General features: G+C 72.6%; 56 protein-coding genes, 3 tRNA genes and 2 pseudogenes (2 of these 61 running past the window's edge). 32 read left to right on the forward strand and 29 right to left on the reverse strand.

The features are described from left to right. Together ACFY1H_RS24710 and ACFY1H_RS24715 are read right to left on the reverse strand one after the other, a co-directional pair. Positions 1-59: transfer RNA gene (locus ACFY1H_RS24710), tRNA-Asp, on the reverse strand; it reaches 14 nt to the left of the window's first position. Positions 60-73: 14 nt separating this feature from the next. After that, a tRNA-Arg gene (locus ACFY1H_RS24715) sits at positions 74-147 on the reverse strand. Between the two features lie 114 nt (positions 148-261). On the opposite strand from ACFY1H_RS24715, the pseudogene ACFY1H_RS24720 reads away from it, so the two are divergent. Continuing rightward, a pseudogene (locus ACFY1H_RS24720) lies at positions 262-1,041 on the forward strand (transposase family protein). A gap of 75 nt (positions 1,042-1,116) precedes the next feature. Here the strand turns inward: ACFY1H_RS24720 and ACFY1H_RS24725 are convergent. The 4 genes and pseudogenes from ACFY1H_RS24725 to ACFY1H_RS24740 form a co-directional block, all read right to left on the reverse strand. After that, positions 1,117-1,201: transfer RNA gene (locus ACFY1H_RS24725), tRNA-Tyr, on the reverse strand. A 185-nt stretch (positions 1,202-1,386) separates the two neighbouring features. Then, complete coding sequence (locus tag ACFY1H_RS24730) at positions 1,387-1,557, reverse strand: hypothetical protein (protein WP_366581190.1); 171 nt, start codon at positions 1,555-1,557, stop codon at positions 1,387-1,389. A 111-nt stretch (positions 1,558-1,668) separates the two neighbouring features. Continuing rightward, positions 1,669-1,950, reverse strand: coding sequence for a hypothetical protein (locus tag ACFY1H_RS24735; protein ID WP_366581650.1), 282 nt, complete (start codon positions 1,948-1,950; stop codon positions 1,669-1,671). 103 nt (positions 1,951-2,053) lie between these two features. Continuing rightward, positions 2,054-2,212 (reverse strand): annotated as a pseudogene (locus ACFY1H_RS24740) (LysR family transcriptional regulator); the annotation flags it as partial. 100 nt (positions 2,213-2,312) lie between these two features. Here ACFY1H_RS24740 and ACFY1H_RS24745 point away from each other — a divergent pair. Together ACFY1H_RS24745 and ACFY1H_RS24750 are read left to right on the forward strand one after the other, a co-directional pair. After that, positions 2,313-3,371, forward strand: a complete 1,059-nt coding sequence (locus ACFY1H_RS24745; protein WP_386949937.1) for an NAD(P)H-dependent flavin oxidoreductase — start codon at positions 2,313-2,315, stop codon at positions 3,369-3,371. A 98-nt stretch (positions 3,372-3,469) separates the two neighbouring features. Beyond that, positions 3,470-4,165: a type 1 glutamine amidotransferase domain-containing protein gene (locus ACFY1H_RS24750; RefSeq protein WP_386949940.1), complete on the forward strand. Its 696-nt coding sequence runs from the start codon at positions 3,470-3,472 to the stop codon at positions 4,163-4,165. 79 nt (positions 4,166-4,244) lie between these two features. Here the strand turns inward: ACFY1H_RS24750 and ACFY1H_RS24755 are convergent, their stop codons facing one another. From ACFY1H_RS24755 to ACFY1H_RS24780, 6 genes are read right to left on the reverse strand one after another with little or no spacing between them, the layout of a single operon-like run. Further along, the gene (locus ACFY1H_RS24755; RefSeq protein WP_366581185.1) at positions 4,245-4,862 is read right to left on the reverse strand and encodes a helix-turn-helix domain-containing protein; all 618 of its coding nucleotides are present in this window, start codon (positions 4,860-4,862) and stop codon (positions 4,245-4,247) included. Positions 4,863-4,919: 57 nt separating this feature from the next. Next, positions 4,920-6,098 (reverse strand): CoA transferase, encoded by a 1,179-nt coding sequence (locus ACFY1H_RS24760; RefSeq protein WP_366581183.1) that lies wholly within the window; start codon positions 6,096-6,098, stop codon positions 4,920-4,922. A gap of 40 nt (positions 6,099-6,138) precedes the next feature. Continuing rightward, positions 6,139-7,236, reverse strand: a complete 1,098-nt coding sequence (locus tag ACFY1H_RS24765; protein WP_386949944.1) for an ABC transporter substrate-binding protein — start codon at positions 7,234-7,236, stop codon at positions 6,139-6,141. A 40-nt stretch (positions 7,237-7,276) separates the two neighbouring features. Next, positions 7,277-8,146, reverse strand: a complete 870-nt coding sequence (locus ACFY1H_RS24770) for an ABC transporter permease (RefSeq protein ID WP_386949947.1) — start codon at positions 8,144-8,146, stop codon at positions 7,277-7,279. Further along, positions 8,121-8,909: an ABC transporter ATP-binding protein gene (locus ACFY1H_RS24775; RefSeq protein WP_386949950.1), complete on the reverse strand. Its 789-nt coding sequence runs from the start codon at positions 8,907-8,909 to the stop codon at positions 8,121-8,123. Before ACFY1H_RS24775 ends, ACFY1H_RS24770 begins: the two co-directional genes overlap by 26 nt. Further along, a complete protein-coding gene (locus ACFY1H_RS24780) occupies positions 8,894-9,829 on the reverse strand; it encodes an alpha/beta hydrolase family protein (RefSeq protein ID WP_386949953.1) in 936 nt (311 codons plus the stop codon). Before ACFY1H_RS24780 ends, ACFY1H_RS24775 begins: the two co-directional genes overlap by 16 nt. A 211-nt stretch (positions 9,830-10,040) precedes the next feature. On the opposite strand from ACFY1H_RS24780, the gene ligD (ACFY1H_RS24785) reads away from it, so the two are divergent. Genes ligD (ACFY1H_RS24785) through ACFY1H_RS24795 form a run of 3 tightly spaced genes read left to right on the forward strand, consistent with a single transcriptional unit; the run spans position 10,041 to position 12,249 of the window. Beyond that, a complete protein-coding gene (ligD, locus tag ACFY1H_RS24785) occupies positions 10,041-10,985 on the forward strand; it encodes a non-homologous end-joining DNA ligase (protein WP_366581175.1) in 945 nt (314 codons plus the stop codon). After that, positions 10,985-11,848 carry a non-homologous end-joining DNA ligase gene (gene ligD / locus ACFY1H_RS24790; RefSeq protein WP_366581644.1) on the forward strand — a complete coding sequence of 288 codons (864 nt, stop codon included), beginning with the start codon at positions 10,985-10,987 and terminating at the stop codon, positions 11,846-11,848. Before ligD (ACFY1H_RS24785) ends, ligD (ACFY1H_RS24790) begins: the two co-directional genes overlap by 1 nt. Positions 11,849-11,883: 35 nt before the next feature. Beyond that, on the forward strand, positions 11,884-12,249 hold the full coding sequence (locus ACFY1H_RS24795; protein WP_386949957.1) for a DUF5313 family protein: 366 nt from the start codon (positions 11,884-11,886) through the stop codon (positions 12,247-12,249). Positions 12,250-12,303: 54 nt separating this feature from the next. Here ACFY1H_RS24795 and ACFY1H_RS24800 read toward each other — a convergent pair whose 3' ends face one another. From ACFY1H_RS24800 to ACFY1H_RS24825, 6 genes are all read right to left on the reverse strand, one after another. Continuing rightward, complete coding sequence (locus tag ACFY1H_RS24800; protein ID WP_386949960.1) at positions 12,304-12,546, reverse strand: hypothetical protein; 243 nt, start codon at positions 12,544-12,546, stop codon at positions 12,304-12,306. A 20-nt stretch (positions 12,547-12,566) separates the two neighbouring features. Further along, positions 12,567-12,932 (reverse strand): hypothetical protein, encoded by a 366-nt coding sequence (locus ACFY1H_RS24805; RefSeq protein ID WP_386949962.1) that lies wholly within the window; start codon positions 12,930-12,932, stop codon positions 12,567-12,569. 72 nt (positions 12,933-13,004) lie between these two features. Beyond that, the gene (locus ACFY1H_RS24810; RefSeq protein ID WP_386949965.1) at positions 13,005-13,790 is read right to left on the reverse strand and encodes a nucleotidyltransferase domain-containing protein; all 786 of its coding nucleotides are present in this window, start codon (positions 13,788-13,790) and stop codon (positions 13,005-13,007) included. Between the two features lie 68 nt (positions 13,791-13,858). Further along, positions 13,859-15,244 carry a UDP-N-acetylmuramate--L-alanine ligase gene (murC, locus tag ACFY1H_RS24815; protein ID WP_386949967.1) on the reverse strand — a complete coding sequence of 462 codons (1,386 nt, stop codon included), beginning with the start codon at positions 15,242-15,244 and terminating at the stop codon, positions 13,859-13,861. 117 nt (positions 15,245-15,361) lie between these two features. Further along, the gene (locus tag ACFY1H_RS24820; RefSeq protein WP_366581167.1) at positions 15,362-16,063 is read right to left on the reverse strand and encodes a phosphatase PAP2 family protein; all 702 of its coding nucleotides are present in this window, start codon (positions 16,061-16,063) and stop codon (positions 15,362-15,364) included. A gap of 115 nt (positions 16,064-16,178) precedes the next feature. Continuing rightward, positions 16,179-17,204 (reverse strand): LacI family DNA-binding transcriptional regulator, encoded by a 1,026-nt coding sequence (locus tag ACFY1H_RS24825; protein ID WP_366581165.1) that lies wholly within the window; start codon positions 17,202-17,204, stop codon positions 16,179-16,181. Positions 17,205-17,292: 88 nt separating this feature from the next. Here ACFY1H_RS24825 and ACFY1H_RS24830 point away from each other — a divergent pair, with 88 nt between their 5' ends. Together ACFY1H_RS24830 and ACFY1H_RS24835 are read left to right on the forward strand one after the other, a co-directional pair. After that, on the forward strand, positions 17,293-18,222 hold the full coding sequence (locus ACFY1H_RS24830) for a dihydrodipicolinate synthase family protein (protein ID WP_366581163.1): 930 nt from the start codon (positions 17,293-17,295) through the stop codon (positions 18,220-18,222). A gap of 30 nt (positions 18,223-18,252) precedes the next feature. After that, entirely contained in the window at positions 18,253-19,560 is a 1,308-nt protein-coding gene (locus tag ACFY1H_RS24835) for an MFS transporter (protein ID WP_386949972.1), read from the forward strand. A 66-nt stretch (positions 19,561-19,626) separates the two neighbouring features. Here ACFY1H_RS24835 and ACFY1H_RS24840 read toward each other — a convergent pair whose 3' ends face one another. From ACFY1H_RS24840 to ACFY1H_RS24850, 3 genes are all read right to left on the reverse strand, one after another. Beyond that, positions 19,627-20,043: a hypothetical protein gene (locus ACFY1H_RS24840; RefSeq protein WP_386949974.1), complete on the reverse strand. Its 417-nt coding sequence runs from the start codon at positions 20,041-20,043 to the stop codon at positions 19,627-19,629. A gap of 147 nt (positions 20,044-20,190) precedes the next feature. Further along, on the reverse strand, positions 20,191-22,038 hold the full coding sequence (locus ACFY1H_RS24845; RefSeq protein ID WP_386949977.1) for an FUSC family protein: 1,848 nt from the start codon (positions 22,036-22,038) through the stop codon (positions 20,191-20,193). A gap of 118 nt (positions 22,039-22,156) precedes the next feature. Beyond that, on the reverse strand, positions 22,157-25,669 hold the full coding sequence (locus ACFY1H_RS24850; protein ID WP_386950520.1) for an indolepyruvate ferredoxin oxidoreductase family protein: 3,513 nt from the start codon (positions 25,667-25,669) through the stop codon (positions 22,157-22,159). A gap of 126 nt (positions 25,670-25,795) precedes the next feature. Between ACFY1H_RS24850 and ACFY1H_RS24855 the strand changes: the two genes are divergently transcribed. Both ACFY1H_RS24855 and ACFY1H_RS24860 read left to right on the forward strand, forming a co-directional pair. Continuing rightward, on the forward strand, positions 25,796-26,245 hold the full coding sequence (locus ACFY1H_RS24855; protein WP_366581154.1) for an Lrp/AsnC family transcriptional regulator: 450 nt from the start codon (positions 25,796-25,798) through the stop codon (positions 26,243-26,245). 76 nt (positions 26,246-26,321) lie between these two features. Beyond that, the gene (locus tag ACFY1H_RS24860; RefSeq protein ID WP_366581152.1) at positions 26,322-26,813 is read left to right on the forward strand and encodes a GNAT family N-acetyltransferase; all 492 of its coding nucleotides are present in this window, start codon (positions 26,322-26,324) and stop codon (positions 26,811-26,813) included. Here ACFY1H_RS24860 and ACFY1H_RS24865 read toward each other — a convergent pair. Beyond that, on the reverse strand, positions 26,788-27,669 hold the full coding sequence (locus ACFY1H_RS24865) for an SMP-30/gluconolactonase/LRE family protein (RefSeq protein ID WP_366581150.1): 882 nt from the start codon (positions 27,667-27,669) through the stop codon (positions 26,788-26,790). The two genes, ACFY1H_RS24860 and ACFY1H_RS24865, sit on opposite strands and share 26 nt — an antisense overlap. Before the next feature lie 39 nt (positions 27,670-27,708). Beyond that, positions 27,709-28,485: a 5'/3'-nucleotidase SurE gene (surE, locus tag ACFY1H_RS24870; protein ID WP_366581148.1), complete on the reverse strand. Its 777-nt coding sequence runs from the start codon at positions 28,483-28,485 to the stop codon at positions 27,709-27,711. Between the two features lie 192 nt (positions 28,486-28,677). Between surE and ACFY1H_RS24875 the strand changes: the two genes are divergently transcribed. From ACFY1H_RS24875 to ACFY1H_RS24885, 3 genes are read left to right on the forward strand one after another with little or no spacing between them, the layout of a single operon-like run. Next, positions 28,678-28,866: a ferredoxin gene (locus ACFY1H_RS24875; protein ID WP_366581147.1), complete on the forward strand. Its 189-nt coding sequence runs from the start codon at positions 28,678-28,680 to the stop codon at positions 28,864-28,866. Between the two features lie 3 nt (positions 28,867-28,869). Then, on the forward strand, positions 28,870-30,018 hold the full coding sequence (locus ACFY1H_RS24880) for an NAD(P)/FAD-dependent oxidoreductase (protein WP_386949981.1): 1,149 nt from the start codon (positions 28,870-28,872) through the stop codon (positions 30,016-30,018). 56 nt (positions 30,019-30,074) lie between these two features. Beyond that, positions 30,075-31,814, forward strand: a complete 1,740-nt coding sequence (locus ACFY1H_RS24885; RefSeq protein WP_366581143.1) for a PEP-utilizing enzyme — start codon at positions 30,075-30,077, stop codon at positions 31,812-31,814. A gap of 69 nt (positions 31,815-31,883) precedes the next feature. On the opposite strand, the gene ACFY1H_RS24890 is transcribed toward ACFY1H_RS24885, so the two are convergent. Together ACFY1H_RS24890 and ACFY1H_RS24895 are read right to left on the reverse strand one after the other, a co-directional pair. Beyond that, positions 31,884-32,504: a MarR family transcriptional regulator gene (locus ACFY1H_RS24890; protein WP_386949984.1), complete on the reverse strand. Its 621-nt coding sequence runs from the start codon at positions 32,502-32,504 to the stop codon at positions 31,884-31,886. 3 nt (positions 32,505-32,507) lie between these two features. After that, entirely contained in the window at positions 32,508-34,031 is a 1,524-nt protein-coding gene (locus ACFY1H_RS24895; protein WP_386949987.1) for an AMP-binding protein, read from the reverse strand. Between the two features lie 150 nt (positions 34,032-34,181). Between ACFY1H_RS24895 and ACFY1H_RS24900 the strand changes: the two genes are divergently transcribed. From ACFY1H_RS24900 to ACFY1H_RS24930, 7 genes are all read left to right on the forward strand, one after another. After that, positions 34,182-35,399 (forward strand): cytochrome P450, encoded by a 1,218-nt coding sequence (locus ACFY1H_RS24900; RefSeq protein WP_366581137.1) that lies wholly within the window; start codon positions 34,182-34,184, stop codon positions 35,397-35,399. Beyond that, on the forward strand, positions 35,392-36,813 hold the full coding sequence (locus ACFY1H_RS24905) for an aldehyde dehydrogenase family protein (RefSeq protein WP_366581135.1): 1,422 nt from the start codon (positions 35,392-35,394) through the stop codon (positions 36,811-36,813). Before ACFY1H_RS24900 ends, ACFY1H_RS24905 begins: the two co-directional genes overlap by 8 nt. After that, positions 36,810-37,619, forward strand: coding sequence for an SDR family oxidoreductase (locus ACFY1H_RS24910; protein ID WP_386949991.1), 810 nt, complete (start codon positions 36,810-36,812; stop codon positions 37,617-37,619). Before ACFY1H_RS24905 ends, ACFY1H_RS24910 begins: the two co-directional genes overlap by 4 nt. After that, positions 37,616-39,133, forward strand: a complete 1,518-nt coding sequence (locus ACFY1H_RS24915; protein ID WP_386949994.1) for a pyruvate, phosphate dikinase — start codon at positions 37,616-37,618, stop codon at positions 39,131-39,133. Before ACFY1H_RS24910 ends, ACFY1H_RS24915 begins: the two co-directional genes overlap by 4 nt. 99 nt (positions 39,134-39,232) lie before the next feature. Continuing rightward, on the forward strand, positions 39,233-39,946 hold the full coding sequence (locus ACFY1H_RS24920) for a TetR/AcrR family transcriptional regulator (RefSeq protein ID WP_366581129.1): 714 nt from the start codon (positions 39,233-39,235) through the stop codon (positions 39,944-39,946). 196 nt (positions 39,947-40,142) lie between these two features. Then, complete coding sequence (locus tag ACFY1H_RS24925) at positions 40,143-41,066, forward strand: aromatic acid exporter family protein (protein ID WP_386949997.1); 924 nt, start codon at positions 40,143-40,145, stop codon at positions 41,064-41,066. 136 nt (positions 41,067-41,202) lie between these two features. Further along, on the forward strand, positions 41,203-41,349 hold the full coding sequence (locus ACFY1H_RS24930; RefSeq protein ID WP_386950000.1) for a hypothetical protein: 147 nt from the start codon (positions 41,203-41,205) through the stop codon (positions 41,347-41,349). Positions 41,350-41,513: 164 nt separating this feature from the next. Here the strand turns inward: ACFY1H_RS24930 and ACFY1H_RS24935 are convergent, their stop codons facing one another. Further along, complete coding sequence (locus ACFY1H_RS24935; protein WP_386950003.1) at positions 41,514-42,440, reverse strand: hypothetical protein; 927 nt, start codon at positions 42,438-42,440, stop codon at positions 41,514-41,516. 129 nt (positions 42,441-42,569) lie between these two features. Here ACFY1H_RS24935 and ACFY1H_RS24940 point away from each other — a divergent pair, with 129 nt between their 5' ends. The 8 genes from ACFY1H_RS24940 (at position 42,570) to ACFY1H_RS24975 (ending at position 49,522) form a co-directional block, all read left to right on the forward strand. Further along, complete coding sequence (locus tag ACFY1H_RS24940; protein ID WP_366582103.1) at positions 42,570-43,763, forward strand: peptidase dimerization domain-containing protein; 1,194 nt, start codon at positions 42,570-42,572, stop codon at positions 43,761-43,763. A 17-nt stretch (positions 43,764-43,780) separates the two neighbouring features. Further along, on the forward strand, positions 43,781-44,881 hold the full coding sequence (locus tag ACFY1H_RS24945; protein ID WP_366582104.1) for a glutamate--cysteine ligase: 1,101 nt from the start codon (positions 43,781-43,783) through the stop codon (positions 44,879-44,881). A 95-nt stretch (positions 44,882-44,976) separates the two neighbouring features. Continuing rightward, positions 44,977-45,627 carry a response regulator transcription factor gene (locus tag ACFY1H_RS24950; protein ID WP_366582105.1) on the forward strand — a complete coding sequence of 217 codons (651 nt, stop codon included), beginning with the start codon at positions 44,977-44,979 and terminating at the stop codon, positions 45,625-45,627. A gap of 71 nt (positions 45,628-45,698) precedes the next feature. Then, positions 45,699-46,088, forward strand: a complete 390-nt coding sequence (locus tag ACFY1H_RS24955; RefSeq protein ID WP_366582106.1) for an ATP-binding protein — start codon at positions 45,699-45,701, stop codon at positions 46,086-46,088. A gap of 43 nt (positions 46,089-46,131) precedes the next feature. Beyond that, positions 46,132-47,559, forward strand: a complete 1,428-nt coding sequence (locus ACFY1H_RS24960) for a PAS domain S-box protein (RefSeq protein WP_366582107.1) — start codon at positions 46,132-46,134, stop codon at positions 47,557-47,559. Beyond that, positions 47,556-47,930, forward strand: a complete 375-nt coding sequence (locus tag ACFY1H_RS24965; RefSeq protein WP_366582108.1) for a response regulator transcription factor — start codon at positions 47,556-47,558, stop codon at positions 47,928-47,930. Before ACFY1H_RS24960 ends, ACFY1H_RS24965 begins: the two co-directional genes overlap by 4 nt. A gap of 183 nt (positions 47,931-48,113) precedes the next feature. Next, positions 48,114-48,533 carry a DUF6292 family protein gene (locus tag ACFY1H_RS24970; RefSeq protein WP_366582109.1) on the forward strand — a complete coding sequence of 140 codons (420 nt, stop codon included), beginning with the start codon at positions 48,114-48,116 and terminating at the stop codon, positions 48,531-48,533. 62 nt (positions 48,534-48,595) lie between these two features. Next, positions 48,596-49,522, forward strand: a complete 927-nt coding sequence (locus ACFY1H_RS24975; protein ID WP_366582110.1) for a Ku protein — start codon at positions 48,596-48,598, stop codon at positions 49,520-49,522. A gap of 15 nt (positions 49,523-49,537) precedes the next feature. Here the strand turns inward: ACFY1H_RS24975 and ACFY1H_RS24980 are convergent, their stop codons facing one another. Beyond that, positions 49,538-50,365, reverse strand: coding sequence for an alpha/beta hydrolase (locus tag ACFY1H_RS24980; protein ID WP_366582111.1), 828 nt, complete (start codon positions 50,363-50,365; stop codon positions 49,538-49,540). A 63-nt stretch (positions 50,366-50,428) separates the two neighbouring features. Here ACFY1H_RS24980 and ACFY1H_RS24985 point away from each other — a divergent pair, with 63 nt between their 5' ends. Beyond that, complete coding sequence (locus ACFY1H_RS24985) at positions 50,429-50,884, forward strand: hypothetical protein (protein WP_366582112.1); 456 nt, start codon at positions 50,429-50,431, stop codon at positions 50,882-50,884. Between the two features lie 111 nt (positions 50,885-50,995). Beyond that, the gene (locus ACFY1H_RS24990; protein ID WP_386950012.1) at positions 50,996-51,967 is read left to right on the forward strand and encodes a pirin family protein; all 972 of its coding nucleotides are present in this window, start codon (positions 50,996-50,998) and stop codon (positions 51,965-51,967) included. On the opposite strand, the gene ACFY1H_RS24995 is transcribed toward ACFY1H_RS24990, so the two are convergent. Together ACFY1H_RS24995 and ACFY1H_RS25000 are read right to left on the reverse strand one after the other, a co-directional pair. After that, positions 51,945-53,336, reverse strand: a complete 1,392-nt coding sequence (locus ACFY1H_RS24995) for a pyridoxal phosphate-dependent decarboxylase family protein (RefSeq protein WP_386950014.1) — start codon at positions 53,334-53,336, stop codon at positions 51,945-51,947. The two genes, ACFY1H_RS24990 and ACFY1H_RS24995, sit on opposite strands and share 23 nt — an antisense overlap. A 73-nt stretch (positions 53,337-53,409) precedes the next feature. Next, positions 53,410-54,315, reverse strand: coding sequence for a phosphatase PAP2 family protein (locus ACFY1H_RS25000; protein WP_386950017.1), 906 nt, complete (start codon positions 54,313-54,315; stop codon positions 53,410-53,412). 111 nt (positions 54,316-54,426) lie between these two features. On the opposite strand from ACFY1H_RS25000, the gene ACFY1H_RS25005 reads away from it, so the two are divergent. Further along, positions 54,427-55,113, forward strand: coding sequence for a response regulator (locus ACFY1H_RS25005; protein ID WP_386950019.1), 687 nt, complete (start codon positions 54,427-54,429; stop codon positions 55,111-55,113). Beyond that, on the forward strand, positions 55,110-55,978 hold the 5' portion of the coding sequence (locus ACFY1H_RS25010) for a HAMP domain-containing sensor histidine kinase (protein ID WP_366582117.1). The gene runs 562 nt beyond the window's last position; only the first 869 of its 1,431 coding nucleotides appear in the window; the start codon lies at positions 55,110-55,112; its stop codon lies beyond the right edge, outside the window. The genes ACFY1H_RS25005 and ACFY1H_RS25010 overlap by 4 nt, the downstream gene beginning before the upstream one ends.

The raw sequence follows: 55,978 nt of genomic DNA on the forward strand, positions 1-55,978 counted from the left end.
CTCGAACCCGCGATCGTCTCCTCGACAAGGAGCTGCCCTCGCCACTGGGCCACGTGAGCCTGAAAACCCTGCGTACCCCTACCAGGACTCGAACCTGGGACCTCCGGATCCGTAATCCGGCGCTCTGTCCAGCTGAGCTACAGGGGTGTGGCAGCCGATCCGGGTATCGATCCCGGTCCCCCGCCTTGAAGGGGCGGTGACCTAAGGGTTGTCTCGTAACCCGGTGTGGGTCGGTTGGGGGTGTTGGTTGATCATGGTGTGGTGCAGGTGATCTCGGCGTCGCGGTCGGAGTGGATTGCCCCGTTCACGGGGTTGGAGCCGGGGCAGTTCCGCAAGTTGGTGCGGGTCGTGGCGGACCGTGGTGGTGACGACATTGCTGATGGTCGGCCTGGTCGTCAGTGACGTCTTGATCTGGCTGATCGTATGCTGCTGGTCGCGACGTACTGGCGGACGAACCTGACGATGCGCCAGATCGGGCCGCTGTTCGGGGTGTCACATTCCGCGGCACACCGGGTGATCGACACGATCGGCCCGCTGCTGGCGCTGGCCCCGGTCCGCAAGCGGCGGATCGACTCGGTCGCGATCGTGGACGGCACCTTGGTGCCGACGCGGGATCACCGGCTGGCGGCACCCTCGAAGAACTACCGGTACTCGGCGAACGTGCAGGTCGCGATCGATGCCGACACCAGGTTGGTGATCGCCACCGGCGACGCGCATCCGGGCAACCGCAACGACTGCACCGTCTACCGCGCCTGCGGCATCGAGCAGGACCTGGCGGGGCGCCCGGTGATGGCCGACGGTGGCTACCAAGGCAACCCGGCCGTGATCATGCCCTACCGCAAACCCCGTGACGGCAGCGATCTGCCGGACTGGCAGGAAGACCTCAACGCCGGCCACCGCAAGATCCGTGCCCGCGTCGAACACGCACTGGCGCGGATGAAGTGCTGGAAAATCCTGCGCGACTATCGCCGCGCCGCCAGCACACTGAACGACACGGTCTCCAGCATCGCGCATCTGCACAACATCCTCCTCCCAGACTGATCCACAACACCAGTCCCACCAACCTCAAGAGCAGTTACGAGACATCCCTTAGCCAGCAGTCGCATCGGCCTCGCGTGGTGGGGGACGGAGTCGAACCGTCAAAGCCTCCGAAGGGCGTCCGGGTTACAGCCGGGTGGGCTCACCTGTGCCCAGCCCCACCGTGCTCGCCGCGGCCGGCGAGCGTGTTTCTGCTCCGCTGTGTAGTTGACAAAGACCAAGCGCCGAAGAAATGGGCGCAGCACATCCAACAAATAGATTTCGCACCATTTTTCGGGTGCCCGAAATAGAGAAAGCCGCCCGAATCGGTTTCCCGATGGGCGGCTCCCGGTCATGACGTCACTCACGTCACGGTGGGGAGCCCCCGGTGCTCAGCAGCTGCTCTTCAGGCAGCATCGAGCCACTGAGCCGCTCTTGCGGCCGGCGCGGCATCGATGACAGCGCATCCGACGAGCGCAGCGCATCGCGCAGATCGCCGAGATAGCGGCGCTGCGACCCTCGCTTCTCCATGCTCGCCACGACGACTCCTTCTGAGTTTCTGTGCCGGTTCGATGAGCTCTTGCGTTCAGCTCCATTACATAATCGCGAACCCACACCCGGGTGTCAATCTTTATTATCGAGCCGATTTCCTCACCCGAGCGCCACTTCCGAGAACCGCCGTGGCACCGGCCCGTTCGTACCCGGCAGGAACGCCGGCCGCGACCGGAATACGCGGCGCACCGGCGAGCGGGACGTCTCCGCGAACACGGCCGCCCTGTCCTCCGCGAAGAAGTGCACGCCCTGCAGCCGCAGTGAACGCACGGACCCGCGCGCGAGCGCGACGTCCACATTCTCCTGAGGCACAGCCGCGAGCGGGTCGTCGATGCGCACGAGGTCGACCGAGCTGCCGGTGGCGCGTTCGAACCGCGTCACGGTCTCCTGCGCCCGCGGGCGGCAGCCAGTTGAACGGCGGTCGAGTTCCCCAGCACCTCCCCAGGACGTGGCCCAGAAACCCCCGGCTCACGTCCGTCAGCTCCACCTGCCGCGACGAGCGGTCCCGCAGTCTCACGCGCAGCAGCTCCTCGAGCCGGAGCACGGTCCGGCTGAGCGCGGGCCGCTTGATGACGAGCTCCTGGGCGGCGTACGTGGACTGCACCGGCCCGTTCGTACCCGGCAGCAACGCCGGCCGTGCCACCGCCGAGGCCCGCCGCTGTGCCCTCGGCCACGCCCGCGGAGCGGCGCCCCGACGCGTATTTCCCAACGCGGCCGCGGGTGCCTAGCGTGGAGGCGAAGGGTTGACCCGGCGAAGAAAGAAGGCGTTCGACATGCACAGCTCGCTGTCCGGTCTCGGGGTGATCTCGCCGGTCCTGGCGGCGCCGATGGCGGGCGGGGGCACCACGCCCGCCCTGGTGGCCGCGGCGGCGAGCGCCGGGGGCCTCGGCTTCGTCGCCGGTGGGTACAAGACGGCCGAAGCGCTCGCCGAGCAGATCACCCAGGTCCGCGCGCTGGGCATCCCGTTCGGGGTCAACCTGTTCGCGCCCAACCCGGTGCCCGTCGACCCGGACGCCTACCGCCGCTACGCCGGCGCGCTGCGGGCCGACGCCGACCGCTACGGCGTCGACCTCCCGCAGGCGATCACCGAGGACGACGACCACTGGCAGGCCAAGCTCGACCTCCTGCTGGCCGGCCCCGTCCCGCTGGTCAGCTTCACCTTCGGCCTGCCGGACGCGTCGGTCTTCGCCCGGCTGCGCCGCGCCGGCACGGTGGTCGCGCAGACCGTGACCTCGGCCGACGAAGCCCGGCTGGCCGCCGACGCCGGTGCGGATCTCCTGCTCGTGCAGGCCGCAGCCGCGGGCGGGCACTCGGGCACGCTCACGCCCGACCGTGTCCCGCCGGCGGTGCCGCTGCCGCAGCTCCTCGGCGAGATCCGCGCCGCCGTGTCGCTGCCCCTGGTCGGCGCCGGCGGGCTCGCCACCCCCGAGGCCGTGGCCGAAGCGCTGAACGCCGGCGCCACCGCCGTGGCCGTCGGCACCGTGCTGCTGCGGTCCGACGAGAGCGGCGCGTCGAAGCCCCACCGCGAAGCGCTGGCCGACCCGGCCCGCCGGGAGACAGTTGTCACGCGCGCGTTCACCGGCCGCCCCGCGCGCGGGCTGCGCAACGCGTTCACCGACGACCACTCGGCCGAGGCCCCCGCCGGGTACCCGGCCCTGCACCACCTGACCAGTGGGCTGCGCAAGGCGGCCGTGCAGGCCGGCGACGCCGAGCGCGTGCACCTGTGGGCCGGCACCGGCTACCGGCACGCCACCGCCGAACCCGCCGCCGACATCCTCACGCGGCTGTCGCATCGGCTCTAGCCCTCAACCGGACGGGTGAGATCGGCGACAGGTCGGCGGCCGCCGGAACGGGTACCCCACGCGGGCAATCCGTCATCGACCGGAGGAGAACGAGAACCATGGCACGAGTCCTGTTCGTCATAACGGGCGCCGACCACTGGACGCTCAGCGACGGCACCCGGCACCCGACCGGGTACTGGGCCGAGGAGTTCGCCGCCCCGTACACCGCGCTCAAGGACGCGGGCCACACGATCGTGGTGGCGACCCCGGGCGGTGTGGTGCCGGCCGTCGACCAGGGCAGCCTGAACCCGGACATGGCCGGCGGCGAGGAGGAGGCCGCGAAGCTCGCGCGGGTCATCGAGTCCGCGGGCGAGCTGCGTGAGCCGATCGTGCTCGCGGACGTGCACCTGCCGGACTACGACGCCGTCTACTACCCCGGCGGCCACGGCCCGATGGAGGACCTCTCCCACGACGCCGACTCCGGCGCGCTGCTCAACGCCGCCCTCGCCTCGGGCAAACCGCTCGCCGTGGTGTGCCACGCGCCCGCCGCGCTGCTGGCGACGCGCGACGAGCGCGGCGAGTCCCCGTTCGCCGGCTACCGCGTCACCGGGTTCACCAACGACGAGGAGAACGCGGTCGGCCTCGGCCCGAAGGCCAAGTGGCTGCTGGAGGACGAGCTGGGCAAGCTCGGCGTCGCGTTCGAGCGCGGGCCGGACTGGCAGCCGTACACGGTCGTCGACCGGACCCTCTACACGGGACAGAACCCGGCCTCGGCCGCACCGCTGGCGCAGGAACTCCTCAACGCTCTGAAGTAGACACGATCGCCGGCGGGGTGCGCGGCCACGCGGGCTCCGCCGGCGACCGTGCGATCGGCAGTCCCTGCCGCCGTGAAACTCACCGGTCTCGCGCGTCGTCCTCGGTCATCGCCGCGGCCGCCTGGTCGTGCACGGCCAGCACGCGGGCGTCGAGCTCCTCGACCGGCACGCCGACGTCACGCGCGAGCGCTTCGCGGAAGATGAGGTAGCCCTTGTAGGCCGCGACCATGAACACGTGCATCGCGATCGCGTCGGCGTCGGCGGGCAGGGCACCGGTGGCCTGGTCGCGTTCGAGGGCGGCTCGGGTCTTCTCGATCTCGGGCAGGGCGTGGTAGTCCGGGTCGCCGTCGATCGCCAGCAGGGCCTCGACCAGCGTGGGCGCCGGGTTGGCTAGCGCGCTGCGGAACATCGCCTTGCGGCGGCCGAGGAACGACGCTTCCCAGTGCCGTTTCGCGCCGGCCGCCCATTCCCGCGCGCGGTGGGCCACGGCCGCCCTCAGCAGGGAGCGCCGGTCGCCGAAGTACTGGTAGATCTGGCCTCGGTTCACCCCCGAGCGGTCGGCGACCTCCTGCAGGTTCAGCCCGGCGAAGATCCCGTCGCGCTGGAGGAGGTCGAACGTCGCCTGGAGGAGGTCGGCCTCGGTGCGGGCCCGGTCGCGCCCGCGCCGGTTCGACGCCTGCCCGGCGGTGTCGTTCACGTCATCTCCCCTGTGCACTCTTCTCACCTGCCTCCGGCCTCGCAGTCTAGTGATCGCTCACACCACCCCCCGGTCCCGCAACGCGTCGAGCTCCGCGGTGGACAGGCCCAGCAGCCCGCCGAGCACCTCGTCGGTGTGCGCGCCCAACGTCGTGCCGGCCCAGCGGACACTGCCGGGCGTCGCGCTCAGGTGCGGCAGCGGCGCGACCATCGGCACCTCACCGAACTCCGCGTCGTCCACGGTGATCACGGAGCCGCGGGCCCGGCAGTGCGGGTCGTTCATGAGGTCGGCGACGCTCATGATCGGGGACGCCGGGATGTCGGCGTCGCTCAGCAGCTTCACCACCTCGTCGGCGGTCAGCCGCGAAACCCACTCGCTGATCAGCGGGTAGAGCTCGTCCTGGTGGCGGATCCGGGCGGGGCGGTCGGCGAAGCGCGGATCGTCGGCCAGCCCGGGCCGGTTCATCACCGCGGACAGGCGCCGGAACAGCGAGTCGGTGCCCGCGTGCAGCGACACCCGGCGGTCGTCGGACGTCACGAAGTCCGACGCCGGCACGATGGCCGGGTTCTTGTTGCCCAGCCGTTCCCGGACCTGGCGGTCGAGGCCGTAGGCGGTCACCGAGTCCTCACTGGACCGCAACGCGGCCTCGTACAGCGCCAGGTCGATGACCTGGCCCGAGCCCGAGCCGAGGTCGCGGTGGTACAGCGCGGACACCACGGAGAACGCCGCGAGGTAGGCGCTCATGTAGTCGATCACCGAGTACCCGCTGCGCACCGGCGGCCGCTCCGGCTCGCCCGTGGCGTAGGTCAGTCCACTGTAGGCACTCGCGATCCGGTCGAACGCGCCGCGGTCGCGGTACGGCCCCGTGAGGCCGAACCCGGTGAGGTACAACAGGATCGCCCGCGGGTTGAGGGGCTGAAGGTGCTCGGGCAGCATGCGGTAGCGCTCGAGCGTCGGCGGCCGGAAGTTCGTGACCACCACGTCGAAGTGCGGCACCAGGCGGTGGAACACGGCCTGGCCTTCGGACGTGCGCAGGTCGAGCGCCACGGACTTCTTGTTGCGCCCCTCCTGCAGCCAGCCCGGCGACCGCCCGCCGCTGCGCGTGAAGTCGCCGACCTTCGGGTCTTCGATCTTGACCACCTCGGCGCCGAAGTCGCCCAGGATCGTCGCCGAGACCGGTCCGGCGAGGACGGTCGCGGCGTCGAGGACCCGGACACCGGCCAGCGCGTCGCTCATCGTGTGGTTGTCCTCCGTGCTCGCGTCGGGATGCGGGGGTTCACTTGCCTTGCGCCGCGTCGATCACGAGCGACAGGTCGATCAGCTCTTCGGGCTTCACCGGGGAGTCGATCTGCAGCGTGTTCGGCACCGCCTGGTACATCTTCTGCAGGCTCGCCACCGATTCGGCGGGCACGTCGAAGTCGAACGGCACCGACGGCGCGACCCGCAGCGTCTCGACGGTCGTGCCGAGCTGCTGGGCCATCTTGGTCATCACGTCGGTGTCCTGGTGGTAGTCACCGGACAGGTGCGTGTTCACCGTCCGCTCCACCGCGCGGAAGAACGCGACGCCCGCGCCGCGGTGTTCGCCCAGCAGCGCGGTGGTCGCGAAGTAGCCGGCGATCTGCATGCTGTCCGGGTACCCGCCTTCGGCGTTGAACGCGGTGCCCGGCTTGATGCTCGCGGTGAACGGCGGGCCGAGGGTGGCGCCGTCGATCGACCCGTTGTTGAGCGCCTGCACCATCGCGGCGATGTCGCTGAACGGTGTCATCCGCACGTCGTCGGGCTTGAGGCCGCCCTTGGTGATCAGGTCGTACAGCCCGTACTCCGACGGAGCGGCCAGCCCACCGGGGTTGACGCCGATGTTCTTGCCCTTCAGCGACGCCGGGTTGAAGTCGCTCGCCTTGCTGCCGTACTTGGTGCTCATGTAGACACCACTGTCCGGAGAGGACGAAGCGACGCCGGAGACCCAGCGGATCGGCACGCCGTGGCGCAGCGCGTTGAACACCAGGGCCTGCGCGCCCGCGTAGACGAGGTCGATCTTGTCCTGCCCCAGCAACGTGAGCAGGTTCGGCACCGTGTCGGTGACGAAGGTGACGTCGAGGTTCTCCTTGGCGAACTCGCCGTAGACCTGGGCAAGCAGCGCCGGTGCTTCGAGCTCCAGTTTGGACGGGATGCCGACCTTGAGCGAGGTGCGCTGTGCCAGCGGTTTGGGCGCCGGCGTGCCCGCCTTGCCCGACAGGCTCACGCCGGCCGGCAGCACGGACACCTGCCGGGCGTCGGTGGCCTGGTTCTGCTGGGACGACGGGGCACACGCGCTCGCGAACACCAGACCGGCCGCGACGGCGGTGGCGCAGAGCGCCCGGGTGGTTCTGGACATGGCTCTCCTGAGGAAAAGGGGGGTTGGGGAGACGAGGGGCTCAGGACCGGCGCAGGCGCGGCCGCTGCTGGGGGACGGCGAACTTCAGCGCGAGGGTGACGAGGCCGGTGAAGGCCACGCCGATCACCCCGGCGATGATCACGCCGGCGTACATCGTCGCGGGGTCGAACACCTGGGAGCGCTGGAAGATCAGGTAGCCGAGGCCGCTGTCGCCCGAGACCATCTCGATGCCGACGATCACGAGGATGGCGATGCCCGCGGTCAGCCGGATCGAGGTCGCGATGGCGGGCAGCGCGGCCGGGAGGATGACGTGGCGCAGCAGCTGGGTGCGCTTGGCGCCGAGCACTTCGGCCGCGTCACGGTAGCCCTGCTCGACCGACAGGACCGCGGTGGTCGAGGCGAGCACCACGATGAAGAACACCGACACGCCGACCAGCACGATCTGCGGCAGCCCACCGAGACCGAACACGAGCAGGAACACGGGGAACAGCGCGAGCTTCGGCAGCGTGTACAGGGCGACCAGCGTGTGTTCCAGTGCCGCCCGGACGATCCACGACAGTCCCAGCAGGACGCCGAGCGCCACGCCGACCACGACGCCGATCCCGTAGCCGATCACGAGCTTGCGCACGGTGTCGACGATGGCGTCGGTCATCACACCGTCCTGAATGGACTTGACGCCCGCCTGCCAGATCACGCTGGGGGCCGGGAAGAACCGGGTGTCGAGGATGCCGAACTGCGCGGTGAGCTCCCAAACCACGATGATCAGCACCGGGGTCGCCCAGGCCAGGGTGAGGGTCACGCCGCGGCGGCGCCGGGCGTGCCGCTGGGGCGCCAGCTCGGCGGGGCCGGGCGTGCGCCGGACGAGCTCGCGACCGCCGAGCCGGTCATGCGACGTCATGAGCGTGCTCACGTTCTTCCACCTCACCTTTCAGGAGCCGCCAGATGTGGTCTTCGAGAGCGCCGAACTCGGCCGCCGAACGCGCGGCGCGGGTGCGCGGCCGGGCGAACGGGACCTCGATGTCGTCGAGGATGCGCCCGGGCCGCGAGGACATGACGACGACGCGGTCGGCCAGCAGCAGCGCCTCGTCGATGGCGTGGGTGACGAACAGGATCGTGCGCCGGTGCGCCTCCCACACCCGCAGCAGCTCTTGCTGCAGCACGAGGCGCAGCTGCGCGTCGAGGGCGGCGAACGGCTCGTCCATCAGGAGGATCTCGGGGTTGGCCACGAACGCCCGGGCCAGGGCCACGCGCTGGCGCATGCCCCCGGACAGCGTGGCCGGGTAGGCGGATTCGAAGCCGGACACACCGGCGCGTTCGATCCAGTCGCGGGCGACCTCGTTGGCCCTCGCCCGTGCGACGCCGGCGATGTCGAGCGGGAGCCGTACATTGGCGAGCACGGTCTTCCAGGGGAAAATGCCGTAGTCCTGGAAGACCATGGAGCACAGCGGCGAGTCCGCGTCGGCGCGGTCGATCACGATCTCGCCGGCCGAGGGTGCGGCCAGCCCCGCGACGATCCGCAGCAACGTCGACTTCCCGCAGCCGGACGGGCCGACGATCGCGACGAACTGTCCTCTTTCGACGGTCAGGTCGACCGGGCCCAGCGCGTGGACCGCGTGGCCGCGGGAAACGAACGTCCGCTCGACGCCCGTCGCGCTGATCACGACGTCGGACATGCGGCCTCCTCCTGGTGGGTGTGGTCGAGGATCGTCGCGAAGGGCGCGGTCGCGAGCCACTCCCCCGCGGCCCGGTCGCCGTGCACGCGGTCGGCGAACGCCGTGGCCACCGCGCAGATCACGGCCGCGGTCGGGCTGTTCTCGGTTTCGTGGCGCGGGATTCCACCGATCTGGTGGTCGCCGTCGTGGACCACGGCGAGGTGCTTGACCCGCGAGCGCGCCCGGTCGTACGGCTCGCGGCGCCATTCGACGCCCTCGCCGCGAGCGCCGAAGTCGCGCGTGCCGGTGACGACCAGCAGGGGCAGCTCGACGTCCTGCCAGGAGCTCGGGGTGAGCCCACGGTCGCCGCTTCCCTGTGGTGACAACAGGATTCCGCCCGCGACGGCCGGGTGAGCGAAGGTCCCGTAGCCGGTCAGGCGCGTGCCCAGGAGGAGCTGGGCGGTGTAGGCGCCGAACGAGTGCCCGGCGAGCAGGACGCCGTCGGGGTTCAGGTTCGGCCTGGCGGCGAGCGCGTCGAGCACCGCGTGCACCCGGTCGACCCGGGACAGCCAGTGTTCCGGGTCGAACAGCAGCGCGTGCATCCGCTGCCTGGCCACGGGATCCGCGGCCCAGGTCCGTTCGTCCACACCGGACAGTCCGAGCTCCGGTCCGGCGAGATCGAAGGCGTCGCGGAACTGCGGGTGCAGCACCGCGTAGCCGTGGGACGCGAGGTGGTGACCGAGGCCCGCGTAACCGCGGTGGCTCCCGCCCAGCCCGTGGCACAGGACGACAACGGGCTTTTCCCCGGCACTGTCCGGTTCTTGCGCGAAAACGGCGACCCGCTGCCCGTCGGCGGTCGCCCATTCGTCGACTTCGCTCGTGACGACCCTGTTGCGGCCCGGCCGGGCCCACCGGGGGTCCGCGTGCTCGTTGCAGCCCACGCTGGCTCCTAACTAGCGACTTGTTAGTAACGTAATGCTAGTTAGTCGGCGTTGACAAGACTCGTCGCGCAAGTGACCGGACGCGAGCACTCTCCGTGGCCGCGAAGCAGGCACCGGGACCCCCGCGGGCCGGTTCCGCAGCGCGCTGAGCTGGAGTTTCGAACGACCGTGGGCCGGGCACTCCGAAGCGAGGTGTCGAAAGGACTACACGATGACCACGCCAGGCTGGCGGGAACCGACCCTCGCGACGTTGACCGACCGCCGGTTCTCCGACGCGGGCTGGATGTTCGAGCGCAAGCTCGACGGCGTCCGCGCGATCTGCGTGCGCGACGGCGGTACGCCCACGCTCTACTCGCGCAACCACAAGGTCATGGACAACGCCTACCCGGAGCTCGTCGAGGCGCTCGACCGCCAAGGCGGCCCGCGGTTCGTGGCGGACGGCGAGATCGTCGCGTTCGACGGCGACAACACCAGCTTCGCCGCGTTGCAGCCGCGGATCCACCTCACGGATCCGGCGCGGGCGCGGGCGACCGGGGTGCGCGTGTACTACTACTTGTTCGACCTGCTGCACTTCGACGGCCACGACGCCACGCCGTTGCCGCTGCGCGAACGCAAGGCCCTGCTGAAGGACGCGTTCGAGTTCGCGGATCCGCTGCGGTTGTCGGCGCACCGGGACGCCGACGGGGAGAAGTTCTTCGAGGAGGCCTGCCGGCGCGGTTGGGAGGGCGTGATCGCGAAGCGGGCCGACGCGCCGTACCACTCGGGACGGTCGGCGGACTGGCTGAAGTTCAAGTGCGCCCAGGGCCAGGAGCTCGTGGTCGCCGGGTTCACCGACCCGCAGGGCGCGCGGCACGGCTTCGGCGCGTTGCTGCTGGGCTACTACGAAGGCGACGAGCTGCGGTACGCCGGCAAGGTCGGCACCGGGTTCGGCGAGAAGCTGCTGGCGTCGCTGCACGACCAGCTGACGAAGCGCGAGACAACCCGTTCGCCGTTCGCCGATGCCGTGCGCGAGCAGGCGACGCACTGGGTGCGGCCGGAGCTCGTGGCGCAGATCGGGTTCTCGGAGTGGACCCGCGACGGGCGGCTGCGGCACCCGCGGTTCCTGGGCCTGCGCGACGACAAGAAGCCGGCCGACGTGGTGCGGGAGAAGCCGTGATCGAAGTTTCCCATCCCGACAAGGTGTTCTATCCCGCGGACGGGCTCACCAAGGGTGACGTCGTCGAGCACTACCGTGCGGTGGCCGGCGTGATGGTGCCGCACCTGCGCGGACGCCCGCTGACGTTGCGCCGCTTCCCCGACGGCATCGACGGCCAGGGCTGGTTCCAGAAGCACCCCGGCGAGCACTTCCCGGAGTGGCTGCGCGTGGAACGCGTGCCGCGGCGCGGCGGGGGCACGGACGAGTACGTGGTCTGCGACGACACCGACGCCCTCGTCTATCTCGCCGGCCAGGGGACGGTGGAGTTCCACGTGTGGCTGTCCACCGTGGACAGTCCTGGGCAGCCGGACCGGCTCGTGCTCGACCTCGACCCGCCGGACGGCACGCCGGTGGCCCGCCTGCGCGAGGTGGCGCGCAAGATCCGCGGCCACTACGAGAAAGCCGGCCTCACCGCCTTCGTGCAGGCGACCGGCGGGCGCGGCTTCCACGTGCTCGCCCCGCTGGACGCCCGCTCCGACACCGACGTCGTGCTGGACCTCGCCCGCACGCTCGCCGACCGCGTGGCCGACGAGGACCCGGACCACCTCACCACGGCGCAGCGCAAGGACAGCCGCGGCGACCGGATCTTCCTCGACGCCAACCGCAACGGCTACGCCCAGACGTTCATCGCGCCGTACTCCCTGCGCGCCCGCCCCGGCGCGGCGGCCGCGACGCCGCTCGACTGGCGCGAGCTCGGCAAGGCGGACCCGGACGGCTGGCCGCCCGCGAAGCAGAAGCAACGCCTGGCGCGCAAGGCCGACCCGTGGCGGGACCTGGCGAAGCACGCGGGCTCGGCGGAGGCGGCGCTGGCTTCGCTGGAGTGAAACGACGGCGGGAAGCGCACACTGGAGTGACTATGGTGACCCCACGACCAGGTCCGATCCGGTGGCTGCGCTACGTCTACGGCGCTCGGCTGCCCGATGAGTACCGCCCGTGGGTGCTGCACGACGCGACCGCCCGGACGTGGGTGCTGCGGTTCGCGCTCCGCGTGTTCTTCGAGGCGCTGCCGTGGCTCACCGCCGCGTTCCTCCTGCTGGTGTTCCTCACGCCGCTGCCCGCGGGGCTGGTGCTTCTCGGACTGCTCATGGCCCTGGTCCTGGGCCTGTTCCTCACCCTCGGCAGCGCCGACGAGCTCGCCGAAGTGCGCCTGGCCAAGCACGGCTACCCGCCGGGCACCGGCAAAGCGGTCCGCAAACGCCGAGGCGGGGCCGCCACCTGGCCCTGACCGGGGCAGGACCCTGTCACGACACCCCGACCGGGCCCTCTCCGGGAACAGCAGCTACCCGCCGATGGTGACGGTGCGCCGCGCCGGGCCGTTGGCGCTGCGGGGCACGATGGGGACGATGCCGAGGGCGCTGAGCACGGCGACGAAACCGTTTTCGATCTGCGTTTCGGTGCTGGGCCAGTAGCCGACGGTCTCGCACATGAGCCCGTCGCACTGCTCGGGCGGCGGCGGCCCGGCGCAGCCGGTGGCGAGCAGGACGACGGCGGCGGCCGCGACGGCCAGACGCGAGCGTGACACGGCGGAACCCCTTCCCGGGCTCAGACGACGGCGGGCTGCCGGCGGCGGACGATCAGCGTGATCACGGCGAGGGCCAGCACGATCGCCACCACGGCCTGGGGGTATCCGGTGGTCACGCTGATCACGGCGCTCACCACGCCGATCACCTCCATGGCCACCCCCAGCGTCGCCGCCCACTCGCGCCGCGGCAGGAACGCCGCGGCGACTGCGACGAGCACTGCGATGACCGGGTTCAGCACGAGCACGAGCCACACCGAACCCGGCACGTCCTGGCCGTGGTCGAGCCGTTCAAGCACCGTGAGCAGCTGCACCACCCAGATCCCGATCGACGCCACGGCCTGCACGGCCATCACCCACCGCGCGGTCCTGACCCGCCACCCGCCCACGACGCACCCCTCCTCCGGTCGAGCACCGGGGACGGTAACCGCGGGCGGCGGGAGCCCTCCCGAGCGTGTCCGCTACCGGCCACCCGCTCCGACGACGTCGGCGAGGTACCGCACCGCGAGCTCCTCGGCCCGGGCACTCCGTTCGACGGCGCCACGCCACCGCCGGTACAGCTCCACGCTCGCCAGCACCGCCGACGCGGCCTCCTTCGCGTCGTACCCGCAGACGGTGGCCTGCAGCTCGCGCGCCGCGTCCGGGGCGACGAACTCCAGCCGGCGCACGCCCCGAGGGGCAAGGCCGGCACGCATGGCGATCAGCGGCCCCAGCACCGTTTCGCGCAGGAAAGCCAGGAACCCGAGGACGTCGAACAGTTCGCCGCGCCCGAGTTTCGTCGCCGCGTAGTGGACCCAGACCCAGAAGCGGTCTTCGAGCCACTGCTCGTCCAGCGGCTCCTTGGCGAGCGGCGCGGCGGCGAGGGCCTGAGTCAGCGCACCGTCGCGTTCCCACAGGATCTTCGGGTCGCTCGTCCGCTCGCCGAAGTCCGCCACGCGCACGAATTTGAAGTCCACGTGCAGCAGGCCCGATCCGGTCAGGGTGATGACCAGCCGCGGTTCGCCGACGTGCTCGCCGGTGAAGGCGGCGACGAGGTCGGCCCACGAGCCGATCAACGCGAACCGCTCGGCCAGCACCGCTTCGAACGCCGCGTCGTCGACGACCACGACAATGTCCACATCGGAGTATTCGTCGGGCTCGCCGTGGGCGATCGAGCCTCCGACGGCCACCCCGGCCACGCGCGGGTCGCGGCGGATCTTCGGCAGTACGTCGTCGAGGAACTCGCGGTGCGGCGCGGGAACGGTCATGAGCTTCCTTTCGTTGGGAGCAGGGCAAAGTAGCACGCCACCGCGCCGGCCGGCACGCGAATAAGCGCTCAGCTCTCGTGCAGCGCCTCGACGATGCGGCCCGCGAGCGTCGCCATCTCGGGCGACCCGATGGTCACCACGACGTCGCCCCGCTGAACGCGCCGGACCACCTCGGTCAAGGCCACGGAGCCGGACCCGGCGTACACTTTGTCCTTCTCCGGCAACGGAATCGCGGCCGTGAGCGCCTCGCCGTCGAACCCCGCCGCGACGGTCTCGCCGGGGCCGAACACCGGAAGCACCACCGCCTGGTCCGCCAGGCTCAGCGACTCGGCCATCTCGCCGAGGAACTGCCGCACGCGGTACGCGCGATTGGGCTGGCACACCACGACCAGCCGGTGCTCCCGCGCGACCGACCGCAATGCCGTGAGCGACGCGGCCATCGACGTGTGGTGGCACGCGTAGTCGTCGTACACTCGCACGCCGCGCGCGACCCCGCGGAGCTCGAACCGCCTGCGCACGCCCGGAAACCGGCGTAACCCGGGGATCGCGCCGGTGCGGCCCAGCCGCTGCGCGACGAGCAGCGCGGCCGCGGAGTTGAGGCCGAGGTGCTTGCCCACCACCGGCACGTGCACCGCGCCGACGAGGGCACCGTCGAGCACGGCGTCGTAGCGGATTCCCGTGGTCACCGGGGAAAGCCCCACCACGATGAGGTCGGCGTCGTTGGCCTCGCCGTAGGTGTACACGGTCCGGCCTTCCGCCCGCAGCGCCGCGGCGAGCCGGCGGCACCGCTCGTCGTCGACGTTGGTCACCACGAAGCCGCCGGGCCGAACGCGGCGGCAGAAATCGGCGAACGCCTGCTGCAGGCCCTCGACGTCGCCGTAGGTGTCGAGGTGATCGGAGTCGATGTTCGTGACCACCGCGACCTCGGGCGTGTAGGCGAAGAACGAGCGGTCGCTCTCGTCGGCCTCGACCACGAAGTACTCGCCCGAGCCGACGCCGCCGGAGCCCAGCGTGCGGACGTCGCCGCCGATCACGTACGACGGGTCGGCCCCGCCGGCGCGCAGCGCGACCGTGATCATCGCGGTGGTGGTCGTCTTGCCGTGCGTGCCCGCGACCGCGATCGCGCGACGCCCCGCCAATACCGCCGCGAGGGCCTCGGACCGGTGCAGCAGCGGCAGCCCGCGGTCGCGGGCCTCGATGAGCTCCACGTGGTCGCCGGGAATCGCGGTCGAGTACACCACGGTGTCGGCGTTCCAGAGGTGCCCGGGCGAGTGCCGGCGGTGCACGGTGGCGCCCAGCTCCTCCAGCAAAGCCAGGGCCGGCCGGTCGCCCACCTCGCTGCCGCTCACCGGCACCCCGTGGCGCAGCAGGATCTCCGCGAGGCCCGACATCCCCACCCCGCCGATGCCGATCAGGTACACGTGGCCCAGGTCCCGCACGGTCAGCTCGTTCATCACGCACCCTCTTGTTTCCGGTGAGGACTCCCTGTCCCCGGCTTCGAGGGTGCGGCCGGCATGTCCGCGGACCGCGAGCTGTCTGTCGCGGCAGGGCAACAGCCGGGTACCGATCCGTCAGCGCGGTACGGAGAACGGCTGCCGGTCCTGCTGCCCCGGCGCCGGCCGCGGTACAGCCAGTTCCACGGTCGCGGCGTCGGCGGGCAGCCGTGGGCCGCGGCGTTCGACGACGCACGCCGAGGCCAGCGCGTAGCCGGCCGCCGCGAGGAAGAAGCCGCCGAGGCAGTCGCTGGGGCGGTGCCAGCCCACGGTGAGCGTCGAGACGCCGACCGCGACGATCCACGCGACACCCAGCGGCGCCGCCACGAACCGCCCGACGCGCGGCAGCACGAGCAGCAGGGCGAACACGCTCATCGCGGCCACCGTCACGTGGCCACTCGGGAAGCTGTTGCTGGTGGAGTGGATGCGCTCGGCCAGGTTCGGCCGGTCGAGGGCGACCTTGAGCAGCTGCGCGAAGCCCGCGACCACCACCATGAGCCCGACGGCCGCCGCCGTGCGCCGGTACGCGCGCCGTACCAGGCCGATCACCACGACCAGCACGAGCGCGAGGGCGAACAGCGCCGGCACCGGGACCTCCAGCGGCAGAGGCACCTCCCCCGACGCGCGGGTGAACGACGGGTCGAACGTCTCCAGGACCCGCTGGTCGGCCTCCTGGCCGGACTCCGTGCGGACCAGCAGCAAGTACGTCACCCCCGTCGCCACGACGAGGAGGACGGCGGCCACCAGCCGCCAGGCGATGCTGAGCACTCGGTTGTTCACCCCGTCCAGCCTGCCAACGCTTCGTCCGCGGCGGGGCCGGGAAATGTCATGGGTCTGCAACAACTCCGCACTGGTTCCGCACGGGCCCGTCCCCTGTGGACGGACGTGGGCCCCCTCACCCCACCCGCAGCGTGGTGCCGCGCGGGATCAACGTCGGCGCGAACCGGCGCGTGCTGGCGGGCACGCCGGCGCCCACGTCGATCAGCAGGTCCACGGCCGCGCCGGCGATCTCCGTGAACGGCACCCGGATCGTGGTGAGCGGCACCGGCAGGCGCGCGGCGAGGGGAATGTCGTTGTATCCCACCACGGAAAGCTCGTCGGGCACCCGCACGCCGGCGCGCTGCACGGCCGAGAGCAACCCGACAGCAGTGTTGTCGTTCACGGCGAAGACGGCGGTGGGGCGCGGGTCCAGGGCGAGCAGGGCCCGGCCGGCGTCCTCGCCGCTCTCCATGCTGAACGTCGAGGGCAGGACGAACGCGGGCAACCCGGCTTCGCGCAACGCGTCCTCGTACCCGGCCCGGCGGCCGAGCGCGCTGGACGCGTAGTCCGGGCCGGCGACCAGCGCGATGCGGCGGTGCCCGAGGTCCAGGAGGTGCCGCGTGGCGAGGTAGCCGCCGAGGCGGTCGTCGCCCACGGCGGCGGCGCTGTCGCCGAACGTGCGCATCGCCAGCACGTGCGGCACCTCGCGCTCCAGCAGTTCCTGGCAGAAGCCGCCTTCGGTGCGCGCGGTGGTGAGAATCAGGCCGTCGACGCGGCGGCCGAGCAGCATCCGGCCGTTCTCGCGCTCGAGCTCCGGCTCGTCGTGCGAGGTCGCGACCAGCGCGTGGTACCCGCGGCGCGTGCACGCCGAGGCGACCTCCTCGTAGAACATCGCCATCACCGTGTCGGTCAGCCGCGGCACGAGCACGCCGAAGGTGTTGGTCTGCCGGCGCCGCAGGTTGGCGGCGACCGGGTTCGGCTCGTAGCCCACGCCCTCGGCGATCTCGCGGATCCGCGCCGCCGACGGGCTGCGGAAGAACCGGTGCTCGGGGTTGAGCGCGCGCGAGACCGTCGACTTGCTGACGCCGGCCGCCAGCGCGACGTCGCTGATCGTCGGACGGACCCCCGGCTCCCGGGTGCTCTCCGGTGTTCGCTCGCTCATGCGGCTCCTTGACTCTCGCGCAACCCGCAGCCTACCGTTGTGCAACCGATTCCCCCATCGTTTGCACAGCCTGAAACAAGGGAGTGTCATGAAGTCTCTCGATCTGCGCGGCCTCGTCCCGGCGTGTGTCACCCCGTTCACCGAGAGCGGCGACGTCGACCACGAAGCCCTGGCCGTGCACGGGCGCTGGCTCGCCGGTCTGCCGGGCGTCAAGGGCATCGTGTGCAACGGGCACGCCGGCGAAGGTGCCAGCATGACCGAGACCGAGCGCGGCGACGTGGTGAAAACCCTGGTCGGCGCCGTGGAGGGCAAGCAGCCGATCATCACCGGGGTGATCAGCGACGGCAGCCGCGTCGCGGGTGAAGAGGCCAAGCGCTACGGCGAGGCCGGCGCGGCGGGCGTGCTGCTCTACCCGGCGCACAGCTGGCTGCGCTTCGGCTTCCAGCCCGGCGCCGCCGCCGACCGCTACCGCATCGTCGGCGAGATCTCCGGTCTGCCGCAGATCCTGTTCCAGTACCCGGATGTCACAAAGGCGAGCTACAACCTCACCGAGCAGCTCAAGATCGCCGAGCTCGACTCCGTGTTCGCGATCAAGAACGGCGTGCGCAACATGCGCCGCTGGGACACCGAGGTCCCGGTGCTGCGCAAGGAGTTCCCCGACCTGCAGATCCTCACCTGCCACGACGAGTACCTGCTGCACACCATGTTCGACGTCGACGGCGCGCTCGTCGGCTACGGCGCGCTGGCGCCCGAGGGCATGTGGGAGCTGCTGCAGGCCGGCAAGCGCCGCGACTACCCGGCGGCGCGCGCGGTGCACGACCGGCTGCTGCCGCTGACCAAGGCCGTGTACCACCGCGGTTCGCACATGGAGGGCAGCGTCGCGCTGAAGCTGGGCCTGGTGCAGCGCGGGGTAATCCCCAACGCCTACGTGCGCTCGCCGCTGCTGCCGCTCGCCCCTGAGGCCGACGACGAGGTCGCCGCCGCCCTCGCCCACGCCGGTCTCGGCAAGGTGCTCTGACCCCTCCCCACCGCTTCGGAAGGCACACCAATGACCGCTGTGTCAGCAGAGGCACCACCGAGAACCGGGAGCCGCCGGGAGCTGCGGTTCATCCTCGTGTTCGCGTTCCTCGGCTCGTTGTTCGACGGCGCCGAGCTCAACCTCGTCGGCTACCCGCTCACCTACCTGTCCGGCTCGCTGCACGTGTCCACGGTGACGCTGGTGAGCGTGGCGACGTTCCAGGGCTTCGCCTCGATCGCGGGCGGCTTCCTGTTCGGCTGGCTCGGTGACACGCTGGGGCGCCGCCGCACGTATGCGATCTCCGTGCTCGCTTTAGGCATCGCCGCCGCGCTCGGCGGGCTGGCGCCGAATTTCGGGACGTTCCTGGTCACCCGGCTGCTGGCCGGGCTCGGGATGGGCGGCCTGTTCGGCCTGTCGTTCTCGATGTTCACCGAGTGCTGGAAAACCACCCGCCGCGGCACGATGGGCGGGCTGATCCAGTCGATGTACTTCCTCGGCGAGATCGTTACGGTCGGCGTGCTGTATGCGTGCCTGTCGTGGTTCGGCAACGATCTGGGCTGGCGCACCGGTTACGTCGTGATCGGCGTGGTGAGCGTGGTGATCGGGCTCGCGGCGTTCCGGCTGCTGCCGGAGTCGCGCCACTGGCTCGAGTACCAACGGCGGCTGCGCGAAGGCACCCTGCCACCCGACCTACGGCGTACGCGCGTGCCGATCCTGGACGTGTTCCGCTCCAAGGTGGTCTACGGCAGCGTGATCTTCATGGTGCTGTCCACGGCCATGTTCCTCACGACCAACTCCGTCGGCGTGTACTTGTCCACGTACCTGCTGAAGGTGCAGCACCTGCCGCTGGGCACGGCGAGCGGCGTGGTGCTGATCGGGTACGTGTTCACGATCCTCGCGTACTCGGCGACGGGCGCGCTGTCGGACCTGGTGCGGCGCAAGTACGCGTTCCTGGCCAGCTGCGTGTTCGGGGTGGCGGGCTTCGGCTGGTTCCTCGGCCAGGTCCTGAGCGGCACGGACCACGTGAGCACGTCCTTCTGGGGCGATGCCACGTTCTGGGCGCTCATGTGGTCGGCCGCGGCCTGCGGCGGATTCGGCGTGCTGGGCGTGTGGATGTCGGAGTACTACCCGACCCGCATCCGGTCCACGGGCGCGAACAGCAGTTACTACGTCGGCCGCGGCCTGGGTGCCGGCGTGTATCCGCTTTTCGCGCTGACGCTGGCGGGCGGCGGCATTCCGCTCGCGTTGGCACTGGGTATTCTGGGCCCGTTGGCGGGGATTGTTTTCTCCGCGATCGCGCCCGACCGAACCGGACGCCACATCGTCGCCATCGAATAGCGAATGACGGTTTTCGGATTGGTTCCGGTGCCCGCCGGGGAATGGCCGGCGGGCACCGGAATCACGTCACTGGCGCCAGTCGACGATCACCGCGATGCTGCCGCCCATGCTCTTGACCCGGACCTGCGGGTTGGCGGCCATGTTGCCCCACGGCACCGTCATCTTGCCGCTCTTGCCGCAGCCGAGGCTGAACCAGCCGCCCTTCGGGTGCTTCGCGTCGAAACCCCAGCCCTGGACGCACGCGGACTGGTTGGTGCCTTCCTGCACGTTCCAGCCGTAGCCCGCGCGGAACCCCGGGCGGCCGAAGATCGCGCAGTTCGACTTGCTGACCGGGCCCCACTTCCCGATGATGCCCGAGGCCTGGTGCGGGTCGGTGCACGCGCTGGCCGGCGCCGCGTTCGCGACCCCCGCGCCCGCGACGAGCGTGCCGGCCGCCGCGACCGTGGCGACGAGCGCACCGATCCGCGAAATCCGCTTCCCCATGTGTTCGGTTCCCTCCAGTAGGAGCGGCAAGATCATCTCGCCGCGAACAGAACGTACAACGGAATGAGCGAGCGGCGCACCTCGAATGAGGTCATTTAGGAATGACTTAGGGTTGCCACGAATTCCTCCGTGGAAAATGAAACGTATTCACGCCGGGGTCAGGACCGCGCGTCCGTGGCTGATCCGCAGCACGTCGGCGAGGACCAGATCGGCGAGCAGGCGCTCCTCCTCGTCCGGCAGGTCCGGTCGCGCGGGCGGCGGCGCGCCGGTGGTCAGCGCCGCGGCGGCGTCGGCGGTGAAGCCGGCCAGCTCGGCCGAACCGGTGCGGCGCTGCAGCATCGCGCCGGCCGACGCCGCGAGGCCGCGCAGGCCTTCCACGGACTCGTCGAGGGCGTCGCGCTGCGCGGAGTCCGGGCCACGGCTGCCGGGTTCGGGCGCGAGGAGGTCCTGGTGCGTGCGCACGGCCGTGCGGAAGCGCGGGCCGACCTCGCGCGCGTCGCCACCCGGTTCTCCGCGCAGACGCGCGGCCACTGATCCGAGCAGCTCGCCCATCGCCGTGGTCGCTTCGGAAAAGCGTTGCGCCACCGGCGGTTTCGGCACCCCCGGCACCGCTGCGAACCCGAACAGCAGCGCGATCGCGACGGCGAGCGCCACCAGCAGCACGTATTCCGCGAGCGTGGCGCCGGGGTCGAGGTGCTTGGTGACCGCGTTGACGCTCACGCTCATCAGCACGATGCACCCGTTGAACACCATCGGCTTCGCCTGCATGAACGGGAACCCGACCAGCAACGCGATGAGCCCCAGCGGCAGCAGCGCCGAATGCGGCAGCAGCCACAGCGCGAGCACGAGCACCACCGCCCCGGCCACCGAACCGGCCACGCGCTGCCAGACCTTCGCCAGGGTGTCGCGCCATTCGGGTTGCATGATCGCGAACGTCGTCATCAGGAACGACACCGTGAGCGGGTCGCCCGGGCGGAACGAGGCGATCACGACGGCCAGCAGCATGCCCAGCGCGCACCGGACGGCGTGGCGCAGCTGGGCCGAGCGCCACGACAACGCGCCGGCGGCCTCGCGGCGCAACGCGGTGCGCACGATGTGACGGGGGAAGTCCACGAGGGACTCGTCGCGCGTCGAGGCCGCCTCGCGCACGGCCGCGACCGCCGTCCACAGGTCGTCGATCAGCACGCGGGTGTCGCCCGGCAGGCAGATCTCCGGGTCGACGCGCTCGACCTCCGGCACGTCGGCCGGGTCGAGGTTCTTGGCGCGCACCGCGTCCGCGAGCTTCGTCAGGGCCGCATCGACGGCCGCCAGCACCGCCGTGACGGCCGCCGCCTGCTCGGCGTCCAGTACCCGCAGCCGGTCGCGCAGCACCGCCGCCGTGCCGTGGCAGCGCAGGCCCGCCGCGACGACGCGCGCCTGCCAGCGCAGCGGCCGGTCGGCCAGCCACAGCCGCACGGCGCGTTCGGCGCTCTCGCGGTCCGGCCCGGCCAGCGCGTCGGCCAGCGCGGCGCGGGTCGGCTTGCCCGGGTCGCCCAGGCCGGTGAGCAGCCGCAGCACGAACACCACGCCGATGGCCAGCGCGGGCGCGCCGAGGATCTGCACCACGCTCGCCGTGCCCGTGAGCTGGAAGCCGTAGCCGAACACCGACGACATCCCGAGCCCGAGGCCCACGGTCACGTACCGCGCGCCCAGTGCCGGCAGCAGCGCCGCGCAGAACACCACGACCACGAGCAACGCGATCGCCGCGACTGGCGAGACCGGCCCGAGCAGCCGCGGCCCGGCGGCGCCGATCACCACCGCCGGCGCGAACGCCGCCAGCAGCTTGAGATCGGGCACGAGCGGACCGCCGTTGGCCGCGATGAAGCAGAACAACGCGGTCAGCCCGGCGAGGATCATCGTGCCGCCGAGGCCGAGCACGGCCCCGAGCCCGGCCGTGCCGCCGACCACCACCAGGATCACGACGAGCAAACCGCCGCCGCGCGCCAGAACGTTCACTCGCACCCCACCGTCTCCGCGATCTTCCCGCGGAAGCCTCGCACCCCGGCCGCGGCGGCGCCACTCCCGGTCCGGGTCCTTTGTGGCCGAGTCCTTTGTGGAGCGGGACGGGCAGGGCTCAGGCGGTGATCGTGGCCAGCAGCTCCGCCGCGCGGGTGCGGAAGGTCTCGACGTTGGCGAGCTTGATGTCCTCGTAGCCGCGCACGACGTCGGGCAACGCGGCGAGCTCGGTGAACGCGTCGGCCGTCTTCGGGGTCAGGTGGGCGAGGCCGCGCTCCACGAGGTGCTGGTACTCCCCCGGCAGCGCGCGCTCGACGCGGCGCACCTTGGCGTACCCGAAGACGTCGGCCCGCGTGCCGCGCAGGCGGCGCGCGCCGCGAAGCGTGCGGAAGGCCGCCGTGGCGGTGCGCCCGCGCAGGCGGATCTTGCGCTTCATGCCCATCGCGCGCAGCACGGGCGGGTGCAGCAGCACGGCGACGTCGGCGTCCACGCCGAACTCCGCCTCGCGCCGCGCCCGCTCGACCGGGTCGAGGTGCAGGCGCGCGACCTCGTACTCGTCCTTGTACGCCAGCAGTTTGTGCAGCCCGCGCGCGTACGCGGAAGCGATGCGGGCGCCCGTGTCGGCATCCGTGCGTTCGGCCGCCTCCGCGGCGAGCTTCCGGACCTGGGTGGCGTAGCGGCGCGCCAGCGTCTCGTCCTGGAAGCCGATCAGGTCGGCGACGCGCGGTGCCAGCACCTGCTCGAGGTCACCGGCGGCGATCGTCGCGGCCACGGCGTCCACCGGCACCTCCGCGAGGGCCGGGGCGATCGCGGCGGCCCGCACGGCGGCCGGGTCGACGACGGCGGCGCGGCCCCAGCGGAACGCCGCCAGTGTCTTCTCCACGGCCGTGCCGTTGAGGCGGATCGCCGCCTCGATCGCGTCGGCCGAGATCGGCACCACGCCGTGCTGGTAGGCCGCGCCGATGAGCAGCATGTTGGCCGGCATGTGGTCGCCGAAGAGCTCCTCGGCCAGCTCGTTCGCGTCGAGCGCCACGAGGTCGCGCGTGACCGCGCCGATCTTCTCAAGCGCGTCGTCGTTCGAACCGGGCAGCACCACGCGGTGGGTGACCATCGCGGCCGTGGGCACCAGCGCCGTATTGACCACGGCGACGGTGTGGCCCGCCCGCGCGGTGGCGAGGTTGCCCGCGTCGGCCGCGCCCAGCAGGTCGAAGCCCACCAGCACGTCGGCGGTCGCGCGCGAGGCCCGCAGCGAACCGGTGACCGGCGACTTCGAGATCCGGATGTCGGAGACGACCGGGCCGCCCTTCTGCGCCAGGCCGGTCTGCTCCAGGCCGGCGGCGAAGCGGCCGTCGAGGTGCGCGGCCATCTGCAGCACCGCCGAGATCGTGACCACGCCCGTGCCGCCGATGCCGGGCATCCGCATCAGCACGGTGTCCACTTCGGACAGCCGGGCCGCCGGTTCGGCCAGCGCCACGGGGAGTTCGGGCACCTCGCGGCGCGGCTTCTTCGTGCCGGGCGTCACGAGCAGGAACGACGGGCAGTCGCCCTTGAGGCAGGTGAAGTCGCTGTTGCACGAGGACTGGTGGATGCGTGTCTTGGCGCCGAACTCCGTCTCGACCGGCCGCACCGACAGGCAGGTGGACACGTCGCCGCAGTCGCCGCAGCCCTCGCACACGCGCTCGTTGACGACCACGCGCTCGGCCGGCGTCGGCAGCTGGCCGCGCTTGCGCAGCCGGCGTTCCTCGGCCGCGCACCGGTCGTCGTGGATCAGCACGGTGACACCGTCGGTCGCGGCCAGCTCGGCCTCGACCTCGGCGAAATCATCGCGGTGGCGCACCGAGGCGATCGGGTCGAGCGACACGCCGCGGTAGTCGGCGGGACTCTCGGTGGTGATCACGATCCGCCGCACCCCTTCGACGGCCAGCAGGCGCGTGATGGCGGGAACGTCGAGGCGGCCCTCGGCGCGCTGGCCACCGGTCATGGCGACCGCGTCGTTGTAGAGCAGCTTGTAGGTCATGGTCACGCCGCCGGCCACCGCCGCACGGATCGCGAGCGAGCCGGAGTGGTGGAACGTGCCGTCACCGAGGTTCTGCACGAAGTGGCGGTCGTCGGTGAACGGCGCGAGGCCGAGCCACTGCGCGCCCTCGCCGCCCATCTGCGTGAGGCCGATCTGGTGGCCGCGGCCCGCGCCGTCGATGGCCACCATCGCGTGGCAGCCGATGCCGACGCCGACGAGGGTGTCGTCGCCGGTGCGCGTGGAGACGTTGTGCGGGCAGCCGGAGCAGAAGAACGGCGTGCGCGGCGCGGTGGCGGTGGGCAGCGCGATGCGCGCCGGGCGCGGCGGCGTGATCGCGTCCAGGTGCACGGCGGCGGTGCGCGGCAACCGGTCCGGGCCGACGACGGCCTCGATGCGCTTGACCAGCGCCTTCGCCACGTCTTCCGCGACGAGCTGGCCCCGGCCGGTGAGCAGGGGCCGGCCCCTCTCGTCCTGGCGGCCGACGACGTTCGGCGCGCCCGGACGGCGGTAGAGGGCCTCCTTGAGGTGGCCTTCGAGGAACGGCACCTTGTCCTCGACCACGAGCACCTCGTCGAGGCCCTCGGTGAGCTCGGCCAGCACGTCGGCGTCGACGGGGTAGGGCATGGCCAGGCGGATCAGCCGCAAGCCGAGCGCCTCCATGGCGGCCTCGTCGAGCCCCAGGTCCTGCAGCGCGCGCTGCACCACGGCGTAGCCGGTGCCCGACGCGAGCACGCCGAGCTTGGCCGCGCGGGCGGTGAAGGTGACGCGGTTGAGGCCGGTCGCGCGGGCGTAGGCGCGGGCCAGGTCGAGGCGGCGGGTGAACATGTCGTGCTCGGCGTCGAGCGCCGGCGCGCCGACCAGCGCGCGGCCGGTCGGGCGGAGGGTCTCGGGCGGCATCGGGATGCCGTGGGCCAGGGTGTCCATGTCGACCGTGGCCGACGCGTCGGCGATGTCCGCGACGATCTTCAGGCCGGTCCACAGCCCGCTCGCGCGCGAGAGCGCCACGGCGTGCAGGCCGAACTCGATGATCTCGGCGACGCTGCCCGGCGCGAGCAGCGGCATGGCCAGGCTCTGCGCCATCGGCTCGCACGAGCTGGGCACCGTCGAGGACTTGCACGCCGGGTCGTCGCCGATCCACGCCACCGCGCCGCCGAGCGAGGCGGTGCCGGCGAGCGTGCCGTGGCGGATCGCGTCGGCCGCGCGGTCGAGGCCCGGGTTCTTGCCGTACCAGAAGCCGGTGACGCCGGCGTGGCGGCGGCCGGGGACGTTGCCGAGCAGCTGCGTGCCGGCGACGGCGGTGGCGGCCAGCTCCTCGTTCACCCCGGGCCGGAACACGACGCCGGCCGGGTCGAGGAACTTCCTGGCACGCGCGAGCTCTTGATCCAGCCCGCCGAGCGGGGAACCCTGGTAGCCGGAGACGAACACGCGCGTGTCGAGGCCGCGGGCCTCGTCGAGCCGGCGCTGCTCGAGCGTGAGCCGCACGAGCGCTTGGACGCCGGAGATCAGCGCGCGGCCGTGGTCGGCGACGTACTTGTCGTCCAGCGAAACCGGTTCGGTGAGCACGTGGGGCGCTCCTCTCGCAGGGGCGTGGCGGGGGCCCGGTGGGACGGGCACAGTTACGTGGGACACAGGAGAAACCTCAGCCTCTCACGGCGCAAGATCGGTGCGCGGCCTGGCCACGTTGACGCAACTATGTAACGTGCACCTGGTATCCACTTTAATTTCTTGCCAGGAGGTGCCATGGCCGGCGTCGACGACATCGACCTGCGCCTCGTGGAGTTCCTGCGCGTCGACGGCCGGCGTTCGTATGCGGACATGGCGGCCGAAGTCGGACTTTCCCTGCCCGCCGTGAAGCGCCGCGTCGACCGACTGCAGGCCACCGGCGTGATCACCGGCTTCACCGCGCAGATCGACTACACCAAGCTGGGCTGGAACATCGAGGCCTTCACCGAGCTGCGCTACACCGGCCGCACCCGGCCCCCGGACATCGAACGCCTCGCGCGCGACCTGCCCGAGGTCCAGGCCGTGTACCTCATCGCCGGCGATCCGGACGCCCTGTGCCACATCCGCGCCCGCGACGTGACCCACCTGCGCCAGGTCATCGACGCGATCCGCGTGTCGGGCGGCGTGGTGGGCACGAAGACGTTCATCACGCTGGGCAGTTCGACGGAGGCCGTGGAAGCCGGCTGATCCCCGGGCTGCGGTATATGTCGTTATACGGAAATCTCCTTGCGGGCCGCGGTTCGGGGCCGCGATCGTGGACGGCGTGGCAGAGATCCGGGAACTGACGGCGGACGACTGGCGCGCGTGGCGGGCCCTGCGGCTCACCGCGTTGTCCGAGGCGCCCCACGCGTTCGGCGCGAAGCTCGCCGATTGGCAGGGCGACGGCGACACCGAGGCCCGCTGGCGCGCGCGGCTCACGGACCGGCCGTTCAACGTCCTCGCCTCCGTCGACGGCCGCGACGCCGGCATGGCCAGCGGCACAACCCCCGACGACGAGGGCGTCGTGGACCTGCACTCGATGTACGTCGCGCCGTTCGCGCGCGGCCACGGCGTCGGCGACGCGCTCATCGAAGCCGTCGCACAATGGGCCGCATCCCAGGACGCCCGCACCGTGCGGCTGCAAGTGTTCGAGGACAACGCGGCGGCCATCGCCCTCTACCGCCGGCGCGGCTTCCTCGAAGAAGGCACGGTGCACTACCGGCGACCGGCGCTGAAGATGGTGCGGGGCCTCACGCACCCGTCACGGTCAGCATGATCGAGTAGATCGACGTCGTCGCGCAGATGTAGAGGATGTTGCGCTTCGGGCCGCCGAACACGAGGTTCGCGACGGGTTCGGGCACCTTCAGGCCGCCGAGCAGTGTGCCGTCGGGGGCGAAGCAGTCGACCCCACCGCCGGTGGCCGCCCAGAGGCGGCCCTGGTCGTCGAGGCGCAGCCCGTCGAAGTTGCCCTGGCGGCAGCGCGCGATCTCGGCACCGCCCGTCAGCGTGCCGCGCGGGGTCACGTCGAAGCGGCGCAGATGGCCGCGTTGCGTGTCCACGACGTAGAGCTGCGAGCCATCGCGGGAGAACGCCAGGCCGTTGGGCCGCTCGAAGTCGTCGGCCACCACGGTGACCGAGCCCGACGGGTCGATGCGGTACACGTGGTCGCCGCCGATCTCGCTCTCGGCGCGGAAACCCTCGTAGTCGCTGGAGATCCCGTAGCGCGGATCGGTGAACCAGACCGCGCCGTCGGCCGCCTCGACGAGGTCGTTGGGGCTGTTGAACCGCTTGCCCTCGAAGCGATCCGCGAGCACGGTGATCGAGCCGTCGTGCTCGGTGCGCGTGACCCGGCGCGGGCCCTGCTCGCACGTGAGCAGCCGGCCCTGGCGATCGCGAGAGTTGCCGTTCGCGTAGCCCGCCGGGTGGCGGAACACGCCGACGGCGCCGGTCGTCTCGTCCCAGCGCAGCATCCGGTCGTCGGGGATGTCGCTCCACACCAGCGAGCGCGCCGCCGGGAAGTACACCGCGCCTTCGGCCCAGCGGCAGCCGTCGTAGAGCCGTTCCAGCCGCGCGTCACCGCCGACGCGCCCGAACCGCTCGTCGAACCTCTCGAACTCCGCTTCGACGTACATCTGGCCCCCAGCCGCCGGATTTCCCGGCCTGGAGCCTACTCAGCCGACGGGCAGCACGCCCTCCAGTGAACCCAGGTCCGAGACCTCCCGCGGCCCGCCCAGCAGGCCCGTCACCGCGACGCAGCGGGCGGCCACCAGGGCGGCGTCGGTGTCGGCGTGCTCTTCCAGGGACAGCACGTCCTGGGCCGTCGGGAAGCGTTCGAGGCGCAGGCCGTCGGCGGCGGGTTTGATCATCAGGCCCGACGAGCCCACGCGGCCGAGCCGGGCCCAGCGCACGCCGCGCAGGTCGGCGAGGTCCACGTCGGGCACGTTGACGTTGAGGACGGTCCGCTTGGGCGCGTGGGCGACCAGCCAGTCGAGCACGGCGACGCCCACCGCGGCGGCGGTGTCGAAGCGCGCGCCCGGGCGGTCGCCGCAGCTGACGGCGAGGGCCGAGCGGCCGGCGGTCGACGCGGTGAGCGCCGCGCCGACGGTGCTGGAGTGCAGCACGGAGCGGCCGGTGTTGTGGCCGTCGTTGATGCCCGCGACCACCACGTCGGGCGGCGGGCCGAGGGCGCCGAAGCAGGCCGCGAGCACGGCGAACGCCGGCGGCGCGGACACGCGGTGCGCCGGCACGCCGTCGAGGCCGGGCAGCGCGTGCGGCTCGCACGCGACGATCGTGCCGTGGTCGATGGCGCCGAGCGACGTGCCGCTGCCGCTGCTGTCCCCCGCGGGCGCGGCCACGACGAGGTCGTGCCCCGCGTCCCGCAGGGCGTGGGCCAGCGCGAGCAGGCCAGGGGCTTCGATGCCGTCGTCGTTCGTGAGCAGTACCCGCACAGTCGCCCGCTCCCGGTTCGTCGGAGTGTTCGGATCGCTAGATTGTGACCACACGTTCGCTGTTGTGTCCACGCCCAACTCCGAACAAAGGAACGTTTCCAGCCAAGATACGCACGTCACCCCCTTGACCAGAAGCCCCCGGGTCCGCATTATGTGATCTGCACGTCACAAACTGGCCGCGAGGAGTGACCCGTGAACGTCGAAGTCGACCCGGTCCTGTGCGAGAGCCACGGGCAGTGCGAGTTCGCCGCGCCCGAGGTGTTCAGCCTCGACGACGAAGCGGTGCTGCACGTCGACCTCGGGCCGGTCGCGAACCTGCGCGAAGCGGTGCACCGCGCGGCCCGCGCCTGCCCCACCCGCGCGATCCGGATCTCGGAGTAGCCCGTGCGGATCGTGGTCGCGGGAGCGGGGCTCGCCGGTTGGCGGGCCGCCGAAGCGCTGCGCGCCGAGGGGTTCCGCGGCGAGATCGTAGTGGCCGGCGCCGAGGCGCACCGGCCCTACGACCGGCCGCCGCTGTCGAAGGGCCTGCTCACCGGCGCCACCGGGGAATCCGCCCTGGCGCTGTCCGAAAGCGACACCGAAGTCACCTGGCGCCTCGGCAACCCCGTCGCGGCCTTGCGCGGCCGCACCGTCGTCCTCGAAGACGGCGAAGAGCTCGACTTCACGGGGCTCGTGATCGCCACCGGCTCGGCCCCCGTGATCCCCGCCGGCCTCACCCGCCCGCCCGGCGTGCACGTCCTGCGCACCCTCGACGACGCCCGCGCCCTCAAAGCCGACCTCACCGGCCGCGTCCTCGTGCTCGGCGCCGGCTTCATCGGCTGCGAGCTCGCCTCGACGTGCCGCGACCTCGGGCTGCCCGTGGCCGTCGCCGACCCGCTCCCCCACCCGCTGATCCGCGTGCTCGGCGAGAACGTCGCCCGGCGCGTCGAGCGGCTGCACCGCGAACGCGGCGTGCGCTGGCTGCTCGGTACCCAGGTCGTGAAGTTCCTCGGCCGGGACCGCGTCACCGGCGCGGTGTTGTCCGACGGCCGCGCGGTGCGCGCCGACGTGGTCGTGATCGCCACCGGCGTCCGCCCGGTCACCGGCTGGCTCGCCGGCAGCGGCGTCGACGTGTCCGGCGGTGTCCGCTGCGACGAATACCTCCGCGTGCTCGACGAATCCGGCGCCGTCGTGCCGGACGTCGTGGCCGCGGGCGACGTCGCCCGCTGGACCCACCCGCTGCTCGGCGCGCCGGTGCGCGTGGAGCACTGGACCACCGCCGCGCTCGGTGCCGCCGCGGCCGCGCGCACGCTGCTGCACGGCCCGCAGACCCCGTTCGACGCCGTGCCCTCGTTCTGGTCCGACCAGTGCGGCCTGCGCATCCAGGGCGTCGGGCTCCCCGGCCGCGGCGAGCAGGTGGAGCTCGTGCACGGCAGCCTCGCCGGGGACAAGTTCGTCGCCCGCTACTCGGCCGGCGGCCGGCACGTCGGCTCCGTCGCGTTCGGCCTGCCCAAGCAGCTCGCCCTCGAACGGCGGCGGCTCACGTCCGCCTGAGTCACCGCACCGCAAGAAACCACACCCACACCACTCAATGACGAGGAGAGGTCTCCATGACCCAGTGGCCCATCTACGACAAGGCGTCGGCGGTCTTCCCGATCTACTCGCGCGCCAACATCGGCGAGATCTTCCCCGACCCGATCAGCCCGCTCAACGCCTCGGCGGGCTTCCAGGCGAACCTCTCGCCCGGCTGGGACGACGCGTTCGTCGCGTGCGGGGTGTGGGACCACGCCACCTACGACTCCGCCGTGCAGCACAACGTGCTCCCCGCGTTCGGCAGCTACCTCTACATCAACATGTCCCTGATGCGCCTGTTCGGCGTGCGCGTGCCCGGCATGACGCCGGAAGCCGTGGACCTGCAGTACTTCGGCGACCTGCCGGGGATTCCCTCGTACGAAAGCGAAAAGCGCGACTTCGACGACAACCCCGAGTTCGAGGCCACGGCCGGGCAGTGGCTGGCCGAGCAGGTCCTCGGCGCCACGGACCTCGCGGCCTACGACGCCGACCGGCGCACCGTCGAGGACATCCGCAAGAACCGCCCCGCCATCGCCGACCTGGGCAACCAGGAGCTGCGCGAGCGGATCACCTCGTTCAACGACGTGCTGCGGCCGCTGCTGAGCCGTCACATCGAGGCGAGCCTCAAGGCCGGCGTCGGCCTGGGTGCCGTCGCGCAGTTCACCGAGGCGATCGGCAAGCCCGAGCTCGCGCTGACGCTGGTGGCCGGCATCGGCGACATCGACTCGACCGGCCCGTCCACCGGCATGTGGGCGCTCTCGCGCCTGGCCCGCACCGGCCCGGTGGCCGCGTTGTTCGACGAGGGCCAGGACGGCCTGGTCGAGCGTCTGCGCGCGAGCAGTGATCCCGAGGTCGTGGCCTTCACCCGTCAGCTCGACGAGTTCCTGACGGCGTGGGACTTCCGCGGCCCGTCGGAGTGGGAGATCCGCGCGAAGACGTGGGGCGTCAAGCCTTCGCTCGTGCTGTCCACTGTGGACCGCATGCGCCAGGCCGACGACTCCGCGTCGCCCGCGGTGAAGAACGCCGAACGCGTCGAGCAGCGCGAGGCGGCCTCCGCCGGCGTGCGAGCCGCGCTGGCGGGCAACGACGAGGCGCTGGGCCAGTTCGAGGCCGTGCTGCACGCGGCCGCGCTGTGGCTGCGGGGCCGGGAACGCGGCCGCACGTCGTGCGCCATGGTCATGCACGAGCTGCGCCTGCCCGCCCTCGAGCTGGGCCGCCGCTTCACCGCCGAAGGGCACCTGGAGCGCCCCGAGCAGATCTTCATGCTGTTCGCCGACGAGCTCGACGCGTTCCTGGCCGACCCGGCGAGCTTCACCACGACGCTGCGCGACCGCGAAGCGGCCTACCTGGACCTGTTCGACCGCGAGCCGCCGTTCGTGGTCGTGGGCCAGCCGGAGCCCGTGGAGAACTGGCCGCGCCGCTCGGGCCGCGAGGTGCAGCCCGCCGTCGCCGGCGAGATCATCCAGGGCGTGCCCGGCTGCAACGGCTCGACGCGCGGGCGCGCCCGCGTGGTCACGAACGCCGACGACCCGTCGGCGCTGGAGCCCGGTGAGATCCTGGTGGCCCCGTTGACCGACCCGTCGTGGACGCCGCTGTTCGTGCCTGCCGCCGCGGTGGTCGTGGACGTCGGCGCGCCGTTCTCCCACGCCGCGATCGTGAGCCGCGAGCTCGGCATCCCGTGCGTGGTCTCGGCGACGGCCGCGTCGGCCCGGATCCCGGACGGCGCCCTCATCGAGGTCGACGGCACCACCGGCACCGTCACGGTGCTGGAAGTCTAGCTCCGGCAAGGGAAAGGGCCTGCACTCCGCGTGGGTGCAGGCTCTTTCCCTTGGGGCACGGACGTTTGTTCAGCCTTCGTCCGCGGCCGAGCGTTCCCGGCCGGCGGACAGCAGGAGGTCCTGGTGCAGTTCCATCCAGATGTCGTGGTACGAGTCGGCCATCGGCCGGGCGAACGCCGCGGTCTCGCCGGCCCGCACCCGCTCCAGCGCTCCGGCGAGGCGCACCGGGTAGGTGCCGAACCGGCCGGCCGACGCGGTCAGTGCGTCGAGCAGGCCGGTCACCTTCGCGTTCACCTCCGCCAGCGACTCGACCACCTCGGCGTCGTACGCGGCGTCGCCGTGGTCGTTGGGCTCGCCGGAGGGTCGCAACTGCCAGGCCGAGCAGACGCGCTTGAACTCGCCGTTCACCGGCAGAAACGCTTCGTACGCCACGGAAAGCGCTTCGGCGGAGCCCGCGACGTCGGCCGCGAGCAGCTCCGGGTGGGCGGCGCGCCCGGCCGGCGTCGGCATGGTTCCGGCGAGCCGGCCTTCGCGGCGCACCGCGAGCCCGTCGTCGACCAGCGCGGCGACCTCGGTGGCCACCTCGTCCGCGGGCAGTCCCGTGAGCGCCTGCAGCACGGGGTCGGGGGCCAGGCCCTTCACGCGCAACGCGTGGAGCACGAGGAACCGTGCTCGGGTGGACGTCGTCATGGGTCACGCTCCTTCGCCGGATGCACCGGAGTCGCCGGACAGGATCCGGTCTCGCAGCAGGGTTTTGTTCAGCTTGCCCGTCGGCAGCCGCGGCAGGCTCACCACGAACTCGACGCGCCGCGGCGCCTTGAACCCGGCCAGCCGCTCGCGGCAGTACTCGATCAGCTCGGCCCCGCTCACCTCGCCGGCGGGCTCGATCACCGCGGTCACGCCCTCACCGAACTCGGGGTCCGGCAGGCCGATCACGGCGGCGTCGGCCACCGCGGGGTGCGTGAGCAGGGTGTCCTCGACCTCGGTCGGGTAGACGTTCACGCCGCCGGAGATGATCGTGTGCCCCTCACGGCCGACGAGGTAGAGGAACCCGTCCTCGTCGAGGCGGCCGAGGTCGCCGACGCTGCGCAGGTCGGCACCCGCGTCGCCGGCGTTGCGGTAGGCCGAGCTGCCCGGCGCGAACCACACCTTCCCGACGGTGCCCGCCGGGACCTCGCGCCCGGCGTCGTCGGTCACGTGCACGCTGCCGGACAACGGTTTCCCCACCGTGCCCGGGTGGGCCAGCGCGTCGTGCGGGCCGACGTAGGTGTGGCCGTAGCCCTCGGACGCGCCGTAGTACTCGTGCAGGATCGGCCCCCACCAGTCCATGATCGCCGTCTTGACCTCGGGCGGGCACGGCGCGCCGGAGGTGAACGCGACGCGGTGGCTGCTCAGGTCGTGGCGCGCCCGGGCTTCCGGGGACAGGCGCAGCAGCCGCAGCAGCATCGTGGGCACCCACTGGGAGTGCGTCACGCCGTGGGCCGCGATCGCCGCGAGCGAGCCCTCCGCGTCGAACCGGTCGAGGCACACGACGGTCCCGCCGAGCGAGAGCGTGATGAGCTGGAAGGTGAACGGCGCGGCGTGGTAGTTCGGCGCCGGAGACAGGAACACGGTGTCGGCGGCCAGCTCCAGCTTCGCCGCGAGCCCCGCGTGGCGGGCTGGCGCGTCGGCCGGGTGCACGCCGAGCAGCTGCTGGCGGAACGCCTTGGGCCGCCCGGTGCTGCCGCCGCTGTAGAGCACCCGCGCGCCGAGCAGCTCGCCGTCGATCGGCGTCTCGGGCCGGCCGGCCACCGCGTCGCCGAGGAATTCCAGGTCGCCGCCCGCGTCCACGGACAGCAGCAGCGCGGGTTTCTCCACCTCACGCAGTGCTTCGGCGACGACGTCGGCGCGGCGGGCGCTGGTGACGATCGCGCACGAGCCGCCGTCGCCCACCGCCTCCGCGAGCAGCGGACCGAGCTCACCGCTGCGCAGGTGCCAGTTCACCGGGGTCACGTAGAGTCCGGAGCGCATGCCCGCGGCGACGAGCACCGGCCACTCCAGCCGGTTCTCGAGCACGAGCAGCAGCGTGCCGCCGGGGCCGATCCCCCGCTCGCGCAGCAGGTGCGCGACCTGGTTGGAGCGGGCCTCGAGCTCGGCGTAGGTGAGGCTCTCGCCGCTCGGCGCCATCACGTACGCCCGGGCGCCGGGCCGCTCGCGCGCAATCGGGGCGGGGTACACGCCATCGACCTCCTTCTCGACTGTTTGTGAATGCTATGTCACGAACGAGCGCCACCGCAACGCCCTTGCTTAGCTCTTCCGTTCTCGGACGTGATGTGCTGTAGTGATTGAGCGTTCGCAATCCAGCAAGGCGCGACAGAAGGGACAGCGGTGTCCGAACAGACGTCCGGCGCGACAGCCGTCGACCTCATGGATCTGGACCTGTTCGCCACGGGGTCCGACCACGAGGCGTTCCGCGAGCTGCGTGAGCACGATCCGCTGCACTGGAACGACGAACCCGGCGGCCGCGGTTTCTGGTCGGTCACGCGGTACGCCGACATCAAGCGCATCGCCGCCGACCACGAGAGCTTCTCCTCCGCCGAAGGGACGCAGATCCCGGACCGCCGCGCCGAGGGGCACGGCGAACCCAGCATCCACAACATGGACCCGCCGCGCCACGGGGCGCTGCGCAAGCTCGTGGTGCCGCACGTGCGGCCCGCGAAGGTCCGCCCGCTCGAGGGCGAGATCGTGACGGTGATCGACGGGCTGCTCGACACCGCGCTGGAGCACGGCGGCACCTTCGACTTCGTGCACACGGTCGCCGCGCAGCTGCCGCTGCTGGTGATCAGCCGGCTGCTCGGCGCGCCGCCCGAGGCGTGCCCGCACATGCAGCGCTGGACCAACCAGATGGCGTCGGACGACCCCGAGTACAGCACGGGTCCGGAGACCGCCGCCCGGGCGCGCGACGAGATCTTCGCCTTCTTCCACGAGCTGGAAGCCGAGCGACGCGCGAACCCGGCCGAGGACCTGGTGAGCGTGCTCGCCCACGCCGCGCCGGGCGGCGAGCCGCTCAACCGCGGCCAGCTCGACGCGTACTACCTGCTGCTCATGGTCGCCGGCAACGAGACCACGCGGAACCTGCTCACCGGCGGGATGATCGCCTTCGGCGCGTTTCCGGAGCAGTGGGCGGCGCTGCGCGCCGACGCGGACCGGATCCCGGGCGCCGTCGAGGAAATGGTGCGCTGGGTGTCGCCGGTGCTGTGCATGCGGCGGACCGCGACACGCGACGTCGAGCTGCACGGCCGCACGATCGAGGCCGGGCAGAAAGTGGTGCTGTGGTTCGCCTCGGGCAACCGCGACGAGACGGTGTTCACCGCGCCCGACGAGTTCCGCGCCGAGCGCACGCCCAACGAGCACCTCGGCTTCGGCTGGGGCGTGCACGCCTGCCTCGGCGCGCACCTCGCGCGGCTGGAAGCGCAGCTGTTCCTGCGCCGCCTGCGTGAGCGCGCCCTGCGCGTGGACGTGCAGGCGCCGCCGGAACGCTTGCGCAGCAACTTCTTCCGCGGCGTGAAGCGGCTGCCGGTGCGGCTGGTGAACGACCGTGGCTGAGCAGTGGCTGGGGCGCGCGGCGTGCCTCGTCGGCGGTGAGTGGCGGACGCCCGACGGGCCCGCGATCCCCGTCGTCGACCCGTACACCGAGCAGCCCATCGGCGAGACGGCCGAAGCCGGCCCTGCGCTGACGGCCGAGGCCGTCACCGCGGCGGACGCGGCGCTCCCGGAGTGGGAACGGACCGGCCCGGCCGACCGCGCCGATCTGCTCGACCGGCTGGCCGACCTGCTCGAGGCCCGCGCGGGCGAGCTGGCGGCGCTGATCACGCGCGAGATGGGCATGCCCGCCACGCTCGCGGCGGCGAGCCAGGGCGACCTGCCGCCGCGGGTGCTGCGCGCGTTCGCCACGGCCACGCGGGCGTTCGGGTGGACCGAGAAGATCGACGGCGCGCAGCTGCACCGCGTGCCGCTCGGCGTGGTCGGCGCGATCACGCCGTGGAACATGCCGGCGCACCAGATCATCGCGAAGGTCGGCGCGGCGCTCGCCGCCGGCAACACCGTGGTGCTCAAGCCGAGTGAGGCCACCCCGTTCGACGCGAACCTCATCGCGGCCGCCGCGCTGGAAGCGGGCTTCCCGCCGGGCGTGTTCTCGGTCGTGCAAGGCACCGGACCGGTGACCGGGGAGGCGCTCGTGGCCGATCCGCGCGTGTCCCATGTGTCATTCACCGGCAGCGTCCCGGCCGGGCAGGCGGTGGCCGCGCTCGCCGCCGGGCACACCGCGTCGACCACGCTGGAGCTGGGCGGCAAGTCGGCCGCCGTGCTGCTGCCGGACGCGGACCTGGCGCGCGCCGTCCCGGCGGCGGTGAAGAGCGGTCTCGTGAACTCGGGGCAGGCGTGCAACGCGACCACGCGGATCGTGGTGCCGCGCAGTGCGCTCGCCGACGTGGAAGCACTGGTCATCGACGCACTCGACGCCGTGGTCGCCGGCGACCCACGTGACCCGGTCACCACGTTCGGGCCGCTGGCCTCGGCGCGCCAGCGCGAGCGCGTGCGCCACCTGCTCGACACCGCCGGCGACGACCGCGCGGTGACACCGCCGCTGCAACTGCTGCCCTCGCACGGGTTCTTCGTCGGCCCGCGCGTCTACTTCGGACTCGACGCCCGGCATCCGCTGGTGCGCCAGGAGGTGTTCGGTCCCGTGCTCGTCGTGCAGCCCTACACCGACGAGGCGGACGCCACCGCGGTCGCGAACGACAGCGACTTCGGGCTGTCCGCGGAGGTCTGGTCGGCCGACCCCGACCGGGCCGAGAGCTTCGCGCGGACGCTGCGCGTGGGCCAGGTCAAGATCAACGGCGTGCGCACCCGCGAACGCCCCGGTGTGCCGTTCGGCGGGCGCAAGAACTCCGGCTACGGACGGGAACTCGGCGCCGAAGGCATCGCCGACCTCACCGCGGTGCAGGCGGTGCTGCGATGACGCGCCGGATCCTCGTCACGGGCGCCGCGTCCGGCGTCGGCCTCGCGCTGGCCCGGCAGCTGACCGACGACGGCGTGGCCGTGATCGGCGTCGACCGCGCCGAGATCCCCGTGCCCGTGGAGCGGGCCCTGCGGGTGGACCTCACCGACTTCGCCGCCGTGCGCGAGGCCGCGGCGAGCGTCGCCGAGCTGGACGGCATCGCCAACGTCGCCGGTGTGCCCGGCACTGCGCCCGCCGCGACCGTGCTCGCGGTGAACGTGGTCGGCACCCGCGTGCTCACCGAAGCGCTGCTGCCGCGCCTGGCCGAGGGCGGCGCCGTGGTGACGGTGGCGTCCATCGCCGCCCACCGCAACACTTTGCCGGCCGAGGCCCTCGACCGGCTGTGCGCTGTGGACAGTGACGTCGAGCTGGCGGACTGGCTCGCGCAGTTCCCGCTCTCGGGCGCCGCCGCCTACGACACGTCCAAAGCCGCGCTCGTCGCCTGGAGCGCGCGGCTGGCCGCCCGGCTGCTGCCGCGCGCCCGTGCGGTGAGCGTGAGCCCCGGCCCCGTGCACACGCCGATCCTGGCCGACTTCCGCGAGTCGATGGGCGCCGAGTCGATCGACCGCGCCGGCGCCGTGGTCGGAAGGCACGGACAACCCGGCGAGGTCGCCGCGGCGGCCGCGTTCCTGCTCAGCCCCGCGGCCTCATGGGTCAACGGCATCGACCTGCCCGTCGAAGGCGGCCTCGCCGCCGCGCGCACGCACCTGGCCGCGGTGGCCGAGCCCGGCACCGTCGAGCCCAGCACCGAAAGGACCACCCGGTGACCACCACGGCGCCTCCCGAGTCGACCGAGACCGTGCTCCCCCTCGACGGCACGCGCCCGCTGGGCCGCGACCTCGTGGGCGGCAAGGCCTACAGCCTCAACCGGATGCGTTCGCTCGGCCTGCCGGTGCCGCCGGCGTTCGCGATCACCGTGGACGTCTGCACCGCCTACCACGCGGGCGGCACGCTGCCCGACGACGTCTGGGCGCAGGTCCTCGACCACCTGGCGCACCTGGAGGAACGCACCGGCCGCCGCTTCGGCGGACCGGGCTGGCCGCTGCTCGTGTCCGTGCGTTCCGGTGCCGCCCGCAGCATGCCCGGGATGATGGACACCGTCCTCAACCTCGGCCTCACGGCCGAGCTGCGCGACACGCTGGCCGAACAGTCGGGCGACCCCGCGTGGGCCGCGGACACGTGGGAGCGGTTCGAGCGCTCGTACTCCGGCATCGTCGGCGGCCCGCCGCCCGCGGATCCGCGCGAGCAGCTGCGTGCGGCGATCGGCGCCGTGTTCCGCTCGTGGTTCTCGCCGCGCGCGGTGAGCTACCGCGAGCACCACGGCATCACCGATCTCGGCGGCACGGCCGTGACCGTGCAGGCCATGGCGTTCGGCAACCGCGACGCCGAGTCCGGCACCGGGGTGCTGTTCAGCCGCGACCCCGGCACCGGCGAGCCCGGCGTCTACGGCGAGTGGCTGGCCCGCGCCCAGGGCGAGGACGTCGTGTCCGGCGAACGGACCCCGGCGCGGCTCGACGAGCTGGCGCGCACGCAGCCGGGCAACCACCGTGAGCTGCTCCGCCTGGCCGGGGTGCTGGAGCGCGAGTACGGCGACATGGTCGACGTGGAGTTCACGATCGAGTCCGGCACGCTCTACGTGCTGCAGGCCCGGGCGGGCAAGCGCACGCCGGGCGCGGCGGCGCGCATCGCCGTGGACCTCGTCGGCGAGGGCCTGATCGACGTCGACACGGCGCTCACGCGCGTGACCCCGGCCCAGGCCACGCAGCTGCTGGAGACGGCCGGCGCGGCCGAGGGCGTCGAGCTCGCCCGCGGCACCGGTGCGGGCCCCGGCCTGGGTGTGGGCCAGGTCGTGACCGACCCGGACGAAGCGCTGGACGCCGCCGACGCCGGGACCGCCGTGGTGCTCGTGCGGCCGTTCACGTCCCCGGAGGACGTGCCGGCGATGTTCGCCGCGGCGGCCGTCGTGACCGAGCACGGCGGGTCGACCTCGCACGCGGCGCTAGTGTGCCGGGAGGCGGGCATCCCGTGTGTGGTCGGCTGCGGCGACGGCACCGTCGACGCGCTGCGCGGCCGCCTGGTGACGGTCGACGGCACGACCGGCGCGGTGCTCGACGGCGACCGCGCGAGCGGCGCGGGCACGACCGTCGACGGTCCCGCGGCGACGCTCACGGAGTGGGCCGCCGCACGGACCGGCGGCGACGGCGCGCTGCCCGAGCTGCTCGCGCTGGTGCACAGTACTGATCCGGCCGAAAAGCAGGCCGGCCCCCCGCGCGGCACGTAACCGTTGCCGCGAAGTCATTCGGCCGTGACTGTGGTCGGATTGGCAACGATGTGCACAGTATCGTCGGCGGACGCGAATGACCGGTTGGGTGAGCAGAAGATGAGCAGTAGCACGCAGGAGACGACCGGCGAGGACCGGGCGGAGGCCGCGCGCGTGCGCGTCCGCGAACTGATCGCCGCGCTGCAGCCCGACGCCGTGGACAAGCGCCCCAACAAACGCGGCGCGCAGACCCGCGACAAGCTCGTGCAGGCCGCCACGGCGTGTTTTTCCGAGTACGGCTACACACGCACCCGCGTCTCGGACATCACCAACCGCGCCGACACCGCGCAGGGCAACTTCTACCGCCACTTCACCAGCCTCGACGACATCTTCCTCGCGGCCCTGCAACCGGCACTGGAGGAGCTCGCGGCGGCCTCGGCCACCGCACCACGCTCCGGCGACGAGCAGCACCACCTGGTGGAGCAGACCATCGCGTACCTCCACTCGTACGCCCGCAACCGCCACCTGCTGCGCGTGATGCGCGAAGCCGCGGCCGCGAGCGAAAACGAGGGCTTCCTCAAACTGTGGCTCCAGGTGCGCTCCGGCTTCGTCCACCGCACCGAACGCTGGCTGCGGCGGCTCCACGAGAGCGGCGTCATCGAGGCCACCCACTACGAGCTCCACGCCGAGGCCCTCGGCTCGCTCATCGAGCAGATGGCCTACGTCCACATCGGACTTCTGCCGGTGACGCCCCGGCCCGAACGCATCCAGGACCTCGGTTCGGTGATCGGCCAGATCTGGTACCGGTCTCTGCCGTTCGTGGCCGACCGCTAGACGGATCCGCCGTTCGGCCCGAGGATGAGCCGATGACGACGACCGACACCCGGCGAGATCGCGCCGGCTTCCGGACTGAGCGGTTTTCGCGCAGCCCCTGGGCTGGGCGAAAACCGGGAGGGAAGAAGCCGGCTTGAGGCGATCTCGCACGCCTCGGCGGAGCCGGGGCAGACAACACAGCCGCGCGGGCGAGCTGTTGCGCACGGACGGGCCGTTCGCGCTGCGGATCGTGGTGACGGCGGCCGTGGCGTGGCAGATCTGTGTGTGGCTGGGCGCGCGGCAGCCTCCGGTGTACGCGGTGATCGTGCCGCTGGTGTCCATCCGGGACGCGCCGTACTCGACGCTGAACGTGTCCCTGGCGCGCGTGGCCGGTGTGGTGTGCGGGCTGTCGATCGGGATTCTCGTGCTGCGTGTGGTGCACCCGTCCGCCGGGGCGCTCGCACTCGTGCTGGCGCTGGCGCTCGCCGTGGGTATCGTGCTGCGCATCGGCGGCACGCTCAACATCCAGGTCGCCGTGTCGGCGCTGCTGGTGTTCGCCAGCACCGACCCGGACTCCTACGCGCTGTCGCGCCTGTGGGAGACGGCCGTCGGCGCCGGGGTGACCGTGGTGCTGGCGCCGCTGCTGCTGCCGGCGAACCCGGCCCGCACGTTCGTGAAAGAACTCCACGAGACCGCGGCCGAACTGGCCCGGAACCTCCGGGCGCCACTCGACGAGGAGGCGGTGCGCGCGGTCGAGACCCGCGCCCGCGCGCTGCCGGGAAAGCTCGCCCTGGCGCGCAAAGCCGTGCGCTCCCACCCGTGGTGGCGCCGCACCGAGACCGACCACCTCGCCGCCCTGGTGCCCCTCGCCCAGGCCGCCTCCGACATCGGCACCCTCGTGCGCATCCACTTCGAGGACACCACCGAGCTCGCCACCCGCGGCGAACCGACCGACACGTCGGAAGTCGCGGGCCCCCTCTCCGACGCCGTGACCGCCGCCCTCACCGGCACGCCCGACCCCCCGGCCCTGGCCACCGCGGAAGCCGCCATCGCGCACAACGCCGAAACCGACGGCACCCGCCTCGGCGCCATCGCGCGACGGCCGCTCCGTCGCATCGCCGCGCTCCTGCGGGAGCTGTAATTTTGGCCCCGGCTCCGCCGGGGCGTGCGAGATCGCCTTTGAGCCGGCTTCCGGATTCGGGCGGTCGGATCGGCCGGGGGCCGATCGCACCGCCCGAATCCGGAAACCGGCGCGATCTCGCGGGGTGGCCGGCTGGATGCCGAACGGCTACCGGGCCGCGCGCCGGGAAAGGCCCAGGGCCGATCGCACCGGCCCGAATCCGGAAACCGGCGCGATCTCGCGAGATGGCCGGCTGGATGCCGAACGGCCGCTGGGCCGCGCGCTGGGAAAGACCCAGGACTGATCGCACCGGCCCGAATCCGGAAACCGGCGCAATCCCGCGAGATGGCCGGCTGGATGCCGAACGGCCGCTGGGCCGCGGGCCGGGAAAGACCCAGGGCCGATCGCACCGGCCCGAATCCGGAAACCGGCGCGATCTCGCGGGGCGGCCGGCTGGATGCCGAACGGCTACTGGGCCGCGCGCTGGGAAAGGCCGAGGAATTCGTTCTGTTCGCGGTCGTAGCGTTGGGTGAGGCCGTTGCCGTAGCGGTCCCACCAGTTCTGGGTGTGCCCGCCCTGCGTGGTGGTCGTGGCGCCGTAGACCTGGCGGTCGTACTCGATGCGGGCGTCGTGGAAGTCCTGTTGGAACTGTTGGGGGGTGAGGCCCTGGATGTGCTGCACGGCGGCCGGGTCGAGGATGGGCGCGCTGCGGACGATGTCGGCGCCGCCCATGTGGTTGAGGATGGCGCGCACGCCGCCGGCGCCGCGCATGTGGGCGCCGGACATCACGGCGGCCTGGGTGCCGGCGTCGGTGAAGTTGAGGGCGCCGGCCGTGCGGGCGTTGGCGGACATCAGGCGCGCGACGACGGCGTGCTCCTCGGGGCTGCCGATGCCGTACTGGTTGCGCGCGGCCATGATCTCGTCGTAGCCGTTGTGCATGCTCTGGCGGAAGCCGTAGACCTCGGGCACCCCGCCCTGCTCGCCGGTCGCGCCTTCCGAGCGCATGATCGAGTCGACGACCCGATCGTCCAGCTGCGTCGCAGCGGCGGCCGGCGCGGCGGCGCCACCCCCGGCAGCCGGAGCAGCCTGCGTACCCCCGCCGAGACCCTGTGCCACGGCCGTGTCCGCATCGGTGTACCCCTGCACCGCCGACTGGACCTTGCCACTCACCTCACCGATGAGGCTCACGAACTTGCCGAGCGAAGAGACCAGCTGCGACTGCAGCGTCGAGTTCGCCGCGGCCACCCCGCTGCCGATCCCGGCGAACGAGAGCGCGTCGATCACGAGCGACTCGAGGTCGCGCGTCGAGGACAACGCCGAGGAGCCCAGGCTCTCCACGTTCTTGACGATCGACGACACCTCGGCCGGCAGTACCCGGTAGCTTCCCGCTGTCATGCCTGCTCCGTCCGACTCGGCTGCTTTCCCGTCGAGAATTCCCCACCGACCGCGCCCGGCACACGGCCGAATTACCCACTCGCCGACCCCGCCGGTATCGAATCGGAGGAGGGTGGGTATGTGTGGCGCATGGAAGCGGACGAAACCCGGCACGAGCGGGTCGACGAGGAGATCGAGCGGCTCGACGAGCGGCTGTGGTCGATCGCCCGTGCGCTGCACGCCGGGCCCGAGCCGGCGGACGCCGAGCACGAGGCCGTCCGCGCGCTGACCGGTGAGCTGGCCGAGGCGGGTTTCGCCGTCGAGCACGGTGTCGCCGGCCTGGCCACGGCGTTCACCGCGCGTCGCGGCGAAACCCGGCCGTGCGTGGCTCTGCTGCTGGAGTACGACGCGGTACCCGGCCTCGGCCACGCGAGCGGGCGCAACCTCGTCGCGGCGGCCGGTCTCGGGGCCGCGCTCGCCGCCCGAGCCGTCACCGGCGACGACCGCGGCTCGATCCTCGTCGTGGGCTGCCCCGCCGCGGAACCGGCCACGGGCAAGGCCGCTCTCGCCGCCGCCGGGGTGTTCGACGACGTCGACGCGGCACTGGTTTTTCACCCCGGCACGCACACCTGGACGTGGGCACCGCTGACCGCCCGCACCGACGTGCGCGTGACCGTCCACGGCCGCGCCGCGCACCCGACCGCCGAGCCCCGCCGCGGCGTCGACGCGGTGGCCACGCTCGTGCAGACCTTCACCGCCGTCGCCGCGCTGCAGGCACGCCTGCCCGCCGGCTTCCACGTGCAGGGCATCATCACGCGCGGCGGCGAGTCCACCGCCGTCGTGCCCGGCCTGGCCGAGGCGCGGTTCGGGCTGTCCGCGCCGACCACCGCGGCGCTGGAGCGGCTGGTGTCCGACGTGACGGCGTGCGCCGAGGGCTCGGCCCTGGCCACGGGTGCGAAAGCCCGGACCGACCGGCTCGGCCCCGGTTGCGCGCACTTCCGCGACAACCCCGTGCTGTCGAGCCATTTCGCCCGCCACCTCGCCGCGCGCGGCATCCACGCGACGCCGCCGGACCCGGGTGTGTTCCCCGGTTCCTCCGACGTCGGTGACGTCAGCCTGAAGGTGCCCACGATCCACCCGTTCGTCGCGATCCTCGACCCGGGTCACGCCGAGGGCACGCCCGAGTTCGCCGCGGCGGCCGCGTCACCACGGGCCCGTTCGGTGCTGCTCGCCTCGGCCGCGGCACTCGGCCGGACCACTGTGGACCTGCTGGCGCACCCGGCTCTGGTGAGCCAGGCGTGGGACTGCTTCGCCGACCAGGCCCGTGCCGAGCGCACGGGCTGACCCCGAAAGGACCCACCATGGCCGACGTGCTCACCTTCGGGATCGAAGAAGAGTTCCTCGTCGTCGACGACCGGGGCCGTCCGGCGCACGCGGCCGCCGCCGTCCTGGAGTCGGCGGACGACAGCGGCGCGGGCGAGTTCCAGCAGGAGCTCACCAAGGCCCAGGCCGAGACCGCGACCGGCATCTGCGTCACCCACGACGAAGCCGTCGAGCAGCTGCAGGCGATGCGCACCTCGCTCGCCCGCGCGGCCGACCGGCGCGGGCTGCGGATCCTGCCCTGCGGCAGCTCGCCCGTCTCCTCCGGCGAGCTCCCCGCCATCACCGCGACCCCGCGCTACCGCCGGATGGCCGCGCACTTCGGCGCCACTGCGCAGACCACGCTCACCTGCGGCTGCCACGTCCACGTCGCCGTGCCGGACCCGGAGACCGGCACGCGCGTGCTCGGGCACGTGCGGCCGTGGCTGCCGGCGCTGCTGGCGCTCACGGCCAACTCGGCGATCGCGGACGGCCGCGACACCGAGTACTGCAGCTGGCGGCACCAGGAGTGGGCGCGCTGGCCCTCGGCCGGGCCGCCGCCGCGGTTCGCCTCGCACGCGGACTACGAGGGCGTCGTGGACGCGTGGCTGCGCTCGGGCGCGATCCTCGACCGCGGGATGGTCTACTGGGACGTGCGCCTGTCGGAACAGCAGCCGACGATCGAGTTCCGGGTCGCCGACGTCGCCGCCACCGTCGAAGAGGCCACGCTGCTCGGCGTGCTGTGCCGGGCGCTCGTGGCCACGGTGCTCGACGCCGGCGATCCCCCGCACCTGTCCAACGAGGTGCTGCGCGGCCGGCTCTGGCGCGCCTCCCGCGAAGGCGTCACGGGCCACTGCTCCGACCCGGGCACCGGCGACCTGCTCCCTGCCGTCGAGGTGCTCAGGCGGCTGACCGAGTTCTGCGCACCCGCCCTCCGTGCCGCCGGGGACACCGTGTTCGCCCGCGAAGGCCTCGCTCGGCTCGCCCGCGACGGCGGCGGAGCCGACCGCCAGCGGCAGCTCTTCGCGAACCGGGAAAACGCCCTCGACGTCGTCGACCGCTTCGCCGTCCCGGCCGGCGCGGCGAGACCGGCGACGGCCTGACCCGCCCGGACGGTGGCCAGGCCGGCACCCGGTTACGATGAGTGGTCAGTTCGGAAACCCGCCCCAGTCCCCGGCGCCAATGGAAAGGCAGCGACATGCCTGTCGAGCCTCGGTTCGCCGGCCCGGTGCGGGTGCTGCTCGTGGAAGACCACGACATGGTGGCCCAGGCTCTCGAGCTCGCCCTGCAGCGCTCGCCCGCGATTTCCGTGGTCGGGCGCGTCCGCTCGCGCGAAGCCGCGACGACCGACACGGCCCGGCTGAGGCCCGACGTCGTGGTCCTCGACCGGCGCCTGCCCGACGGCGACGCCGTGGCCGCGATCGGGGACCTCGCCGCACTCGGCTCGCAGGTTCTCGTCCTCACCGGCGACGCCACTCCGGCCGTCGCCGCGCGCGTGGCCGAGGCCGGCGGCCGGGGGCTGCTGCTCAAGTCCGCGCCGCTCGACCAGCTGGAGTCGGCCGTGCAGCGCGTGGCCGAAGGCGAGGTCGTGTTCGACGCCGCCCTGCTGCCCGGGGTGCTCGACCGGCTCACCGGCCGCGCCGGCGGCAACGGCTCGGCGCTGACCGCGCGGGAACGCGAGACGCTGCAGCTGCTCGCGGAAGGCGCGAGCACGGAGGAGATCGGCGACCGCCTCGGCGTCACCCGCAACACCACCCGCAACCACGTGCAGCGCGTGCTGGAGAAGCTCGGCGCGCGCTCGAAGCTCGAAGCGGTCGCCTTCGCGCGGCGCGAGGGCCTGCTGGATTGATGCACCTGCGTCAGTGACGCGGTGGTGATCTGCGTCTGCCGCACGGCGGGCGTTTCGCGCAGAGTGGGGACGTGGAGGTCCCTGCGCCCGTCGACGTCGAATGCGTGCTGCCCGAATCGGTGGCCGGTCTCGCGTCGGCGCGCGACTTCACGCGGGCGACCCTGACCGGCTGGGGCTTCGGTGCCGTGGCCGACGACGCCCTCCTGATCGTGACCGAGCTGGCCACCAACGCCGTGCAGCACGGCGAGGGCAAACCCGTGCTGCGGCTCAAGTACGGCGAAGCGGTGGTCCGGCTCGAGGTCGCCGACGACAGCGCCGAGCTGCCCGCGACCCGCGAGTCCGGTCCGGACGGCGGCTGGGGCCTGCGGCTCGTGCAGGAGCTGGCGCTGGCGTGGGGTGTCACACCCGGCGAGTCGGGAAAGGTCGTGTGGTGTGAGCTCGGCCGGGCTCCGCGCGGGTGAACCGGAAGCTGCCCGCGTGAGCCGGATGGGGCAGAGTTGGGGCATGGACGACCCCGCGGTGGACGACCTCGGCCTGCTGGTGCGGGGAGTCCTCGACTACGCGATCTTCATGCTCGACCCGGCCGGCCGCGTCCTGAGCTGGAACGCGGGCGCCGAGCGCATCAAGGGCTACCGGCCCGAGGACATCATCGGCCGGCACTTCTCCGTGTTCTACCCGCCGGAGGAGATCGCCGCGCGCAAGCCCGAGCGGGAGCTGGAAACCGCGCTCGCCGAAGGGCGCCTGGAAGACGAGGGCTGGCGCATCCGCAAGGACGGCACCCGCTTCTGGGCCAACGTCGTCATCACCGCCCTGTTCGACGACGAGGGAAATCACCGCGGCTTCGGCAAGGTCACCCGCGACATGACCGAGCGCCGCACCGCCGAGCAAGCGCTGCGCGAGAGCGAGGAACGCTTCCGCTTGCTGGTGCAGGACGTCTCCGACTACGGCATCTTCATGCTCGACACCGGCGGCCGCATCGTCAGCTGGAACGCCGGCGCCCAGCGCATCAACGGTTATCACGCCGACGAGATCATCGGCCGGCACTTCTCGGTCTTCTACCCCGCCGAGGACATCGCCGCCCGCAAACCCGCGCGGGAGCTGGAAACCGCGCTCGCCGAAGGGCGCCTGGAAGACGAGGGCTGGCGCATCCGCAAGGACGGCACCCGCTTCTGGGCCAACGTCGTCATCACCGCCCTGTTCGACGACGCCGGCAACCACCGCGGCTTCGGCAAGGTCACCCGCGACATGAGCGAACGCCGCGCCGCCGAACAGGCCCTGGTGCAGCGGCGCCGGCTGGTCGGGCACCTCGTCGACGCCCAGGAGGTCGAGCGCCGGCGCATCGCGTGGGACGTGCACGACGACTCGATTCAGTCGATGGTCGCCGTCGGCATGCGGTTGCAGCTGCTGGCCGACCGGCTGCCCGAGGAACACCGCGAAGGGGTGCACGCGCTCGACGAGTCGGTGCGCGCGGCGGTGGGCCGGCTGCGCGCGCTCGTCTCCCGGCTGCGGCCGCCCGACCTGGACCGCCACGGGCTCGTGGTCGCGCTCACCGGTCACCTCGAAGAGGTCCTGCCCGGCTGGGGGCTCCAGTACACGCTGCGCCACGACCTCACGGCCGAACCCACCTCGGAAGCCGCCGTGACGGGATACCGGATCTGCCAGGAAGCGCTCACCAACGTGCACAAGCACGCCCGCGCGTCACGAGTGGAGGTTTCGTTGTCCACAGTGGACAGGGGCACGCTCTTCCGCGTGACCGACGACGGGATCGGCACCGCCGTGACCGGCACCGACCCGGGCCGCGACCACTTCGGGCTGATCGAGATGCGCGAACGCGCCGAGTCGGCCCACGGCTGGTGGTCCATGTCCAGCAAGCCCGGCGAAGGGACGAGTGTGGAGTTCTGGCTGCCGAGCGCCCCGGACGAGCAGCGGTGACCGGCCCCCTGCGCGTCGTGATCAGCGACGACGACGACATGATCCGCGACGCCCTGCGCGAAGTGCTCGAGGAGCAGCCCGACATCGAGGTCGTCGGCGTCGGGCGCGACGCGGAAGACGCGATCACGCTCGCCGAGCGCCACCGGCCCGCCGTCGCGGTGCTCGACGTGCGCATGCCCGGCGGTGGCGGGGCCCGCGCCGCGCGCGAGATCGTGACCCGCTGCCCGGGAACGGCGGTGCTCGCGTTCTCCGCCTACTCCGACCACGCGTCCATGGCCTCCATGGAGACCGCGGGTGCCGTCGAGTACCTCACGAAGGGTGTGCCGAACCGCGAGATCGTCGCGGCGGTGCGGCGGCTGGCCGGACGGTAGCCACGCGCTCACGAAGGGTCCCGGTCGCCGGGACCGCGTGCGTCCGATCGGAGCCACTTGCGCGGGATCGCCCGTGTGGCAGGAAATTCACCCGAAAATGGGGTGTGAGGCGACCCGGAACGGGGTAGCCGATGCTCGCCCCACAGGGCGATCCCCTTCCCCGGCGACAGAGAGGGTTGCGTCGTGAGCAGCTTCGTGGATGCGGACCTCGGCGTGGACCACCGCTTCGACCGCGCGTTGCGCGGCTACCTCGCGCGGGTGGCCGCCGCGGTGGGCGTGGGACTGGAGTCCTGCACGGTCGACCTCGACCTGCCCGTCTCGGCCTACATCGCCCTCGACCGGCGGCTGGGCCGCTTCCCCGACCGGGACCTGGCGCTGCTGTGGGACGAGGTGCACGGCTGGTCGGCGGCGATCGAGGCCTCGTGCGGGGAGGACCTGATCGTGCTGGCCTACCTCGACGGTGACGACGTGCTCGCCGAACCCGCCGCCGTCGAGCGCTTCCTGGGGGCGCTGCGCGCGGCCGACCACTCCCTCGGCCGCCCCGACCCGCGCAAGCTGCGCCGCGCGGGCGGGCACGACGAACTGCTGGACCGCCTGGCCTGACGCGGGGTGATGCGTCGGCGCGGGCGAAAGCGGGTAGTCCCCGGTCGGGAAAGGAGTGCGTCATGGCACCGAAACGGCCCGTCTGGAGCGGCTCGCTGACCCTCGGCCTGGTGACGGTGCCGGTGCGGCTCTACAGCGCGATCGAGGACCACACCGTGCACTTCCGCCAGTTCGAGCGCGGCACGAGCGACCGCATCCGCTACCGGCGCGTGAACGAGCGCACCGGCGACGAGGTGGAGCTGGCCGAGATCGTGAAGGGCTACGAGCTCGACGACGGCGACTACGTGCTGGTGGAGCCCGAGGAACTCGACGAGATCGCGCCCGGGCGCAGCAAGTCGCTCGATGTGGAGGCGTTCGCCGACCTCGCCGACATCGACCCGATGTTCTTCGACCGCACCTACTGGCTCGCCCCCGCGGGCTCCGACTACGACAAGCCGTACTCGCTGCTGCTGGCGGCGATGGCGAAGACGGACAAGGCGGGCGTGGCCAAGTTCGTGCTGCGCGGGCGCGAGTACCTGGCGCTGGTGCGGGCCGGCGACGGCGTGATGCTGCTCGACACGTTGCACTTCGCCGCGGACCTGCGGGACCGGGAGAAGTCGCTGCCGGACCTGCCGGAGAAGGCGCCGGCGCGCGGCAAGGAGTTCGACATGGCCGTGAACCTCATCGACGCGCTCACCGAGGACTGGCGGCCCGAGGACTACCGCGACACCTACACCGACCGCGTCCACGAGCTCATCGAGGCCAAGCGCAAGGGCGACAAGGTCACGCCGGCCGCCGAGGCCGCGGAGCCGACGAAGGTGGTCGACCTGTTCGAGGCCCTGCAGCGCAGTGTGAAGAACGGGAAGCGGCGCGGCAAGAAGGAGAAGGGCCCGCAGCTCGCGGACCTCACCAAGGCGCAGCTCGACGAGCTGGCCAAGGAACGCGAGATCAAGGGCCGCTCGAAGATGAAGCGCGCGGATCTGGAACGGGCGCTGGAAGAGGCGTCCTGACCGTCGCCTCGGCGTTCACCGGGGTAACGCGAGCAGCCAGTCCAGCGCGGTGGGCAACGCGTTGAGGATCGAGATGTGCCCGTCGCGGGGCCGCAGCCACAGCTCGGCGTCGGGCAGGTGGGCCAGCAGGTGCTGCGCGTGCGACGCGGGAATCACGCGGTCGGCGCCGCCCTGCGCCAGCAGGACCGGCACGCGCACCTCGGCGAGTTCGAAGCCCCAGCCCGACGCGTAGGCGACGTCGTCGTCGACCTCACCGTCGTGGCCCGCGCCGCCGGCTTCCCCGGCGTCCGCGCCGAGCGGTCCCCACGCGCCGTCCAGCGCGGCCCAGTCGGTCGCGACGAAGCTCTCCGGGTCGAACTCGTGCGCCAGCGCGTGGGCCATCCGCGCTTCGCGGCCTTCACGCGCGGCGCGCAGCGAGGTCGGGTCGGCCATCCCGGCGAACCAGTCGAACTCCTCGGTGTACGGCGCGACCCCGGCCAGCGTCACGGCCGCGGTGACGCGATCCGGCAGTTGCGCCGCAGCCCCCAGCGCGTGCGACCCGCCGCCCGAAGCCCCGACCACCGCGAAGCGGCCGAGCCCCAGTGCGTCGGCGAGCACGCGCACGTCCTCGGCCGCGGACCCGATGGTGCGGCCCGGCACCACCGTCGACCCGCCGTAGCCGGGGCGGCCGTAGGAGACGACACGGATCCCGCGCGCGTCCGCGGCCTGCAGGACGGGTGCCAGCAGCGCTCCGGTCTGCGGCGTGCCGTGGAACCAGACCACGGTGAGGGTGTCGCCGCGGCCGCTGTCGTGCACGCGCAGCACACGGTCGCCGGCGAGAGTCAGATCATGTGAGGTCCCCATGCGGCGCGACTCTAGCGGCTCGGGTGTGTGAGGGAACGGCGTTCACGGGGTACCTCGCGAGGTATGGACCCAGACGCGCACCCCGACCTCCGGCTCGACGACACCGCGGCCGAGCAGCTGGAACCCGACCGCGCGACGCTCGAAGCCGTCGGCAAGATCACCGAGGCGATGGAGACCGTCGAGATCGCCCGCGGCCGGCTCTACGAGTTCCACCAGCTCAGCGGCTCCGCTGACGAGAAGCTCTCCGACGGCATCGCCATGCTGCGCGCGGCCGGCCACCCCGGCCACGCCGACCGCCTCGCCGAGCACCTGCTGGGCCGCAACGTGCTGCACGGGCGCTGGACGTTCCAGATCGTGGAGGAGTACGACACCACCTACTACCGCGTGTTCCGCGACCACGAGACGCGCGTGCGCGAGCTCACCCGCGGCGTCCGCCACCTCGCCGAGGCCCGGGTGAAGCGCGAGAACCGCACGCCCGGACTGCCCGGACACGAGGCCACGCCTCACTCCCCCGACTGAGCACGGTCTCGACCCCACTGCCCCTCGAACCCACGCCGCCTCGAAAACGACGCGGCACAAGCCTTCCCGCTAAGGTTTCGGTGAACCGGCCGCGCGAGTGGAGGCACCAGGATGAGCAACGTCGAGACCGAGCCACCCGTGCTGGACTGCGGGGACGACGCGGCCGGCCACGGCGGCGTCGAGGTCCTCGGCGCGCGGGACGTGCCGCTGGGCGGGCCGCGCGCGATGAAGGTGCGCCGCACGCTGCCGCAGCGCAAGCGTTCGCTGGTGGGCGCCTGGTGCTTCGCCGACCACTACGGGCCCGACGACCCGAGGACCACGGGCGGCATGTCCGTCGGCTCGCACCCGCACACCGGGCTGCAGACGGTGAGCTGGCTGTTCGCCGGCGAGATCGAGCACCGCGACAGCCTCGGCTCCCACGCGATGATCCGCCCGGGCGAGCTGAACCTCATGACCGGCGGCCACGGCATCTGCCACTCCGAGGTCTCGACACCGGAGACCACCACGCTGCACGGCGTGCAGCTGTGGGTCGCGCTGCCCGACGCCCACCGCCACGCCGAGCGCGACTTCCAGCACTACGCCCCGCCCGCCACCGACCTCGGCGGCGCCACCGCGCGCGTTTTCCTCGGCACGCTCGCGGGCGAGACGTCGCCGGTCAAGACGTTCACGCCGCTGCTCGGCGCCGAGCTGGTCCTGGAGCCCGGCGCCCACGTCACGCTGGACGTCGACCCCGAGTACGAGCACGGCGTGCTCGTCGACACCGGCGAGGTCGCCTTCGCCGGCTCGGCGCTGCACACCACCGACCTCGGGTACCTCGGCACCGGCCGCGCCACGCTCGAGCTCGCGAACACCGGCGACGGCCGCGCTCGCGTGATGCTGCTCGGCGGGCCGCCGTTCGGCGAGGAGATCGTGATGTGGTGGAACTTCGTGGCCCGCACGCACGAGGAGATCGTGGAGTACCGCGAGGCGTGGCAGGCGGAATCGCCGCAGTTCGGCGCGATCCCCGAGGTGCCCGGCGACCCCGCGCGGCTGCCCGCGCCCGTGCTGCCGGGAGTGCGGATCAAGCCGCGCCGGAACCCCTGACCAGCGCGGCGAAAATCCGGTCCACGTCCTCGCGCTCGGTCCGCCAGTTGCTGAACGCGGCCCGCAGCGCGGGCACGCCCGCGTAGACCGTCGGCGTCACGAACGTCTCGCCCCCGGCGGCGACGGCGCGCACCACGGCGTCGATGCGCTCCTGCGTCGGGTCTTCGGCCAGCGTGAAGCACACGACGTTGAGCCGCACCGGCGCGAGCAGCCGCCACTGCGGCGTCTCGGCCAGGCGGTCGCCGAGGTCCCGGGCGTGGGCGACGCAGCGTTCGACGATCTCGCGGTGCCCCGCCCGGCCGTACGCGGCGAGCGTGCACCACGCGGCCAGCGCGCGCAGCCGCCGCGACGATTCGGGCGTGCGGTGCACGAAGTCCGGGTTGTCGCCCGGGTGGCCGAGGTAGGCGGCGGAGTTCTGGAACACGCGCACCTGCAGGTCGAGGCGGCGGCTGAACTGGATCGCCGAGTCGTAGGGCACGTTGAGCCACTTGTGCAGGTCGACGCACACCGAGTCGGCCAGCTCCAGCCCGTCGACGAGTCCCGCGTGCTCGGGCGAGAGCGCCGCGAACCCGCCGAACGCCGCGTCGACGTGCAGCCAGAACGGGTACTTCGCCTTGAGCGCGGCGATCGCCCGCAGGTCGTCGAAGTCGACGGTGTTGACCGTGCCGGCGTTGGCGATCACGATCGCGGGCCGCCCGCCCAGCGCGGCGAGCTCCCGCTCGAGTGCCTCGACGTCCACGGCCTCGCGCCCGGGCCGCACGGTCACCGGCCGCAGGGCCGAGCGGCCGAGGCCCAGCACGGACATCGCCTTGAGCGCGCTGGAGTGCGGCGACCCGCTCAGCACCTCGACCGGGCCGAGCGCCGCGACCCCGGCGTCGGCGACCGTGACGCCCAGCCGCTCCCCCAGCCACTCGCGCCCGATCGCCAGACCGACCACATTGGACATCGTCGCGCCGGAGACGAACGCGCCGCTGAACTCGGGCCCCAGCCCGAACAGCTTCGCGAGCCAGCCCACCGTCTCGCGTTCGAGGTCCGAAGCCGAGGAATCCAGCGACGACACGGGGTTCTGGTCCGCCGCGGCCGTGAGCCAGTCGCCGGCCACCGCCGCGGGCGTCGCGCCGCCCGTGACGAACCCCAGGTACCGCGGCCCGGCACTCGCGGCGAACCCCGGCGCCCAGCGGCGCCCGAACTCCGCGAGCGCGGCCCGCGCCCCCACGCCGTTCTCCGGCAGCTCCGCGGGTTCGACCGTCCTCGGCGGCACCGCCACCGGACGGTCCGCCACCCCCGCGAGCAGCTCGCCGGCCTGCGCACGCGCGGCGTCGAGCAGCGCGGGCAGGCCGGCGAGGTCTTCGGCCAGCTTCGAGTACACAGCCACCTCCTGCGGCGACCCTAGCCGCGCGCGGCGGCGGCCGTCGCAGGCCAATCCCCGGGAACTGGCCCGCTCAGCGGCTCAGCCGCGTCCGCGCCCGGCCCGGGTCGAAGTTCACCTTGCGCACCGGACCGGCGACCAGCAGCACCAGCGCCACGGCCGACACGCCCGCCAGCACCAGCGCGGCCACGAACTGCGCGGCCTCCGACGTGGCCGAGGCCAGGACCGCGAACCCGGCGAGCACCACGACCGTCGGGCCCGCCGAAGCCACCACCGTGGCGAGCACCGGGACCCGCCGCCCGTCGGGCCGCCGGGCCGAGACGACCGCCGCGCCGGCGCACACCACTGCGGCCACGAGAAGGCAGCCGCCCACGGTGTCGGAAAGCCGGTGCCAGCCGAGCGCGACGGTCGCCGCGGCGACCCAGGCGACGCCGGGTGAACCCACGGCGAGCACCCAGGTGCGCATCCGGGCGGGCAGCACCACCGCCAGCGCGAACAGCACCGCCGTCGCCGCGCTGACGTGCCCGCTCGGGAAGCTGTTGTGGCTCGCGACCGCGTAGCCGTCGAGGCCGGCGGGCCGGTCGAGCACGTAGATCTTGAGCAGCTGCGCGGCGACCAGCGGGGTCGCCAGCAGCACCAGCGCCGTCACGCCCAGGGCGAACCGGCGCCGCACCAGTGCCAGCACGAGCACCAGCACCGCGACCGCGCCGAGCAGCACCACGAGATCCACGTCACGCAGCGGCGCGGCCCAGTCCACAGTGGACGATCCGGTGGCCTGCGCGCTGTGCACCACGCCGTTCTCCGCCTCCTGGCCCGCCGCCGTGCGCACGAAGAGCAGGTACGCCACGACGAACGCGACCGCGCAGCCCACCGCGCTCGCGACGAGCAGCACGGTGCGCGACGGGGTCCGCACCTCGAGCGCGTGGCGCGGGGAGCCGGACGGGGTGATCGGGGGTGCCTCGGGGAACGTCACTGCCATGGACCCGAGTCTCGGCGCGGGATTTAGTTGTCGCGTCAGTGCCGTGTCATGGTTTTGCTACAAGATCGCCCCGGTTCGCCCCACGCTGCGGTTTTCCGAATAATGGCCGGGGTGGCAGAGGTGTTGGTGGTCGAGGACGACGCGGCCGTACGGGAAGGGCTGCAGCTGGCCCTGCGCAGGCAGGGCCACGCGGTGCACACCGCGGGCTCGGGCGAGGCGGGGCTGGACCAGGTGCGCAAGCACCTGCCCGACATCGTGGTGCTCGACCTGATGCTGCCCGGGATGGACGGGTTCGAGACCTGCCGCCGGATGCGCGCCCTGGGCGAGGTGCCCATCATCATGCTGACCGCGCGCAGCGACGACTTCGACGTGGTCGCGGGCCTGGAGGCCGGCGCCGACGACTACGTGGTGAAACCGGTGGAGCCGCGGGTGCTCGACGCGCGGATCCGCGCGGTGCTGCGCCGCGCGGTCAGCGATCACGACGCGCGCGCGGGCGAGGTCGAGCGCCACGGCGAGCTGGTGATCGACCGCGCCGGCATGCTCGTGACGAAACGGGGCGAGCAGGTGGCGCTCACGCCGACCGAGCTCAAGCTGCTGCTCGAGATCTCCCGCACGCCGGGCCAGGTCTACAGCCGCCAGCAGCTGCTCACCGCGGTGTGGGACCACGACTACCTCGGCGACTCGCGCCTGGTCGACGCCTGCGTGCAGCGGCTGCGGTCCAAGATCGAGGACGTGCCGGCGCGGCCCGACCACGTCCAGACCGTGCGGGGCTTCGGCTACCGGTTCGGCCGCTCGTGAGGGTTCCCCGGCTGCGGCCGTGGCTCTCGGGACTGCGGCCGCGCCTGGTGCTGTCCTTCGCGGCGATGACCCTGGTCGGCGCGGCCGCGGCGGCCGGCGCGAGCTACGTGACGGCGCGCACGACCATCCTGCAGGGTGTGCAGGACCCCGCCATGGTCCAGCTGCGCGACCAGGTCACCGCGTACCTGCCGCAGATGACGCTGCCGCCGGACCAGCGCCAGCTCGACAACCTCGCCGACAATCTCAAGGGCACCACCGTCGCGATCTACGGCGACCTGCGTTCCCGGTCGGGGCTCGATCCGGCCACGCTGCCCGCCGATCTGCGCCAGGAGGTCGCGACCGGCGGCACGATCCAGTTCAAGCGGGTGATCACGGGCGGCACCCCGCTGCTGCTGGTCGGGATGCCCGTGCTGCAGCGCGGCGACAACGGGGTGGCGCACACCGGCGTCGAGGTCTACTCCATGGTGTCGCTGGCCGCCCAGCAGACCGCGATCGACCGGCTGGCCACCCGCGCGTGGCAGACGGCCGCCCTCGCGCTGCCGATCGCCGTCGCGCTGGCGCTGCTGGCCGCCCGGCAGGTGCTGCGCCCGGTGCGCGCGCTGAACACCGCCGCCCGCAAGCTCGGCCACGGGCAGCTCGACGTCCGCCTGCGCGCCAAGGGCTCCGACGAGCTGGCCCAGCTCGTGACCACGTTCAACAGCACCGCGGCCGAGCTGGAGCGCACCGTCGGCACGCTGCGGGAGATGGAGGCCGACGCGCGCCGCTTCGTCGCCGACGTCTCCCACGAGCTGCGCACCCCGCTCGCCGCGATGAACGCGGTCACCGACGTGCTCGACGAGGACGCCGAGCAGCTGCCCGCCGACAC

Origin of the sequence: Amycolatopsis sp. NPDC001319 (assembly GCF_042896185.1) — a bacterium.
GTDB lineage: Bacteria > Actinomycetota > Actinomycetes > Mycobacteriales > Pseudonocardiaceae > Amycolatopsis.

Coding starts and splice junctions, on each gene's coding strand:
- ACFY1H_RS24750 (WP_386949940.1), top strand. CDS start 3,470: ATGGCACGAGTCCTGTTCGTCATAACGGGCGCCGACCACTGGACGCTC.
- ACFY1H_RS24760 (WP_366581183.1), bottom strand. CDS start 6,098: ATGAGCGACGCGCTGGCCGGTGTCCGGGTCCTCGACGCCGCGACCGTC.
- ACFY1H_RS24765 (WP_386949944.1), bottom strand. CDS start 7,236: ATGTCCAGAACCACCCGGGCGCTCTGCGCCACCGCCGTCGCGGCCGGT.
- ACFY1H_RS24775 (WP_386949950.1), bottom strand. CDS start 8,909: ATGTCCGACGTCGTGATCAGCGCGACGGGCGTCGAGCGGACGTTCGTT.
- ligD (WP_366581175.1), top strand. CDS start 10,041: ATGACCACGCCAGGCTGGCGGGAACCGACCCTCGCGACGTTGACCGAC.
- ACFY1H_RS24810 (WP_386949965.1), bottom strand. CDS start 13,790: ATGACCGTTCCCGCGCCGCACCGCGAGTTCCTCGACGACGTACTGCCG.
- murC (WP_386949967.1), bottom strand. CDS start 15,244: ATGAACGAGCTGACCGTGCGGGACCTGGGCCACGTGTACCTGATCGGC.
- ACFY1H_RS24825 (WP_366581165.1), bottom strand. CDS start 17,204: ATGAGCGAGCGAACACCGGAGAGCACCCGGGAGCCGGGGGTCCGTCCG.
- ACFY1H_RS24830 (WP_366581163.1), top strand. CDS start 17,293: ATGAAGTCTCTCGATCTGCGCGGCCTCGTCCCGGCGTGTGTCACCCCG.
- ACFY1H_RS24835 (WP_386949972.1), top strand. CDS start 18,253: ATGACCGCTGTGTCAGCAGAGGCACCACCGAGAACCGGGAGCCGCCGG.
- ACFY1H_RS24840 (WP_386949974.1), bottom strand. CDS start 20,043: ATGGGGAAGCGGATTTCGCGGATCGGTGCGCTCGTCGCCACGGTCGCG.
- ACFY1H_RS24855 (WP_366581154.1), top strand. CDS start 25,796: ATGGCCGGCGTCGACGACATCGACCTGCGCCTCGTGGAGTTCCTGCGC.
- ACFY1H_RS24865 (WP_366581150.1), bottom strand. CDS start 27,669: ATGTACGTCGAAGCGGAGTTCGAGAGGTTCGACGAGCGGTTCGGGCGC.
- ACFY1H_RS24885 (WP_366581143.1), top strand. CDS start 30,075: ATGACCCAGTGGCCCATCTACGACAAGGCGTCGGCGGTCTTCCCGATC.
- ACFY1H_RS24890 (WP_386949984.1), bottom strand. CDS start 32,504: ATGACGACGTCCACCCGAGCACGGTTCCTCGTGCTCCACGCGTTGCGC.
- ACFY1H_RS24910 (WP_386949991.1), top strand. CDS start 36,810: ATGACGCGCCGGATCCTCGTCACGGGCGCCGCGTCCGGCGTCGGCCTC.
- ACFY1H_RS24920 (WP_366581129.1), top strand. CDS start 39,233: ATGAGCAGTAGCACGCAGGAGACGACCGGCGAGGACCGGGCGGAGGCC.
- ACFY1H_RS24930 (WP_386950000.1), top strand. CDS start 41,203: ATGCCGAACGGCTACCGGGCCGCGCGCCGGGAAAGGCCCAGGGCCGAT.
- ACFY1H_RS24935 (WP_386950003.1), bottom strand. CDS start 42,440: ATGACAGCGGGAAGCTACCGGGTACTGCCGGCCGAGGTGTCGTCGATC.
- ACFY1H_RS24940 (WP_366582103.1), top strand. CDS start 42,570: ATGGAAGCGGACGAAACCCGGCACGAGCGGGTCGACGAGGAGATCGAG.
- ACFY1H_RS24945 (WP_366582104.1), top strand. CDS start 43,781: ATGGCCGACGTGCTCACCTTCGGGATCGAAGAAGAGTTCCTCGTCGTC.
- ACFY1H_RS24950 (WP_366582105.1), top strand. CDS start 44,977: ATGCCTGTCGAGCCTCGGTTCGCCGGCCCGGTGCGGGTGCTGCTCGTG.
- ACFY1H_RS24960 (WP_366582107.1), top strand. CDS start 46,132: ATGGACGACCCCGCGGTGGACGACCTCGGCCTGCTGGTGCGGGGAGTC.
- ACFY1H_RS24975 (WP_366582110.1), top strand. CDS start 48,596: ATGGCACCGAAACGGCCCGTCTGGAGCGGCTCGCTGACCCTCGGCCTG.
- ACFY1H_RS24980 (WP_366582111.1), bottom strand. CDS start 50,365: ATGGGGACCTCACATGATCTGACTCTCGCCGGCGACCGTGTGCTGCGC.
- ACFY1H_RS24985 (WP_366582112.1), top strand. CDS start 50,429: ATGGACCCAGACGCGCACCCCGACCTCCGGCTCGACGACACCGCGGCC.
- ACFY1H_RS24990 (WP_386950012.1), top strand. CDS start 50,996: ATGAGCAACGTCGAGACCGAGCCACCCGTGCTGGACTGCGGGGACGAC.
- ACFY1H_RS25000 (WP_386950017.1), bottom strand. CDS start 54,315: ATGGCAGTGACGTTCCCCGAGGCACCCCCGATCACCCCGTCCGGCTCC.